Source organism: Brevibacterium sp. p3-SID960 (assembly GCF_025144725.1).
Lineage (GTDB): Bacteria > Actinomycetota > Actinomycetes > Actinomycetales > Brevibacteriaceae > Brevibacterium.
In genome coordinates, this window is the sequence record NZ_JALXKS010000004.1 from 57,672 (window position 1) to 110,075 (window position 52,404).

Below are 52,404 nucleotides of genomic sequence, written 5' to 3' on the forward strand. Positions count from 1 at the left end.
GTCGTACTCGGGCTGCTGCGCATCGGTTTCCCCGGCCGGATCATCGGCCCCGGTGTCAGCAGTTCCCTCGGTCTCAGCACCGTCTGTCGCGCCGGCGGCGTCGACGACCGGGGCGTTGCTGGCCACGGCCTCGGCGTCTGCCGGTGAGGACTTCGGGTCAACGAGGACGAGTTCGGCCTTCTGCGGTGCGCTCTCGCCGAGCACGCGCATCTGCACGGCGGTGGCGGAGTTGACGATGAAGGGCTCGGTGCCTTCGGTGCCCTCTCCCTGGCCGTTCTCGTGTTCGACTTCCTCCCAGGCCGACCAGCCGTCGGCGGACTGCACGCGCACCTCGATGGTGACGTTGGTGGTGCCCTGGTAGGCCGCGCCGATGACCGAGGAGCGGTCGGCGGGCACGTCGAGGACGTCGGAGATTGCGGCGATGTTGACGCCGTCTTCGGTCTTCTCCTGGACGCTGCCGGACATGTCCGGCTCGCTCGTCTCAGTCGGAGCCTCGGTCGGTTCGTCCGAGCCGCCTCCGGTCTCTGGGGCCTCACCGCCGCCGAGCTCGCCTGGGGCGGTGCTCATAGGCGCGACGCTGGCGCCGAAGACGCCCGCGCTGCCGACGCTCATCTGCTGGATGAACGCTTCGGACTTCATGAGGTTGGGCAGATTGGTCATCGACTGATTTGCCGCATCGGCTGCGCTGCCGGAGGCTGCGCGGGCACCGGGGGCTTCGAGACCTGGCTCGCTGACATCGGTCAGCGACTTCTTCTCGACGTCGGGCGTGACGGTGTCGGCCGAGGCCGGCAGCACCAGTCCCAGTGTCGAGGTCATGACTGCTGCGGCACACGTCGCCACAGCGGGTATCAGTATTCTCATCGTTTCAGCCTTTGCGAGGAAGACAGGGAAGATAGGCTTCACGAGTGATTGCCGTCATTGGCAAGATGACGAATCAGCTCAACATGACAGAATTGTTACATACTTCGCGGCGTGTCGCTTTGAAAAATCTCCCGCAAGGGGAATTACAGCGATGTCGTTCCGCGTGTTCATGCGGTTCGGGAGGCCTGAAAAATTTTTGTGATCCCCTTGCGAACTCGGTAAAAGTCCTGACATCGGGGTCACGGAACGCGGCGCTGAGGCGGTGGGGCGTGAGTGCGGGAACCGGGCTGGGCGACCGGTCAGGGAACGTGGCAGATGGCGCCGTCGTCTTCTTCGCTGCCCTTGCCGCCTTCCGGCTGGGCTGCAGTCAGGTGCATGCCGCTGGTCGCCAGGGCCGCGCCGGCCGGAGCATAGATGCCTGCAGCGGTGTCCTCGGCGTCCTCCTCGGAGGCTGTGATCGTCGAGGAGACGAGCTCGTGGACGCCGGCGAAATCCGGGTGGGTGGGGTTGACGCGCGGCGGGGTGAGGTTGAGCGATTCCATCTGGTGCTCCCGCGACTTCATCGCCAGGTCGACGAACGTGTCGACCTGCAGCTGCGGGATATCGGTGGAGACCACCTCGGGAGCGGCCTTGGCGATGTCCTGGAAGCGCAGCATCACCGTTGACGCGTCGAGCTGTTCGAGCATCGCCTGCTGCACGCAGCGCTGGCGGACCATGCGCTCATAGTCGCTGGAGAACTCCCGCGAGCGGGCGTACCACAGCGCGCGGTAGCCGTCGAGATGCTGCTCACCGGGTTCGATCCAGCCTTTGACCGGGCCGTGCTTGCCGGTCTTCGGGTCGACCTTCGAGGAGATCGGCACGCGCTTGCCGGAGACGATGTCGATACCGCCCATCGCGTCGATGAGCTGCTCGAATCCCTTCAGGTCGATCATCGCGTAGTACTGCACCGTGAGCCCGGTGATGCCCTCGGCGGCGTCCTTGGTCGCCTGGACGCCAGCGGGGGTCTTCCCGTCGAACTCGTCGGCGAGCTTCTCGCCCTGCTGGTAGACGGCGTTAAGGATGCACTCGTCGCCGCAGGTGAAGCCCTGCGGGTAGTGCCTGTGCAGCGGGGACTCTTCGGGGAAGGGCACGTTCTGCATGTTGCGCGGCATCCCGATGCTCACCGCCTTGCCGGTCTTGGCGTCGACCGAGATGAGCGAGAGGCTGTCGGGGCGGATGCCGGTGCGTCCCTTGCCGGCATCGGAGCCGAGCAGCAGGATGTTGTAGCGTCCGTCGACGGCGCGCTGACCCCAGCCGGCGGCGAACACATCGGTCATGAGCTGGCGCTGGCTATTGATCATCATGGTCCCCCAGGCCAGTCCCCCGCCGATGACGAGTGTGAATACGAGGCTGGCGGCCAGGAATGTGCGGCGGACCTTCGGTGACAGCGTCACGAGCTTGACCCGGCGCACGGTGTCGAGCAGGCACACGATCCAGTTCAGCGTGAACACGGCGAGGAATGCAGTGACGCCGGTGAGCACGAACGGGTTGGTGCCCAGGGTGATGAGGAAGCCGCGGGCGAAGATCGCCGTCAATGCGGCGACGAGCAGCAGTGCCCAGCCGCCGAGGGTGAGGGTGAGCGAGAACTTCGCCCATCGGCGCACCCGGAACAGCGACTGCACGGAACCAGGCACAAGGATCGTCGAGGCCAGCAGGATCCAGCCGCGGGCGTTGCGCACCGGCTGGTTGGCATGCTCCGGATAGCGCACCGGGTCGATGTACTTCAGGGGCCTGCGCTCGGCCATCGACTGCCTCCTGTTCTGCTGGCGTGCGCTCTCACGTCCTCGTCATGGGGCAGGTCGCACGCGCCGGAGGCGGTGTGACGCGGGATGCGGCAACTGCGCCGCACGGGGACGTCGCGTCGGTACTGAACCAGGTTAGCGCTCAAGCCTGAGACCGCCTGGGAGAATCCGGCGGCGAGTGTCCGCGTGTCTTGCTGTCAGTCGGTCGTGTACAAGCTGCGAGAAGCCCCCTCGCTGTGCCGCCGGCTCCCCTAAGATGAGGGCTCCACTGGCACTTCGCAGATCGGACTTCGATGGCAGCTGAAACGGGACAGTTTCTTTCGTCCCTTCTGACAGCGAACAATTCAACTCAGGCGATGCAGGCGGCGGTCCGCCATGTCGTCGCGGTGGTGCAGTGCGACATCTCATGGACGGGTGTGGTCAAGGCTGATGCTGAGATGCACATCGGAGCCCACCACGGACTTCAGACGCCAGAGATGGCAGCGGACTGGCATCTGGCCGTCGGTGAGGGAATCGGCGGGAAGGCTGCGTCGCTGCAGCGCACGCAGAAGAGCAGCAACTATCTGCACGACTCACGCAGGGTGCCCGCCAAACGGCTGATCGACAACGAGAAGATCGGGTCAGTGCTCGTGTCTCCGCTCATGGCACACGACGCAGCGCTTGGGGTGCTGTATGCCGCAGACCGACGGCAGCGGAATTGGACTTCAGAGGAAATCGACGAGCTGGAGTCGATCGCCGACCATCTCTCGGTGCGCCTGGCGCAGCTCGATCGCGTCCGCCTGGCAGAAGCTCGGGCCAGCGACGCCCGGCGACGAGCCGAAGCAGCCGACTCCCACCTGACGTCGGCCATCGAATTGGTCGAGCTGCTGAGCTCGGCATCGGCGGTCAATCACGCTCTGGATGCAGTCGCGGTTTACCTCAACGCCCGGATCGAACTGCATGACCGCCACAATTCAGTCATCGGAGCATCCGGTCCAGACCGGGCATCATGCCATGGAGTAGAAATCTCCAGCCGGCTCAGCCCGCAGAGCAGACTGACGGTGCACCTGTCCTGCGTCGATGAGGACACGACCCTCACCGAGCCGTCTGCCCGGATCGCTCTTCATGCGCTCAAGCTTCAGCTGCTGCGCCTCTGCGAGCGGTCGGCGACAATCGAGACGCTACGCGGAGACCTCCAGGAGAAGCTGCTGACCGGCAACTTCACCAATACGGCCCATATTCAGCGGCGACTCGCGCTCATCGGGTGCGCACCGATCGGATCAGATGCACGGGTTATCGTCATCAGAGCACGGGACCAGGCCGATCAGATCTCTGAGCGCTTCCACAGCGACCTGCGCGCGACGTTCCCGGACTATCTTGTCGATCATCGCGACGAGTCCACTGTCGTCATCATCGGCAACGGCGGGTCGGAAGAAGAGCTCTCACTTCAGATCGCAGATCTGCTTGGCCGCGAAGAGCATCGTCGGAAGCGAAAAGGCACGTCCAAAGGAAGCCCAGGCGACAGCCGCAGATTCGTCGCCGGTATCGGACGTCGCACAGAACAGCTGCATGAGGTGTCCATCTCCTACGATGAAGCACGGGCCGCATGCACCGTGGGCATGTCCAACCCGCAGACCAGCATCGACGGGGTTGCCAGCGCCCGGGCTCTGGGTCTTCAGGGGCTGGCGAGCATCCCTAATGCCCAGCTCCAGGCGATGGTGACGGACACGTTCGGGCCGATCATTGCCCATGACGAGCGCCACGGAACGCACTACATGACAACCATCAGCTCGTACCTGGCCAACGACCGACACCTCGGCGACACCGCAGCCGAGCTCCACGTGCACTACAACACTGTGCGCAACCGCATCGCTCGCATCGAAGAACTGCTCGACCTCAGTTTCGCCCGCACCGACGACCGGTATCGCGCGGAGACTGCCGTGCGCATGGCTGCCGTGCTCGCGGCCCGCACGGCGCCGACGACAGCCCTGTGACGATCTGACAGGCGACGGCCGGAAGTCTGTACCCGATTCACATAGCCAGCCCTGCATGCGTGCGACATCCTGACTGACAACGTGGCGCGGGCCACATCGCTCAAGGGAGAGGGAGTCGCAACGATGCAATGTGATGTCATCCGGGACCTGGTTCTGCCGGCAGTCAAGAAGCACGGGAGCCGCACAGCCGTCATCGCCGACGGACGAACCTGGACGTACCGGGAACTGCACAATGCCGCATGCGAAGTCGCCAGCATTCTAATCGCACGAGGGGTCAAAGCCAGCGACCCGGTGGCCATCATGCTGGACAACAGCGCCGAATATCTCATCGCCGACCTGGCGATCGCATCCGTCGGCGCTGCCAAAGTGCCCATCAACCTGATGCTCTCGCCAGCGGAGATGACCTACATCCTGTCCGATTCCGGCGCGAAGCTGGTGCTGACATCGGATGCTCGCAGAGGCACGCTGTCCGATGCGACAAGCGAATCCGTTCTGGAGAAGCTCATCCTCAGCGTCTCCGACGAACGACGTGTCGCGGTGGCCGGCGCCGACGGCCCGCTCACAGCAGATGCCGCACAGGAGCTGCCTGCTGTCAGAGCCGAGGATATCGCGCTGATCATGTACACCGGGGGCACGACCGGCCGGCCGAAGGGTGTCGTCCACCTGCAGAAGGGCTTCGCCTCCAATCTCCTCTCGCACGTCATCGAAACCGAGATCACGGCTGACGATCACCTGCTGCTGTCCTCGCCGCTCCCCCACAGCGCAGGCGTTCTTGCACTCGCCGGTCTGCTGCAGGGAGCCGTTGTCGAGGTGATGAAGCAGTTCGACATGGAGTCCACCCTAAACAAGATCGAGACCGGCGGCGTGACGTATCTGTTCATGGTGCCGACCATGATCAACCGGCTTCTGGATGCCACCGAGGAACGCCCGAACTTTGATCCCGGCCGACTGCAGACGATCCTCTACGGCGCCTCCCCCATTTCGGAGGAGCGACTGCGTCAGGGGCTGCGGATCTTCGGCCCGGTGTTCATGCAGCTCTACGGACAGACCGAGGCACCGAACTTCCTCACACGCCTTCGCAAAGACGACCACGACGCCGACCGCTTCCCCAAACGGCTGCGCAGCTGTGGCCAGCGCTCGCTCATGGCCGCCGTGCGCGTCGTGCGCAATGACGACACCGACTGCGATCCGCATGAGGTCGGCGAAGTCATCGGAAGCGCGCCCTATGTCATGGACCGCTACCTCAACCGTCCCGAAGTGACAGAGGAGACAGTCCGCAACGGGTGGCTCTACACCGGCGACCTCGGCTACGTGGACGAAGACGGCTACGTCTACCTCGTCGATCGCAAGAAGGACATGATCATCACCGGCGGCTTCAACGTCTACGCCAGCGAGGTCGAACAGGCGCTGTCTGCGCTCGATCTTGTTCAAGACGTCGCTGTCGTCGGCGCTCCTCACCCGGATTGGGGTGAGGCGGTCACCGCTTACGTCGTACCCGCACGTGAGGGTGTCGAGCCCGGCGACATCATCAACGCCTCCCGGGACGTGCTTTCCAGCTACAAGCGGCCGAAATACGTCCACCTCACCGACGCTCTGCCCGTCACGGCCGTCGGCAAGATTAACAAGAAGCAGCTGCGCGAGCACAGCTGAGCCCAGCGTCATTCGCGTATGCCCGCCGGCACGCACATTTTCCAAGGAGAACTTCACACATGAGCTCGACCACCAACCGCGAACGCAAGCCAAAGTTCCTCGACCGGTACCTTTCCTGGTTCATCCGCTGGATGCCGGATTCGTTCGTCATCTGCTTAGCTCTCACCATCATCGTCGGCGCGCTCGCCTTCTTCCTCACCGGGACCTCGTTCTGGTCATCGGATGCCGAAGAGGTCACGCTCGTCTCTGCATGGACGGGCTCCTTCTGGAACCTGCTCGAATTCACGATGCAGATGACAGTGCTGCTGGCGACCGGCAACGCGGTCGCCACCTCTCCCCCGGCCAAGCGCCTGCTCACCTGGGTCGCCCGGATCCCGAAGAACCGCACACAGGTGATCATCCTGGCCGGAACCGTCGCCAGCCTCCTCGGCTTCGTGCACTGGGGACTCGGCATGATGGGCGGCATCGTCCTCGGCAAGGAGCTCCTGGCCGAGGCGAAGAAGCGCGATATCAAACTCCACGCACCGGTCCTCGTGGCCACCCTGTTCATGTGCATGGTCCCCGGAGCAGCCGGCATGTCCGGAGCCGCAGTGCTGTATGCAGCCACCCCGGAGTACCTGCGCGATCTGGTGCCTGATTCTCACGTCGAAGCGACCCCGGTCTCAGTGCCGCTGACCGACACCGTCGTCCGTCCGGACTTCGGCCTTCTGCTCGTCGCCTGCATGCTCGTCGGCATCATCTTCATGCTGCTGATGCACCCGAAGGACCAGACGAAGATGAAGCAGGCCGACGCTTCGGTCTTCGAGGAGCTTGAGTCAGGTGCCGCCTCGGCGATCGTCGAACGCAACACCCCGGCACAGCGCGCCAACGCCAGCCGCATCGTCATGATCGTGATCGGTGGCATCGGTCTGGCCTTCAGCATCCTCAATATCGCTGCAACCGGCATCGCCGGCCTCGACCTCAACGCCTACAACTTCCTGTTCCTGACCCTCGGCATTCTGCTGTGCGCCAATCAGGGCCCTGAATACTACGCAGGACTCGTGCGTGAGGGCATCTCCGGCACGTGGGGATTCATCCTGCAGTTCCCGTTCTACGCAGGAATCTTCGGCCTCATCAGTGCCACCGGACTCGGCGTCCTGATCTCGCAGGCGTTCACCGCCATCTCGAACGCGACGACCTGGCCGTTCATCGCGTTCCTCTACTCGGGAATCCTCAACATCGCCGTCCCGTCCGGCGGTTCCAAGTTCGTCATTGAGGCTCCGTACATCGTTCCCACCACACTCGACCTGCAGGCGGACTTCAGCCTGGTCATGCAGGCCTACCAGATGGGTGACGCGGTGTTCAATCTCCTCATCCCGTTCTTCGCGCTGCCGTACCTCGCGAACTTCAAGCTGAAGTTCGGTGAGGTCGTCGGCTACACGGTACCGCCGGTGCTCGTCATGATCGGCGTCGTCAGCACCTATCTCCTCATCCTGTCGGCGATCGGCTGACCCAACAGGACGGAGAGGAATCCGGAGACGCTGATAGGGCCGGTGTGAACGCATCACGCGTCCGCACCGGCCCCATCAGCGTCACATTACGCCAGCAGCTTGCGGCCCATCACAAGGCGCTGGATTTGGTTGGTGCCCTCGTAGATCTGGGTGATCTTGGCATCGCGCATCATGCGTTCGACCGGGTGATCCTGCACGTAGCCGGCACCGCCGAGCAGCTGCACGGCATCGGTGGTGATCTCCATGGCGACATCCGAGGCGTACGCCTTGGCAGCAGCACCGAAGTAGCCGAGGTCGTCATCGTTGCGCTCGCTCTTGGCGGCAGCGGCGTAGGTGAGCTGGCGGGCGGCTTCGAGCTTCATGCCCATGTCGGCGACCATGAACTGCAGCGCCTGGAACTCCGAGACCGGCTTGCCGAACTGCTTGCGCTCCTTGATGTAGCCGATCGCGTAGTCGAGCGCACCCTGGGCCACGCCGAGTGCCTGCGCGGCGATGGTGACGCGGGTGTGGTCGAGGGTCTGCAGGGCGATCTTGAGTCCCTGGCCCTCCTCACCAACGATCCGGTCACCGGGGATGCGGCAGTTCTCGAAGAACAGCTCACGGGTCGGGCTGCCCTTGATGCCGAGCTTGCGCTCCTTCTCACCGAAGGAGAAGCCCTCATCGGACTTCTCGACGACGAAGGCGGAGATGTTGCGTCCGCGCGGCCCGTCGGGGTCGGTGACGGCCATGACGGTGTAGAAATCGGACACACCGGCATTCGTGATCCAGGTCTTGACGCCGTTGAGCACCCAGTCATCCCCGTCGCGCACTGCGCGGGTCTTCATGCTCGCGGTATCAGAGCCGGCCTCGCGCTCGGATAGGCCGTAGGAGAACCCGGACTCACCCGCGGCCACGGCCGGGAAGTACTTCTGCTTGATCTCCTCAGAGCCGCCGATCTGCACCGGCATCGAGCCGAGCTTGTTGACCGCCGGGATGAGTGAAGACGACACGCAGCCGCGGGCGACCTCTTCGATGACGATGGCAGTCGCCAGCGCATCGGCGCCGACACCGCCGTACTCCTCGGGGATGTGCGGGGCGAAGAAGTCGGTGGCCACGAGCGCGTCGTGGGCTTCCTGCGGGTAGCGGGCGTTGGCGTCGACGTCGGCGGCGTGCGGGGCGATCTTGGCGTCGACGACCTCGCGGACGGCTTCGCGGATCGCTTCGTGGTCATCGCTCAGCTGGTAGATGTCGAACATGTCTCTCCTTGTCAGGTGATGCGTCGGCACACAGGTGCCGGGTCGGGTCGAGTGGGGGTCAGCCGTCGAGCTGGTCGAGCAGCGCGCGGCCTTTGGCCTCGGCGGTGGCCTTGAGTTCGTCGCGGTAGCGATCGAGTCGCTGCCGGATCGCAGCAGCGTCTGCTGACTCGCCTGCCCCGAGGATGCGGGCGGCGAGCAGGCCTGCGTTCTTGGCACCGCCGATCGAGACGGTCGCCACGGGCACGCCAGCGGGCATCTGCACGATCGAGAGCAGGGAGTCCATCCCGTCGAGCTGCTTGAGCGGCACCGGCACGCCGATGACCGGCAGTGAGGTGACCGAGGCGAGCATGCCGGGCAGGTGGGCCGCTCCCCCGGCGCCGGCGATGATGACTCGGATCCCGCGCTCGGCGGCCGTGGTGCCCCATTCGATCATCTCGTGGGGCATCCGGTGGGCAGAGACCACCTCGGCGCTGGCGGAGATGCCGAGCTCACCGAGCACGTCGGCGGCCGCGCGCATCGTCGGCCAGTCTGAGTCCGATCCCATCACGATGCCGACCGGGCCCGTTTTCGCGGCGGTGGCTGGCTCAGTCATGAACGGTTCCCTTCTGCAGCTGGGCCGGTGTCCCCGCCGACGAGGTGCTCTGCGCCTCCGACGCGGTGGTCCGGGTGCGGGTCGGGGTCGGTGCCGGCGATGTAGTCGGCGGCATGCCGGGCCCGGCGCAGCACCTCGGCGGCGTCGGTGCCGGTGAGGTTGACGTGTCCGAGCTTGCGGCCGGGCCGCACCTGCTTGCCGTACATGTGGATCTTGACCTGCGGGTCATGGGCCATGACGTGCAGGTAGGCGTGGTAGAGGTCGTCGCGGTCAGCGCCGAGCACGTTGACCATCGCGGTCACCGGTGCGTGGGCTGCCGGGTCGCCCAGCGGCAGGTCGAGGACGGCGCGCAGGTGCTGTTCGAACTGCGAGGTGATCGAGCCGTCCTGGCTCCAGTGGCCGGTGTTGTGCGGACGCATCGCCAGTTCGTTGACGATGTAGCCGTCTGAGGTCTCAAACATCTCCATCGCCATGACGCCGGTGACCTCGAGGCTGCCTGCCACCCGCAGCACATCGGCAGAGATCTGCCGGGCCAGCTCGGCGTCGAGACCGGGAGCGGGGGCGAGGGCCTCCTTGCAGATCCCGTCCTGCTGGTAGGTTGCCACGACCGGCCACACGGCGGTCTGGCCCATCGGCGAGCGGGCGACCATGACGGCGAGCTCGCGGGTGAAGTCGATCTTCTCCTCCGCCAGCAGCGGTGCGCCCTCGGCCAGCCAGTCGGCGGCCTCTAAGGCGGCGTCGATGACGCGTACGCCGTGGCCGTCGTAGCCGCCGCGCGGGGTCTTGAGGATGAGCGGGAACCCGATCTCGGCACCGAAGGTCTCGAGCTCCTCGGTCGAGCTCACCTGCGCCCAGCGCGGGTTCGGCAGGCCGAGTTCGTCCATCTTCGCCCGCATGATGAGCTTGTCCTGGGCGTGGATGAGTGCCTCGGGACCGGGATGGCACGGGTGGCCGGCGGCGGCGAGTTGACGCAGGTGCTCCGGCGGCACGTGCTCGTGGTCGAAGGTGAGGACATCGACGGTCTCGGCGAAAGCCTTGAGCGTGCTGTAGTCGCGGTAGTCGCCGACGGTCACATGGGCAGAGACCTCGGTGGCGCAGACGTCGTCGCTTTCGGCCAGCACGTGGAATCCCACGCCCAGCGCCTCGGCGGCCGGGGCCATCATGCGCGCCAACTGGCCTCCGCCGATCACTCCTACTTTGGGAAAAGTCACAGCACCACTGTACCCGTCACCACACCATGTGCAGCCGGAGGGTCTGCAGCCGCCGGGCATGCACGTCCGGTAATCTCGGAAACGGCAGGAACCACGGATCCCGACGACAGGCAGGTGCGCGGTCATGGAGATGCGCAAGGAGGCCAAGCGGGTCGCGAAGTTCTCCGTCGTCGGCCTCGTCGCCTTCGGCGTCGACTTCCTCGTCTTCAACCTGCTGCGCCCCGAGGCTCTGGGCATCGGCCCGATGTGGGCGAAGATCATCTCGGTTACCCTCGCCACCCTCGTCGCCTGGCTCGGTTCGCGCTACTGGACGTTCAGAGACGGCAAGAACCGCTCAGCGACGCGTGAGGCGGTGTGGTTCTTCGTCGTCAACGCCATCGGCCTGCTCATCGCGATGGCGTGTCTGTGGGTCTCGCACTACCTGCTCGGCTTCCGCTCGGCACTGGCCGACAACATCTCCGCCAATGTCGTCGGGGTCGGCTTGGGCAACATCTTCCGCTACCTCATGTACCGCCTCGTCGTCTACCGCGTGACCCCCAGGCGCCGGAAGCACCGCCGTGAGGTGCTCAACGTCGACGGTGATTGACCGCGTGTCACTCCCCGCGCCCGAGGCGGTGGCCGGCTTATGTGCGTAAGAGCGGGATCGCCAGCTCCTGGCTGGTGATGCCGCCGTGGTGACCGATGAGGGCGAGTGCCGAGGGTGAGTCGTGCTCCGAATCGACGATGCCGGTGCCAGCCTCGCAGACGACGATGACATCGCCGATCCGCTGGAGGTTCTGCGGGCGCACAGGTCCGAAGAAGCCATGGGCGATCGCCTGCTCACGGGTCATGACGAGCGCCCGGTCGGAAAGCGCCTCGGCGAAGGCGGTGTGGACGGTTTCCCAGGCGCCGGGCCGCACGTAGAGGTGCACCGCACGCGGTTCGCCGCCCACAGCACGCAGACCCTCGCGCAGGTGCGGATGGTCGGCGAGGTCGAGGCGGCCCTCATGCGGGACGTCGACCATGCCGTGGTCGGCGGTGATGGCCAGTTGGGCGTCATGCGGCAGGCCGCTGGCCAGTCGCGAAAGGTGCCCGTCGACCTCTTCGAGCTCTTCGAGCCAATGCCATGAGTCGACGCCGTGGACGTGGCCGGTCTTGTCCAGGTTGCCCCAGTAGAAGTAGACGAGGCGCCTGCCGGGCCGGCGGATCTCTTCGAGGGCGTGATCGACGCGCTGGCTCATCGTGCGTGAGCCGCGGAACCGGCCGCCGCGCAGGGATGCCTGGTTGAGCCCGCGGCCGGCGAACTTCGGCTCTCCCAGACTGACGACGTCGACCCCGGTGCTGACGAGGCGTTCGAACATCGTCGCATCCGGCACCCACACCTCGGGATCGACCTCAGGATCCCAGGTCAGCTGGTTGAACACGATCTCGCGCTCCGGGTCGAGCAGCTGGTAGCCGACCACCCCGTGGGCGCCGGGCAGCATCCCGGTGCCCAGGGAGGACAGCGAGTTCGCCGTCGTCGACGGGAAGCCTGCGCTCATGGCGAGCATGTCCGGCAGCAGCCCGCGCAGGAACGGGGCGTGAGCGGCCCGGGCGCGCAGCAGCTCGGCGCCGAGTCCGTCGATGAGTGCGACGACGACCACCCGCGGTTCGGCATCGAAGCCGAGCTTCAGCGCCCGCTCAGCAGCTCCGTCGTCGAGGATCTCCCGGGCCCCGAGGCTGATCGCGGCAGCCGGGATGACATCGGAGAGCAGCGGGGAGTTCCGGTAGTCAGGGGCTTGGCGCGTCTGCATGCTCACAGCCCGCCGGGCAGACCAGCGCTGCGGCGGGCCTCGAAGACCAGACGGCGCAGGTTGAGGGCGAAGTCGAGCGCCTGGTCGACAGCAGCCTGCCCTTCGGCCTGTGCGGAGACCCGCAGGGTGACGTCCTCGGGATAGCTGGAGCCGGAGTAGCCGTGGTCGCCGTCGCAGTCGGGGTCGCCGCAGGATTCGGGCACCGTGTCGATGCGGCGCATCGATCCCCAGCCCAGGGTGAGGGCGACCTCAACGGGGCGTTCACCGGGTTCGAAGTCGGCTGGATTGTCGTAGGTGCGGGAGATGAGGGCGTTGCTCACACGGGCGAGCGCGATGTCCTCGGTGGTGGAGAGTCCTCGGGGCATCTTGCCGAGCACGGTCTGCGGTTCATCGTCGATGTGGGTGAGCAGCAGCCGGGTCGGGGTGAGGACGAAGGCAGTGAGGTGGCGGTGGATCGCATCGAGGTCGACGTGGGTCTCCATGTGCACCAGGTGTGAGACGACCGGCTCACCGAACAGCGATTCGCTCAGCATCTCAGCGGCCAGCTGCGGATAGTACCCGGCTGACTGCAGGTCGTGGGCAAGTGATTGCGGGATCGTGGGCATGCCCCCATTGTGCCCCACAGCCCTGCCTGCACCCCACCGGCACTACCGCCGGAGTGCGCCGAGTCACTATGCTGGCGGCATGGGAGCATATCCAGCGTATTGGGAAGCCGATGTCGTCCTGCGCGATGGAGCCACGGCTCATCTGCGCCCGATTGTGCCGGAGGACGCCGCCGGTGTGCAGGAGATGCACTCCAAGCAGTCCCCGGAGTCCATCTATCTGCGCTTCTTCGCTCCCCTGCCGGTGATCCCGGCCAAGGACCTCGACCGGTTCGTCAACGTCGACTATCACGACCGGGTCGCCTTCGTCATGACGATCGGCGAGGAGATCATCGGCACCGCCCGCTATGACCGGCTCGACGACACCTCGGCCGAGGTCGCGTTCAACATCGCCGATGCCCACCACGGCCGCGGCATCGGCTCGATCTTCTTAGAGCACCTCGCCGCTGCCGCGCGGGAGTGCGGGATCAGCGTCTTCACCGCCGAGGTGCTGCCCCAGAACCGGCAGATGCTGCAGGTCTTCGCCGCCGCCGGCTACGAGGTCTCCCGCGAGTTCGACGACGGGGTCGTCGCTGTGCGCTTCGACATCGACCCGACCGAGAAGTCGATGCAGGTCCAGGAGGCCCGCGAGCACCGCGCAGAGGCGATCTCGGTGCGCCAGGTCCTGCACCCGACCTCGGTCGTCGTCATCGGCGCCAGCCGCACCCACAACTCGACCGGCAACCTGCTGCTGCGCAATCTCGTCGGCGCCGACTTCACCGGCACGCTCTCCGTCGTCCACCCGGAAGCCGATGCGGTCGCCGGTGTGCCGGCGGTGCGCTCGCTCGATGAGCTCGACGATCCGGCCGATCTGGCGATCATCGCAGTCCCTGCCGAATCGTGCGCCCAGGTGGTCCGCGACTGCGCCGCCCACGGCGTGAAGGCCTGTGTCGTCATCTCGTCTGGTTTCGCTGAGACCGGCGAGCACGGCCTGGAGCTGCAGCGGCAGATGGTCACCACCGCTCGCTCCCACGGCATGCGGGTGGTGGGCCCGAACTCGTTCGGCGTCGCCAACACCTCACCTGAGGTCTCGCTCAACGCCTCACTCGCCCCGTTCCTGCCCGAGGCGGGAACCTTGGGCCTGTTCAGCCAGTCCGGTGCTCTCGGCACCGCGCTGCTGGCCGCAGCCAAGACCCGCGGGCTGGGGATCTCGACGTTCGTGTCTGCCGGCAACCGGGCGGATCTGTCGGGCAATGACATGCTGCAGTACTGGGAGGAGGACCCGGCGACGCAGGCGGTGGGTCTGTATCTGGAGTCGATCGGCAATCCGCGCAAGTTCTCCCGCATCGCCCGCCGGGTCTCCCGGGTCAAACCGGTCATCGTCATCAAATCCGACCTCACCGGCCGGGAGCTGCCGCCAGGGCACCAGGTGCGTCTGTCGAGTCTGTCGGGCACGGCACTCGATCAGGTGCTCGGGCAGGCTGGGGTGATCCGCGCCGATACGATCCACCAGCTCTTCGACGCAGCGCAGGTCTTCGCGACCCAGCCGGCACCGCGCGGCCGGCGGGTCGGAGTGATCGGCAATTCTGCGGCTCTGTCGACGCTGATCGTACAGCGCGCCCGCTCCGAAGGGCTGCGGGTGGATTCGCCTGCTGTGTCGATGCACCCGGAGGTCAGCGTCGAGGAGTTCTGCCGGCAGTTGGAGGAGATGTACGCCGACAGTTCGATCGACACCGTCGTCGTCACCTTCACCCCCTCGGCCGGTGCTGATGAGCGGGAGATCGCCACCGTGCTGGCGGAGACGGCCGCGGCCTCGGGCAAGACGACCGTCGCCTGCTTCCTCGGCATCACCGGTGTGCAGGACGAGCTCACCGCCCGCGTCGACGACGGTGAGGGCACCACGACCGCGCACACGGTGCCCAGCTACATCGGCCCCGAAGATGCTGTGTGGGCGCTGGCCCGGGCGACCGACTATGCGATGTGGAAGAAGGCCGACCACGGCGTCTACCCGGAGTTCGACGACCTCGATGTGCGCGCAGCCCGCAGGATCATCGAACGCAACCTCGAAGGTGTCGACGCCGGTGAACGAGTCATCCTCAGCCGCGACGACTCCCGGCAGCTGCTCGCCCACTACGGCGTCGAATGCCTGCCCTACATCACCTCATACTCCGTCGAGGAGGGCATCGCCGCCGCTGAAAAGCTCGGCTACCCGGTCGCGCTCAAAGCCGTGCACAAACGGCTGCGGCACCGGATGGAGCTCGGCGGGGTGCGGCTGAACATCGACACCCCGGAAGAGCTCGCCGAGGACTGGCAGGGCATCGCCGAGGTCATCGACTCACTGCTGAACGACGACGAGGACCACGGCATCGATGTGCAGCCGATGGCCCCGCCCGGCACCGCGTGTGTCATCTCCGCCGGTGAGGATCCGCTGCTCGGACCGATGGTGTCGTTCTCCCTGGCCGGGGACACCACCGAGCTGCTCGATGACGTCGCCCACCGGGTCGCACCGCTGACCGACATCGACGCCAGGGAGATGGTCCGGTCGTTGAAGTCCTCACCACGGCTGTTCGGCTACAAGGGCCTGCCGGTGATGAACATGGCCCCAGCCGAGGACGTCATCCTCAGGCTCTCAGCACTCGTCGAGGAGTTCCCGGCCGTGCGCGAGATCGAGCTGCGGCCGATCTCGGTGACCGAAGGCGATGCGCATCTGCTCTCCGTCAAAGTCGAACTCGCCGCTGAAGCCGACCGGATGGATTCGCTGCGCCGCCGCATGAGCATGGGTTGAGAACCTCCGCACACGGCGAAATCCCGGGCTTCGCGCCGGTTTGCCGGTAGCATAGGCCTGTCGTTTCGCCCGTCGAAGGAGTCCCATGACAGAGCCGGTCGCTGGCCAGGTCGTCGATATCGACGTCTCCGAGGAGATGGAGACCTCGTTCCTCGAGTACGCCTACTCGGTGATCTACTCCCGGGCACTGCCAGACGCCCGCGACGGCCTCAAGCCCGTGCAGCGGCGCATCATCTACCAGATGGGCGAGATGGGCCTGCGCCCTGACCGCCCGCACGTCAAGAGCTCCCGCATCGTCGGCGACGTCATGGGCAAGCTGCACCCGCACTCCGATGTCGCCATCTACGACGCACTCGTGCGGCTGAGCCAGGACTTCGTCATGCGCACCCCGCTCGTCGACGGCCACGGCAACTTCGGCTCGCTTGACGACGGCCCGGCCGCACCCCGCTACACCGAGGCCCGCCTGACCGACGCAGCGCTGACGATGATCGCCGGCCTCGACGAGGACGTCGTCGACTTCGTGCCCAACTACGACTCCTCGACCACCCAGCCCGAAGTCCTGCCCAGTGCGTTTCCGAACCTGCTCGTCAACGGCGCCTCGGGCATTGCGGTGGGCATGGCCACGAACATGGCCCCGCACAACCCCGGCGAGGTCATCGCCGCAGCCCAGCACCTCATCGACAACCCCGAGGCGGAGCTCTCAGAGCTCATGAAGTACGTCCCCGGCCCGGACCTCCCCTCCGGTGGGCGGATCATCGGGCTGTCGGGGGTGCGTGAGGCCTACGAGACCGGCCGCGGGTCCTTCCGCACCCGGGCGACGGTGAAGATCGAGAACATCACGGCCCGCCGCAAGGGCATCATCGTCACCGAACTGCCCTACCTCGTCGGCCCGGAGAAGGTCATCGAGAAGGTCAAGGACGTCGTCGGGAACAAGAAGCTGGCCGGTATCGCCTCGATCGACGACTTCTCCGACCGCAAGCACGGCCTGCGCCTGGTCATCGGCATCAAGAACGGCTTCAACCCCGAGGCGGTGCTCGAAGAGCTCTACCGGCTCACCCCGCTGGAGGACTCCTTCGGCATCAACAACGTCTGCCTCGTCGACGGGCAGCCGCGCACGCTTGGTCTCAAGGCGCTGCTGGAGGTCTACGTCGACCACCGCATCGATGTCGCCCGCCGGCGCACGGTCTTCCAGCTCGGCAAGGCCAAGGACCGCCTCCACCTCGTCGAGGGACTGCTGACCGCGATCCTCGACATCGACGAGGTCATCGAACTCATCCGGTCCTCAGATGATGCGCAGGTCGCCCGCACCCGGCTGATGAGCGTCTTCGACCTCTCCGAGGTGCAGGCGACCTATATCCTCGACCTGCAGCTGCGTCGGCTGACGAAGTTCTCCCGACTCGAACTTGAGGCGGAGCAGGATGAGCTGAAGAAGCGCATCGACTACCTGCAGTCGATCCTCGACGATGAAGCGAAGCTGCGTCAGGTCGTCTCTGAGGAGCTCGGCGAAGTCGCCGACCAGATCGACTCCCCGCGCCGCACCGTCCTCGTTGAAGGCTCGCATCAGCAGATCACTGCACGCGGCCGGAAGAAGGGCTCACCGGAGCTGCAGGTCGCCGACTCGCCGACGTGGGTGCTGCTCTCGACCTCGGGCCGCATCGCCCGCACCTCTGACCGTTCGGCTCTGCCGACCGGCGGCAAGCGCCTGGCCCATGACGCGCTCGTCTCGCAAATCGCCTCGACCACCCGCGGGATCATCGGCGCGATCACCTCGAAGGGCCGCCTGGTGACCGTCGACGTTGTCGCCCTGCCGGCCCTGCCGCCGCAGGCCACCCGCCCGGGCCTGGCCGGAGGTGTGAAGGTCGGCGAGTTCGTCACCCTCGACTCCGGCGAGAAGGTGCTCGGGCTCATCGACATCACCAAGGACTTCGTCCTCGCGACCGAGCGCGGCGTCATCAAACGCGTCGCCGGAGCCGAACCGGCCAAGGGCAAGGACGCCTGGGATGTCATCAACCTCAAGTCAGGTGACACGGTGATCGGTGCCGGTCAGCTGCCCGACATCGACGCCGCCCGCGCGGTGCTCATCACCTCCAACGCCCAGCTGCTGACATTCGGCACCGACCTGCTGCGCGCTCAGGGCTGGAACGCCGGCGGCGTGACCGGCATGAAGGTCGCCGCCGACGCCTCGGTCATCGCCTTCAGCCTCATCGACCCCGAGGCGGAGAACCGTGTCGTGACAATCGCGACCGGCGAGAACTTCTACGGCGAGACCGCACTGAGCGTCAAGGTCACCGATCTCGCCGAGTTCCCCACCAAGGGCCGCGCGACCGCCGGTGTGCGTGCGCATCGCTTCCTCAAAGGTGAGACCGAGCTCGTCGCTGCTTTCGCCGGGCCCGAACCGCAGGGCGCGGCCACCGGCGGCGGTGCCCGCAAGCTGCCGGCCGAGCTGGGTAGGCGAGATGGCTCCGGCCAGCCGCTGGAGTCGAAGGTCGATGCGATCGGCACCGTTCCGCATGCCTATGGTGCGGACGCTGGTTCTGCCGCTCCCGAGGTTGAGGGCAGTGAGGAGACCGCACCCGGTGGGCTGAGCGCTGAGGAGCTCGAACGCCGCAAGCACGAGATCGCTCAGGCTCGTGATGACGACGATTCCCCTGTCGTCATCGTCGCCAGTGACGAGGACGATGCGGGCGGCGCGCTGTTCTGAGCGGCTCAGCGGCCGGGCGCGATGACTGTCAGTCCGGCAGCTTCGGCCGCAAGCGCAAGGCGTTGGTCGTACGTCAGCATGGCGTCGGCATCGAGGCGAATTGCGGCCTCAAGGTGCAACGCGTCAAGAGTCCGCAGCATCTCCATCGGCAGGAACCCAGCGTTGCGAAAGACTGCCCGGTCGAGCGCAGCGAGAGCCACTCCGTCGAGCAGCGCTGTCACATCAGTTTGGCTCAGTCCGTCGCGGACGGCGACACGACGGAGTTCAGTCTCGAGCAAGTCACTGGAGACCAACGCCGCCGAAGTGTCGTCGAGCCAGCGCTCCAGAGACTCGCTTTCCGGCTCAGGCTTCAGAAGGGCTGCCAGCGCGGAGGTATCGACGTAGACGACTTTGAGGTTCACACCCGATCCTCACGCTGCTCATCAATGAGCTCCTGCACAGATCGTTCGCTGCCCCTGCGCTTGATGCCGAGATCCGACCAGCCGCCGATGCGCTTGGCAGGACGGGTGATCTCAAGCCCGGGCACAGGCGCATCCAAAGGGATGACACGACCGACCGGGACTCCGCGATTCGTCAGCACGAAAGAGCGCCCTTCGCTCACTTCGCGCAGGACACGGCTGGACTCGTTGCGCAGCTCGCGTTGCGAAAGGCTTTCCGGTTCAGGCTCAGCGACGCTCATAACTTGAATGTAGCACCCGTGCGACGAGCACGCCTTAGCTCTGCGGTGGGCTAGCTTCTGCACCCGACTCCTGTCCCGCCATCACGCCACCTGCAGAACTTCAGGTGGTCATGCAGTTCCCCGGCGGCAATCTCGGCGCGACTGAAAGCTTTCGGGTCCGCTCCCAGAACGCCAGCAGAAAGACATGGAAGCGAATCAAACGTCGCCCCGTTCAGAGGATCAACGCAGACTCAGACGTCCTTCACAGCCACTGATGAGCTGCTACTCGTCCCCATCCATCGACAGATCGAGGCTTTCAGCCGTGCCCCGGTCCATCTGGAACATCGAGATCTCGCCGAGGCCCTGCAGGTTGATCGTCTGGCGGTTGGAGAAGACGTACTCCCCTGAGCGTTCGAGGATGCGGGCGGTCTCCCAGTCGGTGGCCACGGTGCCGGGTTCGCCGATCGCGGTGAGGCGCGCGGCGAGGTTGACCGTCGAGCCGAAGACATCGCCCAGGCGTGAGAGCACACGCCCCCAGGTGAGACCGAGGCGGGCCTGGGGCAGCTCTTTGTCGTCGATGATGAGGTCGCGGATCGTCAGCGCGATCTCGGCACCTGCCTGTGGGGTTTCGGCGACGAAGAAGACTTCATCGCCGACGGTCTTGATGACCCGGCCGTTGCCGGTGGCCACGACGTTGAAGACGATGTCCTGGAAGCGTTTCACCAGTGATGCCAGCTGTTTGGGCTCCAGCTGCTGTGACAGCCGGGTGTAGGAGACGAGGTCGACGAAGCCGACGGCACGGGCCAAGGGCATCTGGGAGTCATACCAGCCTTGCCGGTTCTCGATCGCCAGGCCTTCGGCGACGTTGACGTTCATGCGGCCGAGTGCGCCGGCGAGATTGCGCCGCCATGCGTAGACGAGGACTCGTTCGAGCGGCTTGATGCTGCTTTCGAACAGTTCGATCGCCTGCTGGCGGGCCTCAGTCTCCTCCAGGCCGCGGGTATCGGACAGGTACTCGACGAGCGTCTCCATCTGCCACACGACAAGCCGGTCGCTCGTCTGGCCGATGGCGCGGGCAAGCGAAAGCACTGTCGCCTCATCGAGCACACCGGTGTCGACGACCGAGGCGATCTCGCGCAGCGCCTTGGCGTCCTCGACGGTGAAGGCGGTCTGACCTTCGGGCACACGTGCCATACCGAGGGCACGCCAGAACTTACGGGCAGCGACCGTGGAGACGCCGGCGAGTTGAGCGACCTCCTTGCGGGTGAGCACGCGCTTGCCGCCGAGCAGACTCTCCTCGAGCTTCTGGGCTGCTGAGCGCAGCTGGTAGATCGTGTCCTCGATCTCGGCCTTCTCCCGCTCGTCGACGATCGATTCGTCGACGGTCTCCGGTACCGGCCGGGATCCGGCCAGGCGGTCAGAGAAGGCCTCCTGAGCGGCTGCGGCGACAGCGTCGAGCGCCTCGTCGCCGAGTTCCTCAGAGGCGAGGTTCTCGTCGGCGTTGGGCGTTTCGGTCATCGGGCCGGCCTCAGGTGGGTGACGTCGCCGGCGCTGACCACCTCGCGGCCGGTGCCGGTGTCGATGATGAGGTTGCCGCCGGCATCAACACCGACGGCGCGCCCGCGCACCTGGGTGTCGCCGGGCAGCTCGGCGCGCACGTCCATGCCGAGGGTGGCCATGCGGTTGCGGATCTCGTCGGCGGCCACGGACTGGGAGAACGCCTCGGCGGTTGAGGAGCCCAGCAGGAACGGGGTCGCCTGGTGCACACGGCGCAGCACCTCGGCCAGCAGCACCTCCCGGGAGATCGACCCGCCGGCCAGCGTCAGCGAGGTGGCAGTCTCGACCGGAAGTTCGTCTGCGGTCATGTCGACGTTGATGCCAATGCCGAGGATCACGGCCATCTCGGCCTCGTCGGTCGCAGGCAGCTGGGTGGCGCGGGTAAGGATCCCGCAGATCTTCTTCCCGTCAACGAGTACGTCATTGGGCCATTTCACCTGCGCTTTCACACCGGCGGTTCCCACCGCCTCGGCGACGGCCCAGCCCGCGATGAGCGGCAGCCAGCCCAGAGCCGCTAAATCGAACCCCACGGGCACCCGCATGACGGTCGAGAACGTCAGGCTGGCAGCAGCCGGGACGGTCCAGGTGCGGCCGAGCCGGCCGTGGCCGGCGATCTGATGATCGGTGCCGTACACGGCATAGTCAGCCCACTCCTCGGGAGCGGCGGCGATCGCCTCGACGAGCGCATCGTTGGTCGATGGGCAGGCGGCTGGCCACTCGATGCGCGGGACGGTGACCTCGGCGCGGGCGAGCGCGGATCGCAGGGCAGGGATATCAAAAGAAGGGCGGGAAGGAACGGTGTGCACCAGATCACTGTATGGCTTTTGGCGGCTTCGCACAACGCAGGAGGCGGGCGGTACATTAGTGCCATGACCGAAAGCACTGTGCCGCGTACCACCGCCGAACGCATCGCCGCGTTCGAATCCCGTCGTCAGGCCGCGCATGCCGGAAACGAGCGTGCCGTTGCCAATCAGCACAAGCGAGGCAAGCAGACTGCCCGCGAGCGCATCGACCAGCTGCTCGATGACGGGTCGTTCCAGGAGATCGACGAGTTCGTCCGCCACCACAACACGCAGTTCGGGATGGAGAAGAACCGGCCTGACGGCGATGGGGTGGTCTGCGGTCTCGGCACGATCGACGGACGCACGGTGGCCGTGTTCGCCCACGACTTCACGGTGCTCGGCGGATCGCTGGCTGAGGCGAATGGCCGCAAGATCGTCAAGGTGCAGAAGCTCGCGCTCAAGCTCGGCTGCCCGATCATCGGCATCAACGACTCCGGTGGTGCCCGCATTCAGGAAGGTGTGGGCTCAATTGCGCTGTTCGCTGAGATCTTCAAGTGGAACGTCGCATCGTCTGGTGTCATCCCGCAGATCTCGCTCATCATGGGCCCGTCTGCCGGTGGTGCGGTCTACTCCCCTGCGCTGACTGATGTCACGATCATGGTCGATGGGACCAGCCACATGTACATCACCGGCCCGGACGTCATCAAGACCGTCACCGGTGAGGACGTCGGCCATGAGGAGCTCGGCGGTGGACGGACCCACAACTCGGTGTCCGGCAACGCCCACTACCTGGCCGCCGATGAGACCGATGCGCTGAACTTCGTGTGCGACTTGCTGTCCTTCCTGCCGCAGAACAACCTCGACGATGCCCAGGACTTCGACGCCCCGGCCGATCTGACCATCGATGATGAGGATCTAGCGCTTGATGAGCTGATGCCGGATTCGCCCTCGCAGCCGTATGACATCCTCGATGTCGTCACCCGGGTGCTCGATGAGGGTGAGTTCCTGGAGATCTCGGAGCTGTTCGCCCCGAATGTGTGCACCGGGTTCGGCCGCGTCGAGGGCACCACGGTCGGTGTCATCGCCAATCAGCCGATGCAGCTGGCTGGCACGCTTGACATCGACGCCTCAGAGAAGGCCGCCCGGTTTGTGCGCCTGTGCGATGCCTTCAACATCCCGATCCTCACCTTCGTCGACGTGCCCGGGTTCCTGCCCGGCACCGACCAGGAGCTCGGCGGCATCATCCGCCGCGGCGCGAAGCTCATCTACGCCTACGGTGAGGCGACCGTGCCGCTTATTACGGTCATCACCCGCAAGGCCTACGGCGGCGCGTACTGCGTCATGGGCTCCAAGCAGCTGGGTGCTGATCTCAACCTCGCCTGGCCGAGCGCCCAGATCGCCGTGATGGGCGCCCAGGGGGCTGCGAACATCGTCTACCGCCGCAAGCTCAAGGCTGCAGGTGAGGCCGGTGAGGATGTCGATGCGCTGCGCAATGAACTCATCCAGGACTACGAGGATGCGCTGCTGAATCCGTACAAGGCCGCCGAGGAGGGTTACATCGACGCGGTCATCAAGCCGAGTGAGACCCGCGAGCGGATCATCCGCGGGCTGCGCGCGCTGAAGAACAAGCATGTCGATCCGCCGGCCCGCAAGCACGGGAACATCCCGCTGTGAGTGACGAGCAGGCAGAGAAGCCGATCATAACCAGCGACGCGGATCTCGACGGCATCGAGGTCACCGTCGACAAGCGGCCCAACGGCGCGGCCCTCTCGGCTGACGAGGAGCGCAGGCTGGCTCGTGCCGCTGTGGCGGCAGCGCTGGTGGCTGTGCGTCAGCTCGCCGCTGCCGCCGCCGAGGAGCCGGTCAAGAAGGCCGGTGGGTTCGCTGATCCCAGGCGAAAGATGCGCCGGCCGATGCCGGCGAGCTGGCGGCGGCGTTGATGGCACACGACCAATTGCCGGACGAGGGTGTGCTCGTAACGGCTTTCGAGCCGTTCGGCGAGCACGAGACCAATCCGACGATCGCCGCCGCCGAGGCGGTTGCCCGCGAGTGCCCGGGGGTTGTCACCGAGGTGCTGCCGGTGGAGTTTGAGGCTGCGACAGCGCGGATTCGTGAGCTCATGGATGAGCATCAGCCGCATACCGTCATCAGCTTGGGGCTGGCGGCCGGGCGGACGGAGATCACGCCGGAGCGCGTGGCGATTAACGTCATGGATGCTCCGATTCCCGACAACTCGGGCGCCCAGCCGATCGACGAGCCGGTGGTCAAGGGCGGTCCGGCCGCACACTTCTTGACGCTGCCGAACAAGGCAATCGTGCAGGCGCTCAAGGATGAGGGGATTCCGGCGAGTCTGTCGAACACGGCTGGTACGTATGTGTGCAACGCTGTGGCGTATGCGGCGGCGGAATACGCTGCAAGGTTCAACGACTCATTTTCCTCCGGTGGAGCGGTGCGCGCCGGATTCATTCATGTACCGGCGGCACCTGGATCGGGATCCGAAACAGATAAGGCACCATCGATGGTGCAGGAGGCCATCAATACCGGCATTGTCCTCGCAGTTCGAACCGCGTGCTCGACCGATGGTGACGTCCACCGCGAAGTTCTCGGGACAACGGACCAACCCTTCCAGCTCGCTGTCCCGCTCACCACATAAGCCCTGCACACACAGTGAGCACAGCCTCAACGCCGACACAGGTCCGTGAAATGGTCGCAAGGGCTCTTGCGTCAGCCTCCGAGGTCGAGGGTCTAGCGCGAGTTGCCGTATTCGAGGCCCATTTGGCGTGGCGCTGCGGGAGCCTCCTGCGTTCCACGACTCTGTCGTCCTTCCGCACGGAGTTGTGGATCGCTGTGCCGTTAGGATTGTGAGAAGGCTCCAGCTTGTCTCGTCTACCAGGAGAAATCTCGATCGTGTCAGTTCTGTCAGGCTTTGTCTGGAGTGTCGCTGACACTCTGCGCGGACCGTATTCTGAAGCCGAGTACGGCTCCGTCATCCTCCCGTTCACAGTGCTGCGCCGCCTGGAATGTGTCATGGCTCCGTATCGCGAGGTGATGTCAGAAATCGTCGCCCGCTACGAGGGGGAGCAACAGCGGCGCACCCACTTGAAGCTGAAGACGCGGACGGCCGAAAACCCTGGACTGTCGTTCTGGACTACGAGTGACTACACATTGAAGAAGGCGCTTGAGGACCCTGACAACCTCGCGGAGAACCTCATCGACTACGTCGGAGGATTCTCGACGAACCTCGACGTGTTCAAGTCCTTTGACTTCGAGAACGTCATTCGCACGCTCGATAGCCGGAACCGGCTGTGGCAGGTAACCCGGCACTTCGAGAGCATCGACCTGTCACCGGCTGCGGTATCGAATGCCGACATGGGTGATCTGTTCGAGAACCTCATCTACCGCTTTGCCGAGTCGGCGAACGAGGGTGCAGGTCAGTTCTACACTCCTCGCGATGTCGTCAGGCTCCTGGTCGATCTCGTCTATGCCGATGACGCGGATGCCCTTCGGGGCCGTGGAACTGTTCGGTCGATCTACGACCCGACAGTCGGCACCGGCGGAATGCTCAGTGTGGCCGATGAGCACTTGCGCAGCTTCAGCCCGGATGCGTCGACGGCGCTGTTCGGACAGGAGATCAACACACGCACTTACGCGATCTGCAAGGCCGACCTGCTGATTACTGGGCAGGACCCGTCCAACGTGCGGCAGGGCGACACGCTCGTGGTGGACCGCTTCGAGGACCTCAAATTCGACTATGTCCTCTCGAACCCACCGTTTGGAACCGACTGGAAGGCAGTCGAGTCAGAAGTCAAGGCAGAGCACACCCGCGGTGGCCACGGACGTTTTGCGCCCGGGCTTCCTTCCGTGGGTGATGCGGCGATGCTCTTCCTTCTGCATGTGGCCTCGAAGATGCGCGACGTCGACGAGACAGGACGTGGCGGCAAGGCCGGCATCGTCTTGAACGGTTCGCCGCTGTTCAACGGAGGCGCCGGCTCGGGGCCTTCGAATATCCGCGGCCACATGTTTGAGAACGACCTCGTCGATGCGATCGTCGCGCTGCCGAACGACATGTTCTACAACACCGGCATTGCGACCTACCTGTGGATCCTGTCGAACGCGAAACCTGTGGGCCGAAAGGACACCGTCCAGCTGATCGACGCGACAGAGCTCGGCACGAAGCTACGCAAGTCCATTGGTTCGAAGAGGCTCGCGATCCCTGACGCGCACCGCGACGCGATCGTGCGGGCTTTCACGGGCACCCTAAGCGAGGACGACGTCGAAGTCCCGACGAAGACGTTCCACAAGCGCGACTTTGCCTACTGGACGATCACGGTCGAACGACCGCTACAGCTGCGGTTCCAGGCCACGCCCGAAGCCATCAGCGCCGTGGCGGAGCAGACGACCCTGGCCAAAGTCGACGGCCTGGGCGAGGCGCTCGAAACGTTCGGCAGCATGCCCTATCTCAACCGAGAGAAGTTCGACGAAGATCTCGGCCAGCACCTCCACGACCGCGGCGTGCAGCTCACGCCAGCACAGCGCAAGAAGCTGTTGCTGACCATCGGCGCCCACGACGACACCGCCGACTACTGCCGCGTGCCGTCGGGCAAGAACAAGGGCAACATCGAGCCTGACCCCGCGCTACGCGACACTGAGAACGTCCCGTTCGGCTGGGGCAATCACCCTAAGACCCATGAAGCCCAGCGCGAGACCGTACAAGCGTACTTCGACGCCGAGGTGAAACCGCACGTCGCCGACGCGTGGATCGCCTGGGACAAGACGAGGACCGGCTACGAGATCCCGTTCACCCGCCACTTCTACACCTATGAACCGCCCCGACCGCTCGAAGAGATCGACGCCGACCTTGAACGCGTCGTCGGCGAGATCATGGAACTCTTGCGTGAGGTGGAGGGATGACACTAACGCTTCCGATCAAGCGGTTGGCCAATGTCACCCTTGGCAAAATGATTCAGTCAGAACCGAGCCAATTGGTTGATACTTCCGCTCCATATCTGCGTGCAGCACATGTCCAACCTCATGGTCGAATAATAGACCTCCCTGACCAGCGGATGTGGTTTAGCCAATTCGAATTGCGAACGTTGAATCTCCTGCGAGGCGATGTAGTAGTTGTTGAAGGTGGTGCGGGGTACGGAAGGTCTGCCGTTATTCGTGAGGATCTGGCAGGTTGGGGGTTTCAGAATTCGATAATTCGGCTACGACCAGTCGCCGCTCGATCTGATGGCCGGTTCCTCGACTATTCGCTCCAGGGAGCGCTATCTGATGGTCGCATCGAACTGGCAACAAGCACCGCAACCCTGCCACACTTTACCGCCGACAAGGTATCCAAGTTCGAGATCTGGGCTCCGGCTCTCGACGAGCAGCGTGCCATCGCCGACTACCTGGACCGGGAAACGGCCCAGATCGACGCGCTCGTGGCGAAGCAGGAAGAGTTCATCCGGCTGCTACGAGAGCGGCGACGTGCTGCGATAGAGAACCGACTCACTAGCGTCGATGCTCGGCGAACGTCGGTTCGGCATCTGGCTAGGCTGGTTTCAGGAAGCGGGTTTCCCGTTCGTGAACAAGGTCAGGTTGGTAAGGAGCTTCCGTTCTATAAGGTCAAAGATTTGAAGACTGGCCGTCAGAGTGGCATGCTTGACCTCCCGGAGAATAGCGTGAGTCGTGACACAGCACAGGCACTCAGCGCGTCTGTTATTCCCAGCGGCTCGGTCGCGTTTGCAAAAGTCGGCGCCGCTTTGCTCCTGGGTCGTGTGGCGACGTTGCCCGTTGATAGCTGTGTTGACAACAACATGTCCGCGCTCGTGCCGAGAACGGGCTTCGATCCAGGTTTTGCGCGCTATGTCATGCTCACCTTTGATTTCAAGAGGCATGTGCTCCCGGGCCCCGTTCCATCACTTGATATGGACGGGTTGAGAGCGTTCCGTGTGCCTGTGCTTTCTTTAAATAAGCAACGAGCGATTGTGAACGATCTCGACGAACAGACCTCCCGTATCGACACTCTCATTGCTAAAACCGAGGAGCATATTGCTTTGGCGAAGGAGCGCCGTTCGGCGTTGATCACTGCAGCTGTCACGGGGCAGTTCGATGTTCGTACAGCAGGAAAGGCTGGATGAGGACAATGGCGTCACCAGACGGTACCCGCGAGGAAGCACTCGAGGTCGAGATCGCCGAATACCTCAGCGCGCACGGGTGGTTATACAGCCGGGATGATGACGGTTATGACGCGGAGCGGGCACTCTGGCCTGAGGATGTGTTCTGGTGGTTGAGCGAGACGCAGCCAGATGAGTATGCGAAGGTCGTGCGCGTCGGCACGGGTGCCGAGCAGGCGGATCGTGAAGCGCTATTGTCGACACTCGTGACTCGGCTGGAGACCCAGATGAGATCGGGTGGTGGGACGCTGAATGTGTTACGTCGGAAGTTCTCCCACACGCGCGGGGCTACGGCGCATTTCAGGATGTGCCAGTTCAAGCCTGCGACGACGTTGAACAGGACTGTAACCGAGCAGTATCAGAAGGTGCGACTGCGTGTGGCTCGGCAGGTGCATTTCTCACCAAAGAGGGGCGATAAGCGCTCGATCGATCTTGTCTTCTTCGTCAACGGTCTGCCGGTCGCTACCTGTGAGTTGAAGTCGTTCTTCAAACAGCAGTGGCGCACGGCCGTCACGCAATATCGGAAGGATCGTGACCCGGCCGGTCAGCCGCTGCTCGGGTTCGGTTCGCGGGCGCTGGTGCACTTCGCAGTCGATGACGACCAGGTGCACATGACGACGAGACTTGCTGGCCAGAAGACGTACTTTCTGCCGTTCAACCGCGGTCACGATGACACAGGTGCCGCAGGCAATCCAGCGAATCCCACCGGGCCTGCCACGTCGTACCTGTGGGAGGAGGTGTTGCAACGCGACAACTTCCTGTCAATTCTTGGCTCGCAGATGTTTTTGAAGACCGACGTGGACGAAGATCCGGTGACAGGGAAGATCAAGCGCTCGTTTGCGTTGATGTTCCCGCGGTATCACCAGTGGCGTGCGGTGAAGAAGCTCGTTGACACGATCAGTGAGGAGGGTCAGGGCCGGCGGTATCTGATCGAGCACTCGGCTGGGTCGGGGAAGACAAACACGATTGCCTGGACCGCGCATCGCCTGGCCCGCTTGCACGACGGGTCGAACAAGAAAGTGTTCGACAAGGTCATCATCGTCTCGGATCGCCGAGTGCTGGATGCTCAGCTGCAGCAGGCAGTCGAGCAGGTAGATGACACTGGCGGCAGTGTCGCGGTGATCGATTCGGCGGCAGTGCGCCGGTCTGGTGGTTCGAAGTCGCGGGCGCTTCTGGATGCGCTGACTGGATCGTCGCTGATCATTGTCGTGACGTTGCAGACGTTTCCGTTTGTGAAGGGCCTGTTGGAGACGAAACTGGGCGCGAAGAACTTCGCGGTGATCATCGATGAGGCTCATACCTCTCAGTCGGGTAAAACGGCGGCGGAGCTAAAAGCAGTGCTCACCGAGGGTGGCGAGCTCAACGACGACGTCGTCGATGGTCAGGACGTGGTCAATCAGCTTGTCGAGTCTGATGCGGCTCGTGAGCGCCAGATCGCCGCGGAGACGGCCGCGCGGGCTGGGGCGCGGAATGTGTCGCTACTGGCGTTCACGGCCACACCCAAGGCGAAGACGAAACAGCTGTTCGGCCGCCCAGGTGATGATGGCTTGCCGGTCTCGTTCGATGTGTATCCGATGCGGCAGGCGATCGAGGAGGGTTTCATCCTCGATGTGCTGCGCGGGTATCAGACATACCGGACGGCGTTCGAGATTGAGCAGCAGGGCAGGGCCGGCATTGTCACGGGCATCGGCCCAAATGATGACGATCGGCTCGTGGATCCGAAAACAGCGACGCGGAAGATCATGCGGTTCGCGAACCTGCATCCGACGAACATCGGTCAGAAGGTTGAGATCATCGTCGAGCATTTCCGGGCCAACGTCGCGCACCTCGTGGACGGTCACGCGAAGGCGATGGTTGTCACCGACTCCCGCCAGGCTGCGCTGCGGTACAAGATCGAGACCGACAAGTACCTCAAACAGCGCGGGTACGCGTATCAGTCGATCGTTGCGTTCAGCGGCAGCTTAAGCGATGAGGACTACGGCATCAAGGACGCCACCGAGGCATCAATGAACCCTGATGTCGCCTCCGACCTGGCGCGGGAGTTCCGTCGCCCGGAGTACCGGCTGATGATCGTTGCCGACAAGTTTCAGACCGGTTTCGATCAGCCGCTGTTGTGCGCAATGTACGTGGACAAGAAGCTGCCTGACGTGCATGCTGTGCAGACGCTCTCGCGTCTGAACCGCACGTACCGTGCGCCGTCAGGCGAGGTGAAGGACCGGACGTTCGTGCTCGACTTCGTCAACGATCCTGATGACATCCACGAAGCGTTCCTGACGTACTACCTCGAAGCGCACGTAGAGAAAGAGACCGACCCCAACCTCGTGCACCAGCTGGCCACAAAGCTCGCTCAAGCTCGGATCTACACGCCACAAGACGTCGAACGCTACGCCGAGGATTGGTGGGCTCAGAGGCAGTCGCATGCCGCGCTGGCGGCGGCCGTGACCCCAGCGCGCAACGAGTTCGTCGCCCGCTGGAACGACGCGCAAGCAGCCGACGACAGCGAAGCGCTCGACGAGCTGCGCACGTTCCGTAAGGACTGCGGTTCCTACGTCAGGCTGTATGACTTCATGTCGCAGGTCGTCGACTATGGCACAAGCGACTTGGAGAAGCTCGCAGAGTTCCTGCGCCAGCTGGTGCGTCTGCTGCCGACCGATGGCGCGGAACCAGACGCAGACGTGTCGGGCTTGGAGATGCGCCGTGTCCGACAGATCGACCAGGGCAGAGCCGATATTGCGTTATCCGGTGACCAGGAGACTCCGGGACTGCAGGGCATCACGGGTCTGGGATCGCACGTGTCCCGCCAAGATCCACAGCAGGTGCTGCTCTCGGAAGTGGTATCGAAGATCAACGAATTGTTCGGGTCCGAGTTCGCCGACCCACAGATCGAGGGCTTCGTCCGTGCTGCAGCGGGCATGGCCGAGGAAGACACCCGCATCGCCGAACAGATCGATCACAACGCCCTTGACCAGTTCATGGCCTCGCCGGAGCTGCGCGAAACGCTCACGGACGCGGCAGTACTCAACGAAGGCGCATTCGGCAAGCTCACTGGCGTGCTCACTGGAGAGAGCGAACGCGCAGACGAGTTCATCCGGCTGATCGGCCAATACCTCTACCACTCCAGACGTCTTCGAATGGATGTGCACATGCCAACGACAACGACGAGTATTCGGGTGACAGACAGTGAAACTTCCGCAGCAGAACCCTAGGTGCACGTGACGCGTGGAGTTGCGACTACGACCGGTAGATCGGGACCGCTGAAGTGTAGCTCTAGCATCTCGAAGACAGTCTGCAGCTCACAAAACCAAGCACCCTCGATCTTCCGGTGGAGTTCGGATCAGAGAAGCTGATACGTCTTCCCGCGCTCAAAGGGCAAACCTGCTCGGCTCACTTAACACCTACATGTACGAGGCGACTGTTTCCAGAGCTAGACCACAGATGCCCGGTTAGTACTCCGAAACTCTAAAATGTCTCCGTCTTGGACCGCTCGCGTACGAATCCCTCCACCAGGCGCCCTCATCCGTATACGAGTACGGTCGCCGCGAAACAAGTCTTTGGAGGCTTCAAACGGTCGGCCGTTGGTGTCGTAGCTGACCCTCCGAATCAGTATCAACGGAGCTTGAGCCTCGACCGTGAGAAACGACGCCTCTTCATCAGTCGCAGATACAACCTCCACTCTTTCTTCAGTTTCACACGGCTGGGTCTCATAAATATTATCGAGAAGCTCATACAATGAGCCACCCAGCGGTTGCTCGAGCAAACCAGGGAAGCGTGATTCCGGGAACACAGCTTGCTCGAGTGAGATCGGAGTGCGATTGGCTAAACGAATACGTCTGATTTCGACAACGAGATCTCCGTCCCCCAGTTGTAAATCACTTCGAATGCCCGGTTTCGGCAAAGCAATGCGGGTCGAAATAACCTTGGTATCCGAAGTATATCCTTGGCTCGCTAAAACGCTCGGGACGGACGAAGAGACAGAAATGTCCCTCTCGACTTTCGCGTGGCTGACAAAGGTCCCGCCCCCGCGCCCTGGAACCCTGCGAACAAGACCGGCTTGCTCTAAGAGAGTGAGGGCTTGCCTGAGCGTACCCCTGCTCACTCCATGAGTAACAGCCAGATCACGTTCGTTACCGAGTTTTACTCCGGGGGCTAAAGACCCTGAGTCAATTTCCTCGATCAGACTTCGCCTTAGAGATTCGACTGCTGATTTCTCTCCGGTCAAGCTTCTTCCGTCCGTTCCCAAGTGGAGGCCTCATAAGGCATACGAGCACTTATACTGTCGATGTAGCCGTGACCATATTCTAACGCCCCGACTCACATCTCCTGAAGCGCCTCCATGGATTCGGGCAAAATTTGGCCTCCGTCGATGATCAACGCCTGGCCGGTAATGTAGGCCGCTTCATCGGCCGCGAAGAAGAGGGACGCGTTACCGATATCTTCGACGTCGCCGAGACGTCCCTGAGGAATAGCTTCGGTCATCTGCCGCAGGTAACCTTCTCCAAGGCCGTCCAACCCCTCGGTCGCTATGTTGCCTGGCAAGACCGCGTTGACCGTTACACCGCTTGGGGCAAGCTCCATTGCTGCCGTGCGCATGAACCCCAACTGAGCAGCTTTACTGGCCCCGTAGTGCGACCAGCCCGGAAAACCTGTGACCACACCTGTGATGGATGAGGTCAGGATCACTCGACCTCGGCCAGACTTCTCAAGTGCGTCCTTACAAGCGATAACGGAATACACTGTGCCAGAGAAGTTGACAGACATGACTCTGTCTAAGTCGTCCTCGCTCATTTCTGCAAGCTTGCTCGTTGGGAAGATTCCGGCGTTAGCACAGAGCACGTCGATGCCACCGAATTGCTTGATAGCATAATCGGCCATCTGGTGGCAGTCCTCCTTCCTGCTCACGTCGGCGTGAAGGAAGAGGACCTCACCACCGAGGCTCGAAAGCTCTTCCACAGCAGCTTCGCCTACCGATTCGTCACGTCCAGTGACGAGAACGTTACATCCCGCACGGAGAAAGCACTTTGCGATGCCCTTGCCAATACCACGCGTACCGCCGGTCACGATCACCGATCGACCGGAAATTGATGCGAACACGAATCCTCATTTCATTCTATAACCAGACGACATCGTTGTCGTCAATTAATGCTGGAGCCATTGGACTCCAAGTATCTTCTGACCAGAGGTCGGGTATTCACGGTAAAACTGTCGCCCTGTTCTTGGCATTCTCGACTGTGGGAGTGCGAGCCCATCCAAGCGACGAGCAATAGGCGGCGCAGTAGTACGAAAGTGGCTAGCATTTCTTCGTCTTCAGCAGAGAGTTCGGCAACTGACCGATAGCCTTCAACCCACGCGGACTGCCATTCGGGTACTCGAGGATCATCCTCGATGAACGACACCGCCGCGCCAAAATCATAGAGATACCAGGCGTACCCGCAATCGTCGAAATCGATGACGTTGACCGACTCACCTTCTACGAGCAGGTTAGCCAGACGCAGATCCGCATGTGTCAGCCCGAACCGGTTAGGGCCCTTGCCAAAGGCTTCCAGGCGTTGACGGATCAGCTCTGCCGCTTTACCGAACATTTCAACATCGTCGGGTGTGACTGAAAAGCCGTCTTCCCACTTTCCCCACCTCGGCGTCTTACCTAGTGTGTGCTCCCAGTCCCACGAGAATCGCTGAAAGCCCGCGGGGGGTTCCCAGGTCTTGGCATGCTGGTGCAGTTGACCAGTGATCTTGCCTAAGGTCTCAAAACTTGTCGCGTGCAGAACCGTGTGATCGGGCTCAATACCGGGCATAACCTCGAACATCACAGCGTACCGTTCCACACCGTCTATGTTCGTGACGTACACGCGGTCGCCGGCTTCAGTGGGAATCACGATGTTCGTTGCCACGTCCGTGTCTCTACGGACGGCGGTTATCCAATCTAGCTCCGATTGAATCGCTCGCAACGGATGGTAGTCCTGACGATGAACGCGCAACACGCCCGTGCGCCCGGTCCCCGGATCGTTCACCAGGTACGTCGCGTTCTCCGACAAAGAAATCAGCTCGTGTTCGACTTGAGCTGAGAGCCCGTAATGCTGTAGGGCCTCGGCTGAGACTACATCGTCTCGGCGAGCTTCCTCTTCAGTTTGGTACTGGGGCGTATTGCTGGGTAACTCAATGCTCACGGCCTTCAACCTCGTTCAAAACTGCAGAAATTTGATTGCGCGCCACCTGAACGTCTTCAGTTGCTCCGCTTAGATACAAGCGCCCCGAAGCTCCAATCATTTGGACATCGACCACTGAGATATTCGGTGAGCTGCGTTCTGCCTCATTCGCAGCCACGGCGGCGAACAGGGCGGGAGTTACTTCATAGACGAGAAGGCTCTCCCCGGGTAGCACCATCGACCCTTGGCGATTCCGATTGAGAATCACGGCATGCTGGTCGCTGATACTCTCGATCACGTCGTGATATAGGATTTTAGGTTTGAGCTGGTGATTCGATTGAGTCCCGGTGCCCTCTAGAATCGCTTGGCCGGCAGCGCGCACGTCGTCCGGATTCTCAGAGTGGATTTCGAGAACCCCGAACTGCCGTTCGACGAACAGGATCCCCGGTTCGACGGAGGGTACTTTTCGCAGCGCCAGATCAATCACCCTCTCGATCGCAAGGGCTGGTGCCACTTCGATGATCAGAGCGTGATCGCCGGCAAATGGAGGATATCCGCGGGCGCGCGTGGGTGTACCTAGATACGCCGCGAACTGCGGTTGCAGATCTTCCACGGGCAGGTATACACGCAATTCCGTCGATTGGGAGCTGCCGGAACTCATTTAAATACCTCCAATTCGTACCGTTCCATCGAGAAAATCATCTCGCCGGCCCGTTACTTTCCTCCCACGTCGAAATGCTGAGTGAGTTCATTGTGAGGACGCGGGATAACATGGACACTGACAAGTTCACCCACCTGCGACGCCGTCTCTGCACCCGCTTCGGTAGCCGCTTTGACTGCACCGACTTCACCGCTAATGATGACTGCCACGAGGCCATCACCGGCTTCCTGACGGTCGGTTATGCTCACGTTGGCTGCCTTGACCATGGCATCTGCGGCCGCCAGGGCCGCTACGAATCCCTTAGTTTCGATCATTCCGATTGCGTTGCTAGCCATTGCTCTCTCCTTTTGTGTTATTAAATGTGAGCAGGGTGTTCCAAAACTCTATTTCTTTGCGCATGTTTTCTTGGCCTGTGGATCTCGCTTAACAGTTCGTACGGTTTCTTCATCTACCGAACCGATAATTAGAGCATCGATCGGCGGCGGAGTACCCGGAAACCACGCTGCGGCGACGGACCCGGTTGCGATTAGTACGTTCTCACCCAACCCTGATCCCAAGACGTCGAACGCTATGATCGACGAAGAACTGCCCTCAATCTCGATCTCGAGAAATGCGCCGCGCGGCATTCCTTCGATTTGCTTCGTGGACCAGACATTGCCTGTCACCGTTCCGCGAATCATGCTTGCTCCTTCTCAATGGATACTCCGGCAACGCGTGCACGTTCTCTAGCTAGTGGAGTTACAACAGCTTTCTTTCCCAGCAGTAGATTCATCCCGGCCTCGGCGGCGGCTTTGACATCCCTTTCTGTGACCGCGCCCTTCTCCACGCGGAGTGTCGAGGCGGAGGCCCTGTCAGCTCCACCGTTACCCTCCAAAGTGGTTCTTGGAATGGACGCCCCGATCAACGAGAATCGCAGCCATCCGTTTCGTAGGTCGGCACGCAGCTTTGGGTTCTCAAACATGTCCAGAAGCTTGCGGGTGAACAGCGCCAGGTCATGGTCGTCCTTGATCCGCACGCTCTCGATTCGCTTCCTGTCGTCGTTCGTGCTTGCAAGGAGCAGAGTGCCCGAGCTCGCCTCGCGACCGCGAACATCCGAAGCTGGCAACTGCTGGAGTACGCTTGTCTGGTTCTGCGAAGCGACTGCGTCGCGCACTGATTCACGTACGATCTCAACGACCATTTGCCGCAGTTCAGGCGTAATACTCATCCGAGATTCCTTAAGATGTCCTCGGCTGCATCAGCGGCCGTACGAACGTCCGCCTCTTCTCCAGCCAGGTAAACTCGCCCCGTCGCGCCGATCATTCGATAATCAACGACTTTTATGTCGGCCGACTTCTCGGCCTCGTTGGTGGCCAAAATCGCATACGAGGCCGGTTGCACCTCAAGCACAAACAGCGATTCTCCAGCCAGCGCCATCGAACCTTTGCGATTGCGGTTGATTAGGTAGGCGTGCTGGTGATCAATGCTAGACACGATCTTGCTGGCCAGGATCGTGGGGCGAGTAGCTGCTGCCGCAGTAGTTCCCAACGCGTCTAGCACCGAATCGGCTGCGGCCTGTACCGGTCCAGTTTCACCGTGGAACTCCAGGTACCCGAATTGACGCTCGACAACAAGGATTCCCGCTTTGACCTCCGCGTGTTTCAATGCCGCGTCAGTCAGCGGCTCGATGTCAAGACCCGGCGCAACTTCGACGATTTGTGCGGCCGCGTGGGCGGTAGGTAAGGATCCTTTGATCCACGTCCCCAGATAGCACATCGTCTGCGGCTGCAGCCGATCAATGAAAATAAACGAACGAAGTTCCGGCATAGTCATCCCTTACTCATGTTGGCGAGTTCCTGAGCCACGAGGCGCCGGATTTCGGCCCTGAGCGCAGCATCGCTGACAGCTGAGATCCGGTCTCCGTCTGCGGACGCTCCGAGCTTGGAGATGACACCGTCGGCGACAGATGTGGGAGCAGCAACGCTATAGTCTCGCTGGGCATTGGACGCCACCGGATACTCGGGAACTGGCTGATCGTGCGACCTCCAGGGATCGAGCCCCGAATAATTGGGCATTGGGTCCTGACTCAATGTGGAGTGTGCGACCTTTGTCCAGTTGACAAGGTGTGACGGTTGCAAGTTCTCACCGACCCCACTACGGCCGACGAACCCGGTGCCAATCGTCATACTGGTCGCAAGACTTGTTCCGAGTCCGGCACTGCCAGTGCTGTTGCCTGCGTTCACGGTCATCCGAAGCACCGGAACTGCAGCTCCGTACGCCATTATCGTTCTGCTGTTCGTCGAGTGGATTGCGGCCGAATGGCCGGCACCTGCGATCCTTACAATCGCTCTTGCCGCGCTGATTCCACGTTCAGCATCCGTCACGCGCAGGAAGCCGAGCACTGGGGCAAGTTTCTCATGCGTCATGACCTCTTCCGGCACCGGTGCGGAGATCGGTGCGACCAGGACTTTGGTTTTTGGGCCACTATTGATCCCCGCCATTCCGGCAATCACGTGTGCGTCTTTTCCCACGACTTCGGAATTGAGGCGGCCGGTCGGGTACATGACGTCAGCGAGTTTCTTAGATTCCTCAACCGTAAGAAAGTGGGCCCCAAGACGAGACATTTCCCGTACCAAGCTGTCAGCAATTGAATCCTCTGCGATGAGAACTGATTCGTTTGTGCAAAGAACAGAGTTGTCAAACTTCTTACTGTCGACGATATGGGCTGCAGCGGCGCGAACGTCGGCGGTCGAATCGACGAATACCGGGACGTTACCCGGACCCACACCAAGCGCAGGATTCGATGAGCTATACGCGGACCGCACCATCGCAGTTCCCCCGGTTGCAAGGATGAGCTTGGTACGTTCGTCCTTCATCACCGCTTCGATGAGCGGAAGGGAGGGTTCCGGAAGCGATTGAATCACACCATCCGGCGCTCCAGCCCCGACAGCAGCTTCTGCCAAGATCTCTGCAGCCCGATTGCTAACTACTTTTGCCATTGGATGCGGACTGATGAGGACTGCGTTCCGCGTCATCAATGAAAGCAGCACCTTGAAGTAGACGGTGGCCACGGGATTAGTAGAAGGCGCGAGCGCAAAGATGACACCTGCCGGGCGTGGAATCTCCAGCACCTTTTTCTCGCTGTCCACTCGCGGCGTCACAAAGTCGGCGCCAGCGTATTCGTCAAGCAACCCAGTTGAGCATGCAAGATTTTTCTGAATTTTATGTTCGACGACACCGAAACCGGTTTCGTCAACAGTGGCGCTTGCGAATTCCTCTGCGTGGCGGGAAGCAGCGTCAGCTACTGCAGAGACGATTCGATTGATGTCTGTAGCCGAATAGGTGCCGAATTCCCGCGCTGCCCATGTAGCTCGTTCCAGCGCATGGCCCGCTTGACTGATTTCAGAGAAAGCTTTCACCTGCGGGCTCTGGCGGTCGCTGGCCAACGATTGGGTCACGTCTAAGCTCATCATTAGGCAGCCTTCCACGAGTTGGAACCGACCGACTGCTCTGCGCGTTCAATCGCGAGCGCAGTCCGGTCAAGGAGTTCTTCGGTTAGATCCGGAGTCATGAGGATTCCCGGCTTGTATTGCAGAACTCGAGGGTCCAGAGTGGAAAAGATTGCCCAGACACCAAGTTCGTAAAGTTCACGCATCACGAACTTTGCTCCTTCTGGATGATTAAACTCCAGCCCGAAGATAACGCCGTTCTGGCGAATTCCGGTGAACCAATTTGGGTGATTCTGCTGAACCTGGCGGAGTACAGAGCCCACGAGGTCGGCGCAATAATGAACCATCGACCGGACCTCGGGCCGAGTAGTAATCTCCAGAGTCTTGAGAGCAGCAAAGCAACCTAGCTCCGCACCACCAAAGGTAGAAATGTGGCCGAAACCATCCACTTCCAGCCAATCGCCTGCTTTATCGCTGAGCAGAACGCATGCGATCGGATACACACCACCGGAAATGCCCTTTCCTGTCACCAGGATATCCGGCTCGACGCCGTGCTTAGTAATGCCCCAGAGCTCTCCTGTACGCATCAAACCGGTCTGCACTTCGTCAGCAATGTACAGGGAGCCATACTTTTCGCACAAGCTCTTGACTCCCTCAAGATACCCGGGGTCCGGCAGCGGGAAGCCGTAAGTCGCCGGGATGGTCTCCATGATGACTGCTGCGACGTCCCGGCCGCGCAATGCCTGCTCCATCGCGTCCAAATCGTTGAAGGGGACGTGGGGGAACTCGCTATCCTGATCGGAAAGAAATAGCTTCGAGAACCGATCGTCACCGGTTGCCAAGGCCAGTCCGGTGTGTCCGTGATAGGCCTTGACGATTGAAACGATCTTGCGTCGCTGCGTGGCATGCCTGGCACTCTTCAACGCAATGTCTATCGCTTCGCCCCCGCCAGAGGCGTACGCAACTTTGGTCAATGAGGGCGGTGCCGTAGCGACAAGCTTCTCGGCCAACGCTGTTCTAGCGAGGGCTGGGAAGTGATGATTGCCCATGTCGAAATGCCCCATCGCATCGCGCACGGAGCTCAGCACTTCAGGATTCCGGTGTCCTAGATTGTAGGTTCCTCCGTTGAGGTGCACGTCAATCAGGCGTCGCCCATTCATATCCCAGAGCAGATACCCTTCACGCCGATCGATGACCAGGTCCACTCCCGAATCCTGCCAAAACTGTGTCTTGTCCGGGTTCCAGAACTGCATCGACTTCTCAAGGAACTCATCCTTGGAGTCGAAGCTAAAGAGTCCGTACTCGTGCATCGCGTGCCTATCGCAGTCGGTGTAGATCCAGATGTTAACCAGTGTTCCTGGTCAAACCGTTGCTGTCAATAGGTCCTACCGAACTGGACCACGGTCTTACCAACGGTGCAGGCCGATGGAACTATCGGCTTGCATGATGTGATGCCGCTCACGTCGCACACCTCGTGCAGGGAGGTACTTATGCCAGCTCAATCCACTTCGTCAAATGGCGGCTCCTTCGAAAACAGCAAAACCTCCGCAGAGATTCAGCGGCTGAGGCCTGGAACTGTTGGACTCATGGGGGTCATGTTCATGGCCGTAGCGACAGCCACACCAATTACCGCGATGGTCGGAAACGTACCAATTGCTGTCGGGTTCGGTAACGGAGCCTTCGCGCCAGCCGGGTACCTTGTAGCCACAATAGTTCTCAGCCTTTTCGCGCTCGGTTACTCCGCTATGGCAAAGCACATCACCGCTACAGGGGCGTTCTACGGATTCGTCTCCCACGGCCTCGGACGTCTTGTCGGCATGGGAGCCGGTGCTCTAACGACCCTGGCCTACGTCGTCTTCGAAGCTTCACTCGTTGGAATTTTCAGCTTTTTCGCGCACAGCTTTGTCAGTAGCCACTTAGGCCTAGATATTCGGAGTCGCTGGAATTGGTTTCGCTCTCTACGCAAAGAGATTCGCTCCTCAGAAGTATGAGGTAATAGGACGCGTCGTACTTGACGACACTGAAGAACGTAATGGTTCAACCGACCTACCGGATTTGAAGTCCCTATCGGACAAACGCCGAGGAAACGTCTCAGATCAATAGTCTGGTAGCAGCCTAAGTCAGTTTCGCTGAGCCCCCACTGTTTCGATGAAGGCGCAGTCGACGGGACGTCGCCAGAAGTTATTCAACCAATAATCGTCATCCTTAAACAGTTCAGTTGAAGCGAGCATTAATAGTCTTCAAAGGCTTCAACAGGCAGGTAGGTAATGACGAGTCTTAACGTAAATCCGCTCAATCAACGTTCAAATGGACAGAAGCGGGCGCTGCGTCTGGATTGATCAGACCTAGATAGTAGTGACGAGCCGCTTCACCATCTGAGTCCGTAGTTCAGACTGCGCAGGCCAGTCAACGGTACGAGATGCTCTCACGCGTTCCGCCCGTGCTGATATGGGTCTCAGCTCCGCGCACGATATCGGTGTTCTGCGCAGCCACAGTGATCCACCCGTCCTCGCGGCGTTCGAGCACGAAGGTGAAGATGCCTTCGCGCTCATCTGCCGGCTCACCGCCAGGCGAGACCTGGCCGCACAGCCGCCACTGGCTGTGCACAGTGGCAGCGCGATCACCGATCATCCGCACCCGAGGTCTCCCCATCGTGATCGTCGAACCGGGGAAGATCGTCGAGAAGCCGTAAGCGTGCGCCTCACGGATCCGGTCGCGATCATGCCACCACAGCCCGACCACGTTGACGAACTCCGCATCTTCGGCGAACAGCCCGGCCAGCGCCTCGGCGTCGGCGCTGTTCCAGGCGGCTTCCCAGCACCGTACGACATCCTCAGGCTGGTGCATCATCGTTCCCTTCATTCTTCGATACGCCGCTCATCGTTCAACGCGACAGGTCGTCTGTGCGAGGCACTTCGCGCTAGAACGCATAGGCGGCTTCGCGTTCGGCGCGCATCTGGGAGGCCACGCGAGTCTGCTCGGCGGTGTCTTCGACGAGGCGGTCGATGCGCAAGGTGACGTCGCCGCTGATGATCTCACCGCGGTAGACGTCCATGGCTTCGACGAACACGTAGCTCTGCACGACTTGTGCCTTCATATACGTCAGGATGGGACGCAGCTGGTGTTCGGCTACCAGGTAGTGCTTCGGCGACCCGGCCGTCATGATGATGCCGACCACCTTCTCCTCGAAGGCGCTGACCGGCAGCAGATCGAAGACGTTCTTCAACGCTCCCGGGATGGAAGCCTGGAAGATCGGGCTGCCGATGATGATCGCATCCGCACTCATGAGCGCCTCAGCAAGGGTGCGGGTGTCGCCTGTGTATTCGATGTAGTCACGGCCGTCGGAGAACTGCACGTCATAGTCGGCGAGGTCGATGAGCTGCGTTTCGATCTCCGGGTCAAGCCGGCCGATCGCGGCCAGCGCGTAGTTCATCGCCGTGCGCGTGGTCGCACCGACGGTCGAGCCTGAGAGTCCAACGATCTTCATGCCTGGGCGGCCTCCTGTCGTGCGGTGTGCTTCTTGACTGCCGGGATGATCTCGGTGCCGATGACCTCCAGATTCCGCATCACGCGGTCGAAGGGCACGCCACCGAAGTCGATCTGCCCGAGGAAGCGCTGATGTCCGTACGCTTCGTGCTGGTAGAGGATCTTCTCGATGACCTGCTGTGGGCTGCCGATGTTCATGATGCTGCGCGGGTCGGTGCTCTGTGCGAACAGCTGCTTGGCCATCCCACGCCCATTGGTGCGGAACATCCCTTCGTTCACATGTGGGTAGAACTCCTGCAGCGCTTGCTGTGAGGTGTCCGCGACGTAGAAGAATCCGGCGGTGGCCACCGGGAGGGTGGCCGGGTCGTAGCCGTTGTGCTCGGCTGCGGCTCGGTAGGAGTCGATCGTCTGCTGGAACGCTGCGATCGGCCCGCCGAGGTGGGCCATCACCATCGGGGCGCCGGAAAGGCCGGCCTTGACGGCGCTGGCGGGTGTACCACCGACGGCACGCCAGATCGGCATCGAACCTGCCTGCGGCCGCGGCAGCACCTCGGCGTCCCTGAGGTCGGCACGGAACTGACCTGACCAGTTGACGACCCGTTCGCGGTTGATCTGGCGCAGCAGATCGAATTTCTCTTCGAACAGCTCCTCGTAGTCCTTCAGATCGTAGCCGAGCAGTTCGAACAGGCCCACCCGTGAGGCGCGGCCGGCGACGATCTCAGCGCGACCTTCAGAGAGCAGGTCGATGGTGGCGAAGTTCTCGTAGACCCTAACCGGGTCCGAGGTGCTGAGGATTGTCGAGGAGCTGGAGACCTTGATCGTCTCGGTCGCCTGCGCGATCGCGCCGAGGATGACGGCGTGGGCCTGCGAGGCGAAGAACTCCTGGTGGCTCTCCCCCAGGCTGAACACATCGAAGCCGGCCTGCTCGGCGGCCTTTGCGTAGGCGACGAACTCACGTACGCGCTCACCGGCGCTGATGCGTCGGCCCTCTGCCCACGGGTTGGGCAAGTGGTCACCGAGGGAGTACATGCCGAACTGGAGACCTTCGTTCGGGTTGATGCCGTACTCGGCCATCGTGTCTGCAGCACTGGCTGCATCGTGCATCAAAGTGGTGGCGTTGGTGCTAGTGTCGTCGGTCATTGCGTCTTCTCCGTGGTGCTGTGCGTGGAGCCGGACGCTGCCGCCTCGGCTGGGTCGAATCCGACCGGGGTCTGCTTGTGCAGGCTGTTGCGGTGAACTTTGCGCATCAGCGCATAGAGCTGTCGTTGTTCATCGGCGTCGAGCACGTCGTCGAACATCGAAGCCTGCAGCGCCACCTGCCCGGGGTAGACCGAGCTCAGCAGCGCCTCACCTGCCTTAGTGAGGGAGATGTACTTCGTCTTCCACTCCTGGGTGCGTTCGATGAGCCCGGCTTCTTCGAGTCGGCTGAGCATCCGTGAGACACCGCCGACGCTGACGGTCAAACCTTTAGCGAGATCGGTCTGCGTCACCGGCTGGTAGGCGCGCACGTGGCTCAACGCCTCGAACTGCGCAATGGTCACTCCGGCCTGTGAGAGGTACTCATTGGAGATGCAGTTGCTGCGCTGAACGAATCGAGCCATCCGCAGCCAGATCATCAGACCCAGTGGCCGATCCATCCTCGCCTCCCCATCCACACGATCAGTTGACCTGTCAAGCGATGGTTCACTTTACCTCGCAACTGATGCGGGCGCAAAATCCTCGGCACCCGGCGCCATCAGACGGCGTGCCATGCTGGTGGAAGGACAGACACGCCACGGGAGGGTGTGAGGAAGACGATTCGCCTTCTTCACACCCTCCCGTGCGTCTCTGTCTGCCAGCTCAGTCCACGTGCCGATTACATGTCAGCTGTGGGTGCCGGTGTGTGTCAGCTCCGCCTCCGCGAGGCCCACACGCCGAGTCCTCCGGCGGCGAGCAGCGCTGCGCCTGCGGCCAGCGGCCAGAGTCCGGCGCCGGTGCGCGGCAGCTGGGATCGGTCGTCGCGATCCTGATCGCGTGACGCATCGTCGTCGTCGCGCTTGCCGTTATCGTCGCGCTTGCCGTCATCGTCGCGCGGTGCGTCAGTGGGCCCACTCGTCGAGTCCTCGCTGGGATCGGCGGATGGCTCGCCTGTCGGAGTTGCGGTCGGGTCGGCGGTCGGGTCCGCGGTGGGCTCAGGATCCGGCGACGGTTCGTCGGTCGGCTCTGGTGCTTCATCCTCCTCTACGGGATCGACGAAGACCGCCTGCCACGGACCGTACTCGCCGGAGCCGTTCCGCGCCCGCGCGAAGACGAACCTGGCCTGTTCCGAGCCTTCCTTAGCAATGGTGGCCTCGAAGTCGACGGTCTCCCCCGCCTCGGGAACGGCAGCCTCGCCTGGACCGGTGGACTCCCCGGCATCAAGGGCGGTGCGGTCGACCGCGGCCTGGATCTCGACATCGTCGATCTGTGTGACTGCCGGCCGGCGCGCAGCCGACCCTGCGTCCTGGCCATAGGCGTCATCGGTTGCTGTGCCGGTGACGATGATGGACCCGTCGTCCTGACGCTCAGCTGTCAGTTCGGACACGACACCGCCAAGCGAGGCGGTGTAGGGCTCGTAGGCGGCCTCAGCGGCGAAGCGCAGACCAGGCTGGACCTTCTGCCAGTAGTCATCGGCGCGCTGGAAACCGGGGAAGAAACCGCCTTCGCGAGCGGTGCCGATCTCGTAGACGTAGCCGGGTACGCCGAGTTTGCCGTAGGCGTAGTCGAAGTCACCGCCCGAGGCGTTGTACAGCACGTCACCGGGCGCACCGGTGGCATAGTCGTTGCCGAACGACTGCCGGAAGGCACCGGCGATCAGAGCGTCGGCGTTGGGGACGTTTGCCGTGTTGTCGAAACCATACGGATAGAGGATGAGGTCAGAATACGAATGCAGGTGAATATAGGTGCCGGCCCGCTCATCCGGCGCAGCGGTCGTCGTCTCAACGTCGTAGGTGCCGTAGAGATCTTCGAGCAGGTCCTTGAGCGCTGCCACCTCGGGTTCGGACGCCGGTGCGGTTCCCTTGTAGAGGACGCTGCTCGGATCGGAGCTCGTTGACGCGCCGCCCCAGCCGTAGGGCCAGTTCCGGTTGAGGTCGATGCCGGGCTGGCTGCGTGACCAGGGCCCACCGGTGTCTTCGAACCCTGCGGTGTTCTGGTTCTTGCGCTGCCAGGCCTTTGAGGCGGAGTTCGGATTGCCGTCACCGGCCGGTGTCGTGTCGACGCCATCTGCGAAGGCCTGCTCCACGACGTCGATGCTGTCGGGATTGTGCTGGAAGCTCACCCACACCTCGGTCGAGTCGAGCAGCGAGGTGATCTGCGCGTCGGTGCCGTAGCCGTCGATGAGCTCGGTGGCGAAGCGCCAGGCCATCTCGCTGGTGATGATCTCACGCGAGTGCGTCTGCGCGCCGAGGAAGAACCGCGGCTTGCCGTCCTGCCCGTCGGCGTACTCGGGCTGGTCGGCGACGTCGGCGGTGATGCGCACCGCGACGAGGTCGTGCCCGCCCTGGCCCTGCTGCTTGAGGAAGGTGTCTCCGTAGTCGACGTGCTGGACGAGCTCTGGGTACTGGGATGCGAGGTCCTTGGCGAACTGCGCATAGGCACTGGTGGTGCGATAGCCGTTGAAGAACGTGTCGTAGTCAGCGGCATTGAGCTTGGCCGGCACCGGGGCGGGTGCGGCCGGCTGTGCGCTGGCAGGGCGGGTGCCCAGGGAGTCGGCGTAGTTTTCGACGGTGACCGAGGCTCCGGTCTTCTCCAGTTCGTCGGCGAGGTCCTGATCGCCGAGGACGATGACATTGTCGCCTTCAGCGCTGACGATGTCGAGATCGCCGAGCGTCTCAGAGGCCGCCTCGACGTCATCGGCCGGAACTGTCAGCAGCAGCACGTCACCGGCGGGAGCGGCGAAGGCCGCGCCGGCACTGGCGGAGGCTAGAAGGGCGGCGACGGCCGTGCCGGCGCCAAGACGATGCAAGGTGTTCTTCATGGGTGACTTTCTCTTCGTTGAGCACGCCCGGATCATCGATGCCCGGGATCAGCCATACAGAATTCTATGACATTCTTCACAGTTTCGGGGTCGAAGTTGCTAAGAATCTGTCATATGTGCTGGTGAGAGACTCAGTGGCAAAGTGGTGCGCGACTCTGCCTTCGACGGCCTTCAGACAGTGCGGTCATCACAGAAGTTCTCGTCAGCGTCGAATCGGGCCCTGTTAGCCCACGGCCGCTGGCCTATGTGCGCTGGCGACGCCCGTGGAACAGCCAGTACAGCACAAGGGCTACGACCATCAGCCCTGCAGCGACGAGGTAGACTCCGCGCAGCCCGATGGCCGGGGTGAGCGCTCCGAGCATGACCGGCCCCAGCCCGGTGCCGACGTCGAGGAAGATGAAGAACGTCGAGACCGCCAGCGCTGCCCGGGCGGGCCCGGCCAGGGTGACGGCGATGGCCTGGATACTGGGAAAGAGCGAACCGAAGCCCAGCCCGGCCGGGATCGCAGCGGTGATGAGGACCCAGCCAGCCGGAGCCAGACCGATACCGACGAGGCTGAGAGTGAAGCTGACGATGAGCGGGGAGACGACGACATTGTCGCCGTAGGCGTCCTGCAGCCGTCCGACGAACAGCCGGCCGAGCAGCATCGCGACCGAGAACACCATGAAGAACACGCTGGCCGCCGAACCGAAGTCCTCTTCGTTCGCGAAGGTCTGGAGGAAGGCCAGCACAACTGAATACGACAGCCCGGCCAGCAGCATGACGGTTGCAATTCGCACACTGCGGTAGTCGATGATCGTACCCAGGCTCAGCCGCCACTTCAGCGCCCGTTCCTCCGGCGTCACCGCCCGCTCAGCTGGGCGCAGCAGCAGGCTGAAGACCACGCCGACGACAGAGAACCCGGCACACATGATGAACACGGCCGTGTACCCGTATGCCCCCGACAGCCACACGGCAAGGAACGGCCCCAGACCGGCCGACAGAGTCGTCGAAGTGCCGAAATAACCCGTCCCCTCAGACCGCCGCGACTGCGGGATGAGCCACTGGGCAACCGCCGTGATGGTGTTCGACCCCCAGCCGAAAGCCGCCCCATGGATGAGCCGGATGACGATGACCACCCAGATCTGATCGGCGAATACGTACGCCACAGCGGACATCACGAATAACACGAGCGCGGCGATCGTCGAGATCCTCCGGCCGACGAAGTCAAGGTACTTCCCGGCGATGATGCGCGCCACGGTCGCACCGATGATGAAGGCGCTGGCCGTCAGTCCGGCGACCGAGGAGCCGGCGCCGAATTCGGTGACGGCGTAACCGGCCATCGAGGTGATGAGCACATAGAAGGAGATGGAGAGGACGAAGTTGATCCCGAAGGCCAGCAGGAACTGACCGGTCCACAGCGGCTGCGGTGCGGCGGCACTCGCCCCAGCGCCAGGGTGCGCTGTCATGGACGCACTCCCCCCGCCTCGGGCGCGGCGAACCGTCCGTGGACCAGCCAGTAGAGCACTCCGCTGACGCCCACCAGCAGCGCAGCGACAGCGTACATCGTAGTGAACGAGGTCGCTGCGATGAGCGCACCGAGGGCGACCGGTCCCAGCCCGAAGCCGATGTCGATCATGAAGAAGTACGTCGAGGTCGCCACACCCACGCGGGTGGGCCCGGCGCGGCGGATGGTGATCGCCTGGGTTGAGGACATGAGCGTGCCGAAGCCCACCCCGCCGAGCACGCCGGCGAGAATGATCGTCCACATCTGGGGGACGACGGCGATGAGCACCATCGCGGTGAAGAACGAGGCGTACAGCGGGTAGACGACGATGTTGTCACCGTAGCTGTCCTGGATGCGGCCGAGGGTGAGCCGGGCGATGAGTGAGGAGCCGGCGAAGGCGAGGAAGAACGCAGGGGCGGCATCGGCGATGCAGATGCTCGTCGTGTAGGTGGTCAGGAAGGTCATGACCGAGGAGTAGGCGACACCGGCGGTGAGCACTGCCGAGCCGATGAGCAGGCCCGAGGGGTCGAACAGGCGCACCGGGTGGAAGCTGCGCCAGCTCAGCAGCTCGCGCTCATGGGCGGCGCGTTCGGGTACGCGCAGGAACAGGATCACGACCAACCCGAGCACCGTGAAGGCCAGGGAGGTGATGAACAGCCAGTGGTAGCCGTAGTCGCGTACGACGATGATCGCGATCAGTGGGCCGAGCGCTGCCGCCAGGGTCGTCGAGGTGCCGAAGTAGCCGGTGCCCTCTGCACGGCGAGACGGCGGGATGATGTCCTGGACAGCAGCCATGATGGCGGTGTGCCCGGCGCCGAACACCGCGCCGTGGATGAACCGGACCGCCAGCAGCAGCGGCAGCGAGTCAGCCGGCAGATACAGGGCACCGGCCACAGCGGAGAGGGTGAAGGCGGTGATGAGCACCCGGTAACGACCGAGGGTGTCGAGCATGGTGCCGACGAACATGCGGGCGGCGACCGCGCCGAGGACGAACGAGCTGGAGGCCAGACCGGCGGCGGAGTCGGAGGCGGCGAAGCGGATGACGGCGTAGCCGGCCATCGTGGTGATGAGCAGATAGAAGACGAAGGACAGGAACACGGCGGCGATGATCGCGACGGTGAAGTCCTTCGACCAGAGCCTCGGCTCTGCCACGCGCCTCCCTCCCTTCCATCACTGCTGTCTCATCTGCCGCCTGCGCCCGCACTCCTGCTCGGCGGCCTAATCACTGTAGAGCACCTCGGGCAGCCAGGTGACGATCTGCGGGAACACCGAGAACAGCGATCGCCAGACTGAGCACCACGACGTACGGAAGTGCCCCAGGCGCGCAGCCGGCGAGGACGACGAGCCCTGCGCTGGTGAGGCCGCCACCAACGGTGGAGGGCAAACCATGAGCATCTCCTTCGAAGCTGATGTAAAAGGACTCTAACAAGCGTTCGGTGCGTCATTCACATGACACCCGCCATACGGACACGATCACCGCCTCAGCAGCGGCGGATCTTGTGGGGAGCTTGACCTGGCGGCGGCCGATTTGGGCGTTAAGGTGGTGGCCATGACAGAGCTTTCACGCCCCACCAGCGGCATCGACGCCGTCGCGAATGACTATGTTGCCCGCCTGCTCGATATGAGCCCCTCGTTCCGCGTCTCGCTGGGAGTCGACGGCCGGATCGACGAACTCGATGACTACTCCCCCGCCGGTGCCCAGCGCCGCGCGGACCTCGCCAGGAACACCCTGTCCGCCCTCGACCAGGCCGTGGCCGCCGCCGAGACCCTCGACGACACCGACCGGGTGACCATTGATGCGATGCACGAGCGCCTGGAGCTCGACATCCAGACCGTCGAACGCGGCTATCACCTAGGCGATATCAACGTCATCACCTCCCCCGTCCAGCAGATCCGCGACGTTTTCGACCTCATGCCCACCGGCTCGGAAGGAGACTGGGAGCACATCGCCGCGAAGCTCTCGTCGGTGCCCGAGGCGCTCGACGGCTACCGCGAGTCACTGACCGCCGGTCGCGAACAGGGCCGGGTCGCTGCGATCCGCCAGGTGACCGAAGCCGCCAAGCAGGCTGAGGAGACCGCCAAACCCGGCGGGCACTTCGATGCCCTTATCACCGGCGCCTCGGTCCCAGAAGCACTTGCTGCCGCCCTGCAGGAAGGTGCCGAGCAGGCACGATCAGCCTACGGCGAGCTCGCACAGTTCCTGCGCACAGAGATCGCCCCGCACGCCGGCAGCGACGATGCGTGCGGCCGCGAGGAGTACGAACTGCACAGCCGGACGTTCCTGGGTGCAGACATCGACTTCGAGGAGACCTACCAGTGGGGTCTCGACCAGCTGGCGCAGATCCACTCCGAACAGGAGAAGATCGCAGCCCAGGTCTCCCCCGGTGATGACGTGTTCGCGGCGATGAAGGCGCTTGATGAGGATCCCTCCCGGCAGCTGCACGGGCTTGATGCGCTGCGCGAGTGGATGCAGGCCACCGCTGATGAGGCAACCCGCGAGCTGTCGAAGGAGCACTTCGAGATCCCCGAGCCGCTGCACACGATCGAGTGCATGGTGCTGCCCGATGGGACCGGCGGGATCTACTACACCGGTCCGACAGATGACTTCTCACGGCCTGGCCGCATGTGGTGGTCGGTGCCTGCCGGCACGCAGACCTTCTCAACATGGCAGGAGAAGACGACCGTCTATCACGAGGGTGTGCCGGGCCATCACCTGCAGATCGGGCAGGCGACGTATCTCAAGGAGCAGCTCAACGACTGGCGCCGGCACGCCTGCTGGGTCTCCGGACACGGTGAGGGCTGGGCGCTCTACGCCGAACGGCTCATGGCCGACCTCGGGTTCCTCGACGACCCCGGTGACTACATGGGCATGCTCGACTCGCAGCGGCTGCGTGCCGCCCGCGTATGCGTCGACCTGGGTGTGCATCTTAAGCTGGATGCGCCTGAGTCGGTGGGTGGCGGCACGTGGGATGCGAAGAAGGCCTGGCAGTTCCTCACCGACAATGTCGCCATGGACCGCAGCTTCCTCGCCTTCGAGCTCAACCGCTACCTCGGCTGGCCGGGTCAGGCGCCGAGCTACAAGATCGGTCAGCGGCTGTGGGAGGAGATCCGCGACGAGGCGAAGGCACAGGCCGGCGCGTCGTTCAGCCTCAAGGACTTCCACGCCAGGGCACTGGCCGTGGGCTCGGTCGGGCTCGATACGCTGCGGCGGGCGCTGGTGTAACGTCGAAGGTCACCTCTCGGAAGGACTGCGAGATCGATGAAGACCACGCTCCCGACCGACTGCGGCAACGCGCCGCGCATCGGCGTTGTCACTGATGTCGTCACGAACTGGGCGAAAGGCGACGCCGAGGCGCTGGCGGAATGGCTGACAGACGATGCCACCTGGACACTCGTCGGCACAACCGAGCACAACGGTGAGGATGCAGCCCTGCACGTGTGTCCGTCAGATGCGGCGACACATCTGGAGGTGACATCGATCATCACCCACGGTCGATTGGCGTCCTGCGACGGATTCCTCGACACGGAGAAGGGGCGGATCGGGTTCAGCCACGCATTCCGATTCGCGAGCACGTCGAAGACGGCCAAGATCAAGGACGTGCGCAGCTACTGCATCGACGTTCCGCGCTGAGCCGTGCGGATGCTGAGCTTTCGGGCCGGTCAGGTGGAGACAGCTGGCCGGCCCCGCTGCTTTGCGGGGCAGCAGGTGACGGTGTGTGCATTTCGTGAGGAATCCGGACCCGTCGAGTCTGCACGAAATGCACGCGGATCGGTTCAATCATGTGCTTTTCGTGTGGAATCGACAGAGCTTAACCGTCAGGACCCGAGCAGCTGCTCGGCGACGACCTCCCCGGTGATCGGGCCGAAGACCACGCCCCACATGCCGTGGCCGGTGGCGGCGGTGACGCGGTTGCCGATGCGGCGGGTGACGGGCCGGCCATCGGTGCTGACCGGGCGTGGGCCCACCCAATGGTCACGGGTGTCGGTCAGGTCGATGCCGTCCAGCAGCGGCGAGATCTGGGCGATGATCGCCTCGATGCGGCCAGGGCGAGGTGGAGCGTCGGGGTCGGCGAACTCCATCGTGCCGGCCACGCGGATCGCGTCCTGGTAGGGGGTGAGGACGACGCGCTGGGCAGGCAGATAGACCGGACCATCAGGCAGGTGCGACGGGTCGGCGTCGACGGTGAATGAATAGCCGCGGCCGCTGGCCTGGCCCGTGGCTGCGCCTCTCCCGCAGACGGTTCTCAACACGTCATCAGACCACGCGCCGGCGGCAACCACGAGCTCATCGGCGGTGAAGGCACGACCAGCGCGGTCGACGACGCTGACGGAGTCGCGGCCTGCATGGCCCGCGACCACCTCGGCGTCGGTGATGATCTGCACGCCGGCCCGCTCGGCGAGTCCGGCCAGCGCCCGGCAGTACTCCCCTGGGTCGATGTAGGCCTGGCCGGTGACACTCAGGGCTGCGGTGATGCGCTCGGAGAAGTACGGCTCAGTGGCCGGGTCGATGCGGTAGCTGCCGACGTCGATGCCGAGCTCAGCGATGGCGTCGAGTTCGAGATCGAACCTCACGATCGTGTCGTTGTCCTCCGCCCCGATCGTGTAGTCGGCTCGGTGGACCGGGCTTTCGAGTCCGGCTTCAGCGAGCCGGTCGAAGGCCGGCAGCGCCTGCCGGGCGAAGCCGGCGTTGTCGCGCAATGCGGCGTGGAAACGGCGTTCGGTCATGTGCGAGGCGAACTTCGCCAGGAACACGGTGAGTGCTGGGGTGACGCGGGAGAAGGTGAGCGGGGCGTGCGGCTTCGTCACGGCGTCGATGCCATGCCGCCAACCACCGGGTGCGGCCAGGGGTGTGGCGAGGCCAGGGCACACCCATCCGGCGTTGCCCCAGCTGGCACCGGCGGCCACACCTGAGCGGTCGAGGACGGTGACCTCCGCGCCGCGCTGGGCGAGCTGGTAGGCGGTGGCCAAGCCGATGATCCCTGCTCCGATGACAATCACGCGAGTCATGGAGTCAGTCTGTCACGTCACCATCGCTGACGGCAGGCAGGGCTGTCGTCACGCTCGGCAGGTCAGGCGAGCTCCCGGCGCAACTGCACGGCGATGTCGCGGGCCTTCTCGGTGACCGCTGGGTTGGCGCCGTATTCCGGTGCGCAGTCGAGGAGCAGGACGACGAGCTGGTCGGCGATCACCCGGTCGCCCAGGTCGGGGACGGTGGGCACGGAGCCAGCCGGCGCCTCGGGCGCGGAGGCCGTGTGCGCACCTGTGGCGGCCATAAGGCTCGAACGGGCTGGGCGGGCTGTCAGGCTCAGCGCTGCCAGGGTCGACAGCGCTTCGCGGATCGCCTGCCGGCGGTTGCGGCCGTCAGCGAGCACGGCATCCAGGTTGTGGCCGGGGTGGGGTGAGGAGGCCAGGG

General features: G+C 63.3%; 44 protein-coding genes and 2 pseudogenes (1 of these 46 cut by a window edge). 15 read left to right on the forward strand and 31 right to left on the reverse strand.

What is annotated here, in order from left to right; genetic code table 11:
* Window positions 1–816 carry the start of an NlpC/P60 family protein gene (locus M3B11_RS02045; protein ID WP_259875024.1) on the reverse strand. The gene continues 1,749 nt to the left of window position 1, outside the view, so the window shows 816 of its 2,565 coding nt (coding positions 1–816); the start codon lies at window positions 814–816; its stop codon lies off the left edge, out of view.
* A gap of 344 nt (window positions 817–1,160) precedes the next feature.
* Complete coding sequence (locus M3B11_RS02050; protein ID WP_259875026.1) at window positions 1,161–2,645, reverse strand: LCP family protein; 1,485 nt, start codon at window positions 2,643–2,645, stop codon at window positions 1,161–1,163.
* Window positions 2,646–2,998: 353 nt separating this feature from the next.
* Between M3B11_RS02050 and M3B11_RS13355 the strand changes: the two are divergent.
* The 4 genes and pseudogenes from M3B11_RS13355 to M3B11_RS02065 all read left to right on the forward strand — a co-directional run.
* A pseudogene (locus M3B11_RS13355) lies at window positions 2,999–3,388 on the forward strand (GAF domain-containing protein); the annotation flags it as partial.
* Window positions 3,389–3,496: 108 nt separating this feature from the next.
* Window positions 3,497–4,615 (forward strand): CdaR family transcriptional regulator, encoded by a 1,119-nt coding sequence (locus tag M3B11_RS02055; RefSeq protein ID WP_259875027.1) that lies wholly within the window; start codon window positions 3,497–3,499, stop codon window positions 4,613–4,615.
* A gap of 123 nt (window positions 4,616–4,738) precedes the next feature.
* Window positions 4,739–6,265, forward strand: coding sequence for an AMP-binding protein (locus tag M3B11_RS02060; protein WP_259875029.1), 1,527 nt, complete (start codon window positions 4,739–4,741; stop codon window positions 6,263–6,265).
* A 59-nt stretch (window positions 6,266–6,324) separates the two neighbouring features.
* On the forward strand, window positions 6,325–7,755 hold the full coding sequence (locus tag M3B11_RS02065) for a TIGR00366 family protein (RefSeq protein WP_259875031.1): 1,431 nt from the start codon (window positions 6,325–6,327) through the stop codon (window positions 7,753–7,755).
* An 86-nt stretch (window positions 7,756–7,841) separates the two neighbouring features.
* Here the strand turns inward: M3B11_RS02065 and M3B11_RS02070 are convergent, their stop codons facing one another.
* Genes M3B11_RS02070 through M3B11_RS02080 form a run of 3 tightly spaced genes read right to left on the reverse strand, consistent with a single transcriptional unit; the run spans window position 7,842 to window position 10,745 of the window.
* Entirely contained in the window at window positions 7,842–8,990 is a 1,149-nt protein-coding gene (locus M3B11_RS02070; RefSeq protein ID WP_259875033.1) for an acyl-CoA dehydrogenase family protein, read from the reverse strand.
* Between the two features lie 58 nt (window positions 8,991–9,048).
* Window positions 9,049–9,582: a 5-(carboxyamino)imidazole ribonucleotide mutase gene (gene purE, locus M3B11_RS02075; protein ID WP_259875034.1), complete on the reverse strand. Its 534-nt coding sequence runs from the start codon at window positions 9,580–9,582 to the stop codon at window positions 9,049–9,051.
* Entirely contained in the window at window positions 9,579–10,745 is a 1,167-nt protein-coding gene (locus tag M3B11_RS02080; RefSeq protein ID WP_396121517.1) for a 5-(carboxyamino)imidazole ribonucleotide synthase, read from the reverse strand. The genes purE and M3B11_RS02080 overlap by 4 nt, the downstream gene beginning before the upstream one ends.
* 172 nt (window positions 10,746–10,917) lie before the next feature.
* Here M3B11_RS02080 and M3B11_RS02085 point away from each other — a divergent pair, with 172 nt between their 5' ends.
* Window positions 10,918–11,379: a GtrA family protein gene (locus tag M3B11_RS02085; protein ID WP_259875038.1), complete on the forward strand. Its 462-nt coding sequence runs from the start codon at window positions 10,918–10,920 to the stop codon at window positions 11,377–11,379.
* Between the two features lie 37 nt (window positions 11,380–11,416).
* Here M3B11_RS02085 and M3B11_RS02090 read toward each other — a convergent pair whose 3' ends face one another.
* Together M3B11_RS02090 and M3B11_RS02095 are read right to left on the reverse strand one after the other, a co-directional pair.
* Window positions 11,417–12,565: an alkaline phosphatase family protein gene (locus M3B11_RS02090; protein ID WP_259875040.1), complete on the reverse strand. Its 1,149-nt coding sequence runs from the start codon at window positions 12,563–12,565 to the stop codon at window positions 11,417–11,419.
* Between the two features lie 2 nt (window positions 12,566–12,567).
* Window positions 12,568–13,170, reverse strand: a complete 603-nt coding sequence (locus tag M3B11_RS02095) for a DUF5998 family protein (protein WP_259875042.1) — start codon at window positions 13,168–13,170, stop codon at window positions 12,568–12,570.
* A gap of 79 nt (window positions 13,171–13,249) precedes the next feature.
* Here M3B11_RS02095 and M3B11_RS02100 point away from each other — a divergent pair, with 79 nt between their 5' ends.
* Both M3B11_RS02100 and M3B11_RS02105 read left to right on the forward strand, forming a co-directional pair.
* Window positions 13,250–15,931, forward strand: a complete 2,682-nt coding sequence (locus M3B11_RS02100; protein WP_259875044.1) for a GNAT family N-acetyltransferase — start codon at window positions 13,250–13,252, stop codon at window positions 15,929–15,931.
* Window positions 15,932–16,016: 85 nt separating this feature from the next.
* Window positions 16,017–18,632, forward strand: a complete 2,616-nt coding sequence (locus tag M3B11_RS02105) for a DNA topoisomerase (ATP-hydrolyzing) subunit A (protein ID WP_259875046.1) — start codon at window positions 16,017–16,019, stop codon at window positions 18,630–18,632.
* Between the two features lie 5 nt (window positions 18,633–18,637).
* Here M3B11_RS02105 and M3B11_RS02110 read toward each other — a convergent pair whose 3' ends face one another.
* The 4 genes from M3B11_RS02110 to M3B11_RS02125 all read right to left on the reverse strand — a co-directional run bounded on the left by M3B11_RS02110 (window position 18,638) and on the right by M3B11_RS02125 (window position 21,653).
* Window positions 18,638–19,033 carry a type II toxin-antitoxin system VapC family toxin gene (locus M3B11_RS02110; protein ID WP_259875047.1) on the reverse strand — a complete coding sequence of 132 codons (396 nt, stop codon included), beginning with the start codon at window positions 19,031–19,033 and terminating at the stop codon, window positions 18,638–18,640.
* Window positions 19,030–19,311, reverse strand: a complete 282-nt coding sequence (locus M3B11_RS02115; protein ID WP_259875049.1) for a type II toxin-antitoxin system Phd/YefM family antitoxin — start codon at window positions 19,309–19,311, stop codon at window positions 19,030–19,032. The genes M3B11_RS02110 and M3B11_RS02115 overlap by 4 nt, the downstream gene beginning before the upstream one ends.
* Before the next feature lie 261 nt (window positions 19,312–19,572).
* Window positions 19,573–20,808 (reverse strand): adenylate/guanylate cyclase domain-containing protein, encoded by a 1,236-nt coding sequence (locus M3B11_RS02120; RefSeq protein ID WP_259875051.1) that lies wholly within the window; start codon window positions 20,806–20,808, stop codon window positions 19,573–19,575.
* Entirely contained in the window at window positions 20,805–21,653 is an 849-nt protein-coding gene (locus tag M3B11_RS02125; RefSeq protein ID WP_259875053.1) for a biotin--[acetyl-CoA-carboxylase] ligase, read from the reverse strand. The genes M3B11_RS02120 and M3B11_RS02125 overlap by 4 nt, the downstream gene beginning before the upstream one ends.
* A gap of 63 nt (window positions 21,654–21,716) precedes the next feature.
* Here M3B11_RS02125 and M3B11_RS02130 point away from each other — a divergent pair, with 63 nt between their 5' ends.
* The 6 genes from M3B11_RS02130 to M3B11_RS02155 all read left to right on the forward strand — a co-directional run bounded on the left by M3B11_RS02130 (window position 21,717) and on the right by M3B11_RS02155 (window position 30,996).
* Window positions 21,717–23,303, forward strand: a complete 1,587-nt coding sequence (locus M3B11_RS02130) for an acyl-CoA carboxylase subunit beta (protein ID WP_259875055.1) — start codon at window positions 21,717–21,719, stop codon at window positions 23,301–23,303.
* A complete protein-coding gene (locus M3B11_RS02135; protein WP_259875057.1) occupies window positions 23,300–23,569 on the forward strand; it encodes a hypothetical protein in 270 nt (89 codons plus the stop codon). The genes M3B11_RS02130 and M3B11_RS02135 overlap by 4 nt, the downstream gene beginning before the upstream one ends.
* Entirely contained in the window at window positions 23,569–24,282 is a 714-nt protein-coding gene (pcp, locus tag M3B11_RS02140; RefSeq protein WP_259875059.1) for a pyroglutamyl-peptidase I, read from the forward strand. Before M3B11_RS02135 ends, pcp begins: the two co-directional genes overlap by 1 nt.
* Window positions 24,283–24,536: 254 nt before the next feature.
* Window positions 24,537–26,540, forward strand: a complete 2,004-nt coding sequence (locus M3B11_RS02145; RefSeq protein WP_259875061.1) for a class I SAM-dependent DNA methyltransferase — start codon at window positions 24,537–24,539, stop codon at window positions 26,538–26,540.
* Window positions 26,537–27,754: a restriction endonuclease subunit S gene (locus M3B11_RS02150; protein ID WP_259875063.1), complete on the forward strand. Its 1,218-nt coding sequence runs from the start codon at window positions 26,537–26,539 to the stop codon at window positions 27,752–27,754. Before M3B11_RS02145 ends, M3B11_RS02150 begins: the two co-directional genes overlap by 4 nt.
* Before the next feature lie 5 nt (window positions 27,755–27,759).
* Window positions 27,760–30,996: a type I restriction endonuclease subunit R gene (locus M3B11_RS02155; protein ID WP_259875064.1), complete on the forward strand. Its 3,237-nt coding sequence runs from the start codon at window positions 27,760–27,762 to the stop codon at window positions 30,994–30,996.
* Between the two features lie 218 nt (window positions 30,997–31,214).
* Here the strand turns inward: M3B11_RS02155 and M3B11_RS13360 are convergent, their stop codons facing one another.
* The 18 genes from M3B11_RS13360 to M3B11_RS02240 form a co-directional block, all read right to left on the reverse strand.
* Entirely contained in the window at window positions 31,215–32,030 is an 816-nt protein-coding gene (locus tag M3B11_RS13360; RefSeq protein ID WP_396121516.1) for a GntR family transcriptional regulator, read from the reverse strand.
* A 71-nt stretch (window positions 32,031–32,101) separates the two neighbouring features.
* Window positions 32,102–32,881, reverse strand: coding sequence for a 3-oxoacyl-ACP reductase FabG (fabG, locus tag M3B11_RS02160; RefSeq protein ID WP_259875065.1), 780 nt, complete (start codon window positions 32,879–32,881; stop codon window positions 32,102–32,104).
* A gap of 41 nt (window positions 32,882–32,922) precedes the next feature.
* Entirely contained in the window at window positions 32,923–33,954 is a 1,032-nt protein-coding gene (locus tag M3B11_RS02165; protein WP_259875066.1) for a phosphotransferase enzyme family protein, read from the reverse strand.
* Complete coding sequence (locus M3B11_RS02170; RefSeq protein ID WP_259875068.1) at window positions 33,944–34,594, reverse strand: hypothetical protein; 651 nt, start codon at window positions 34,592–34,594, stop codon at window positions 33,944–33,946. Before M3B11_RS02170 ends, M3B11_RS02165 begins: the two co-directional genes overlap by 11 nt.
* Window positions 34,595–34,647: 53 nt before the next feature.
* Window positions 34,648–34,929 carry a BMC domain-containing protein gene (locus tag M3B11_RS02175; RefSeq protein ID WP_259875069.1) on the reverse strand — a complete coding sequence of 94 codons (282 nt, stop codon included), beginning with the start codon at window positions 34,927–34,929 and terminating at the stop codon, window positions 34,648–34,650.
* A gap of 48 nt (window positions 34,930–34,977) precedes the next feature.
* Window positions 34,978–35,274, reverse strand: a complete 297-nt coding sequence (locus M3B11_RS02180) for a EutN/CcmL family microcompartment protein (RefSeq protein ID WP_259875071.1) — start codon at window positions 35,272–35,274, stop codon at window positions 34,978–34,980.
* On the reverse strand, window positions 35,271–35,801 hold the full coding sequence (locus M3B11_RS02185) for a hypothetical protein (protein ID WP_259875073.1): 531 nt from the start codon (window positions 35,799–35,801) through the stop codon (window positions 35,271–35,273). The genes M3B11_RS02180 and M3B11_RS02185 overlap by 4 nt, the downstream gene beginning before the upstream one ends.
* Window positions 35,798–36,406 carry a BMC domain-containing protein gene (locus M3B11_RS02190; RefSeq protein ID WP_259875075.1) on the reverse strand — a complete coding sequence of 203 codons (609 nt, stop codon included), beginning with the start codon at window positions 36,404–36,406 and terminating at the stop codon, window positions 35,798–35,800. The genes M3B11_RS02185 and M3B11_RS02190 overlap by 4 nt, the downstream gene beginning before the upstream one ends.
* Window positions 36,403–38,031: an aldehyde dehydrogenase family protein gene (locus M3B11_RS02195; protein ID WP_259875077.1), complete on the reverse strand. Its 1,629-nt coding sequence runs from the start codon at window positions 38,029–38,031 to the stop codon at window positions 36,403–36,405. The genes M3B11_RS02190 and M3B11_RS02195 overlap by 4 nt, the downstream gene beginning before the upstream one ends.
* Before the next feature lie 14 nt (window positions 38,032–38,045).
* Window positions 38,046–39,332 carry an aspartate aminotransferase family protein gene (locus tag M3B11_RS02200; RefSeq protein WP_259875079.1) on the reverse strand — a complete coding sequence of 429 codons (1,287 nt, stop codon included), beginning with the start codon at window positions 39,330–39,332 and terminating at the stop codon, window positions 38,046–38,048.
* Between the two features lie 1,096 nt (window positions 39,333–40,428).
* Window positions 40,429–40,872 carry an SgcJ/EcaC family oxidoreductase gene (locus M3B11_RS02205; RefSeq protein ID WP_259875081.1) on the reverse strand — a complete coding sequence of 148 codons (444 nt, stop codon included), beginning with the start codon at window positions 40,870–40,872 and terminating at the stop codon, window positions 40,429–40,431.
* Window positions 40,873–40,942: 70 nt separating this feature from the next.
* Window positions 40,943–41,509 (reverse strand): NADPH-dependent FMN reductase, encoded by a 567-nt coding sequence (locus M3B11_RS02210; RefSeq protein WP_259875083.1) that lies wholly within the window; start codon window positions 41,507–41,509, stop codon window positions 40,943–40,945.
* A complete protein-coding gene (locus M3B11_RS02215; protein ID WP_259875085.1) occupies window positions 41,506–42,648 on the reverse strand; it encodes an LLM class flavin-dependent oxidoreductase in 1,143 nt (380 codons plus the stop codon). Before M3B11_RS02215 ends, M3B11_RS02210 begins: the two co-directional genes overlap by 4 nt.
* Window positions 42,645–43,145: a MarR family winged helix-turn-helix transcriptional regulator gene (locus M3B11_RS02220; protein ID WP_259875087.1), complete on the reverse strand. Its 501-nt coding sequence runs from the start codon at window positions 43,143–43,145 to the stop codon at window positions 42,645–42,647. Before M3B11_RS02220 ends, M3B11_RS02215 begins: the two co-directional genes overlap by 4 nt.
* A gap of 248 nt (window positions 43,146–43,393) precedes the next feature.
* Window positions 43,394–45,505 carry a M14 family zinc carboxypeptidase gene (locus M3B11_RS02225; protein ID WP_259875089.1) on the reverse strand — a complete coding sequence of 704 codons (2,112 nt, stop codon included), beginning with the start codon at window positions 45,503–45,505 and terminating at the stop codon, window positions 43,394–43,396.
* A gap of 242 nt (window positions 45,506–45,747) precedes the next feature.
* The gene (locus M3B11_RS02230) at window positions 45,748–46,953 is read right to left on the reverse strand and encodes an MFS transporter (protein ID WP_259875091.1); all 1,206 of its coding nucleotides are present in this window, start codon (window positions 46,951–46,953) and stop codon (window positions 45,748–45,750) included.
* A complete protein-coding gene (locus tag M3B11_RS02235) occupies window positions 46,950–48,143 on the reverse strand; it encodes an MFS transporter (protein ID WP_259875093.1) in 1,194 nt (397 codons plus the stop codon). The genes M3B11_RS02230 and M3B11_RS02235 overlap by 4 nt, the downstream gene beginning before the upstream one ends.
* Before the next feature lie 66 nt (window positions 48,144–48,209).
* A complete protein-coding gene (locus tag M3B11_RS02240; protein WP_259875095.1) occupies window positions 48,210–48,380 on the reverse strand; it encodes a hypothetical protein in 171 nt (56 codons plus the stop codon).
* 160 nt (window positions 48,381–48,540) lie between these two features.
* Between M3B11_RS02240 and M3B11_RS02245 the strand changes: the two genes are divergently transcribed.
* Both M3B11_RS02245 and M3B11_RS02250 read left to right on the forward strand, forming a co-directional pair.
* Window positions 48,541–50,214, forward strand: coding sequence for a DUF885 domain-containing protein (locus M3B11_RS02245; RefSeq protein ID WP_259875097.1), 1,674 nt, complete (start codon window positions 48,541–48,543; stop codon window positions 50,212–50,214).
* 36 nt (window positions 50,215–50,250) lie between these two features.
* The gene (locus M3B11_RS02250) at window positions 50,251–50,622 is read left to right on the forward strand and encodes a hypothetical protein (RefSeq protein ID WP_259875099.1); all 372 of its coding nucleotides are present in this window, start codon (window positions 50,251–50,253) and stop codon (window positions 50,620–50,622) included.
* 185 nt (window positions 50,623–50,807) lie between these two features.
* On the opposite strand, the gene M3B11_RS02255 is transcribed toward M3B11_RS02250, so the two are convergent.
* Together M3B11_RS02255 and M3B11_RS02260 are read right to left on the reverse strand one after the other, a co-directional pair.
* Entirely contained in the window at window positions 50,808–51,998 is a 1,191-nt protein-coding gene (locus M3B11_RS02255; RefSeq protein ID WP_259875101.1) for an FAD-binding oxidoreductase, read from the reverse strand.
* A gap of 62 nt (window positions 51,999–52,060) precedes the next feature.
* A pseudogene (locus M3B11_RS02260) lies at window positions 52,061–52,404 on the reverse strand (hypothetical protein); the annotation flags it as partial.

Coding starts and splice junctions, on each gene's coding strand:
- M3B11_RS02050 (WP_259875026.1), bottom strand. CDS start 2,645: ATGGCCGAGCGCAGGCCCCTGAAGTACATCGACCCGGTGCGCTATCCG.
- M3B11_RS02060 (WP_259875029.1), top strand. CDS start 4,739: ATGCAATGTGATGTCATCCGGGACCTGGTTCTGCCGGCAGTCAAGAAG.
- M3B11_RS02065 (WP_259875031.1), top strand. CDS start 6,325: ATGAGCTCGACCACCAACCGCGAACGCAAGCCAAAGTTCCTCGACCGG.
- M3B11_RS02070 (WP_259875033.1), bottom strand. CDS start 8,990: ATGTTCGACATCTACCAGCTGAGCGATGACCACGAAGCGATCCGCGAA.
- purE (WP_259875034.1), bottom strand. CDS start 9,582: ATGACTGAGCCAGCCACCGCCGCGAAAACGGGCCCGGTCGGCATCGTG.
- M3B11_RS02080 (WP_396121517.1), bottom strand. CDS start 10,745: ATGATGGCCCCGGCCGCCGAGGCGCTGGGCGTGGGATTCCACGTGCTG.
- M3B11_RS02085 (WP_259875038.1), top strand. CDS start 10,918: ATGGAGATGCGCAAGGAGGCCAAGCGGGTCGCGAAGTTCTCCGTCGTC.
- M3B11_RS02090 (WP_259875040.1), bottom strand. CDS start 12,565: ATGCAGACGCGCCAAGCCCCTGACTACCGGAACTCCCCGCTGCTCTCC.
- M3B11_RS02095 (WP_259875042.1), bottom strand. CDS start 13,170: ATGCCCACGATCCCGCAATCACTTGCCCACGACCTGCAGTCAGCCGGG.
- M3B11_RS02100 (WP_259875044.1), top strand. CDS start 13,250: ATGGGAGCATATCCAGCGTATTGGGAAGCCGATGTCGTCCTGCGCGAT.
- M3B11_RS02105 (WP_259875046.1), top strand. CDS start 16,017: ATGACAGAGCCGGTCGCTGGCCAGGTCGTCGATATCGACGTCTCCGAG.
- M3B11_RS02115 (WP_259875049.1), bottom strand. CDS start 19,311: ATGAGCGTCGCTGAGCCTGAACCGGAAAGCCTTTCGCAACGCGAGCTG.
- M3B11_RS02120 (WP_259875051.1), bottom strand. CDS start 20,808: ATGACCGAAACGCCCAACGCCGACGAGAACCTCGCCTCTGAGGAACTC.
- M3B11_RS02130 (WP_259875055.1), top strand. CDS start 21,717: ATGACCGAAAGCACTGTGCCGCGTACCACCGCCGAACGCATCGCCGCG.
- pcp (WP_259875059.1), top strand. CDS start 23,569: ATGGCACACGACCAATTGCCGGACGAGGGTGTGCTCGTAACGGCTTTC.
- M3B11_RS02150 (WP_259875063.1), top strand. CDS start 26,537: ATGACACTAACGCTTCCGATCAAGCGGTTGGCCAATGTCACCCTTGGC.
- M3B11_RS02155 (WP_259875064.1), top strand. CDS start 27,760: ATGGCGTCACCAGACGGTACCCGCGAGGAAGCACTCGAGGTCGAGATC.
- M3B11_RS02170 (WP_259875068.1), bottom strand. CDS start 34,594: ATGAGTTCCGGCAGCTCCCAATCGACGGAATTGCGTGTATACCTGCCC.
- M3B11_RS02175 (WP_259875069.1), bottom strand. CDS start 34,929: ATGGCTAGCAACGCAATCGGAATGATCGAAACTAAGGGATTCGTAGCG.
- M3B11_RS02180 (WP_259875071.1), bottom strand. CDS start 35,274: ATGATTCGCGGAACGGTGACAGGCAATGTCTGGTCCACGAAGCAAATC.
- M3B11_RS02185 (WP_259875073.1), bottom strand. CDS start 35,801: ATGAGTATTACGCCTGAACTGCGGCAAATGGTCGTTGAGATCGTACGT.
- M3B11_RS02190 (WP_259875075.1), bottom strand. CDS start 36,406: ATGACTATGCCGGAACTTCGTTCGTTTATTTTCATTGATCGGCTGCAG.
- M3B11_RS02200 (WP_259875079.1), bottom strand. CDS start 39,332: ATGCACGAGTACGGACTCTTTAGCTTCGACTCCAAGGATGAGTTCCTT.
- M3B11_RS02205 (WP_259875081.1), bottom strand. CDS start 40,872: ATGATGCACCAGCCTGAGGATGTCGTACGGTGCTGGGAAGCCGCCTGG.
- M3B11_RS02210 (WP_259875083.1), bottom strand. CDS start 41,509: ATGAAGATCGTTGGACTCTCAGGCTCGACCGTCGGTGCGACCACGCGC.
- M3B11_RS02215 (WP_259875085.1), bottom strand. CDS start 42,648: ATGACCGACGACACTAGCACCAACGCCACCACTTTGATGCACGATGCA.
- M3B11_RS02220 (WP_259875087.1), bottom strand. CDS start 43,145: ATGGATCGGCCACTGGGTCTGATGATCTGGCTGCGGATGGCTCGATTC.
- M3B11_RS02225 (WP_259875089.1), bottom strand. CDS start 45,505: ATGAAGAACACCTTGCATCGTCTTGGCGCCGGCACGGCCGTCGCCGCC.
- M3B11_RS02230 (WP_259875091.1), bottom strand. CDS start 46,953: ATGACAGCGCACCCTGGCGCTGGGGCGAGTGCCGCCGCACCGCAGCCG.
- M3B11_RS02240 (WP_259875095.1), bottom strand. CDS start 48,380: ATGGTTTGCCCTCCACCGTTGGTGGCGGCCTCACCAGCGCAGGGCTCG.
- M3B11_RS02245 (WP_259875097.1), top strand. CDS start 48,541: ATGACAGAGCTTTCACGCCCCACCAGCGGCATCGACGCCGTCGCGAAT.
- M3B11_RS02250 (WP_259875099.1), top strand. CDS start 50,251: ATGAAGACCACGCTCCCGACCGACTGCGGCAACGCGCCGCGCATCGGC.
- M3B11_RS02255 (WP_259875101.1), bottom strand. CDS start 51,998: ATGACTCGCGTGATTGTCATCGGAGCAGGGATCATCGGCTTGGCCACC.